This window comes from Acinetobacter sp. ANC 4204 (assembly GCF_002135205.1).
GTDB lineage: Bacteria > Pseudomonadota > Gammaproteobacteria > Pseudomonadales > Moraxellaceae > Acinetobacter.
In genome coordinates this window covers 286,530-336,904 of sequence record NZ_NEFZ01000003.1, presented here as the reverse complement: position 1 = coordinate 336,904, position 50,375 = coordinate 286,530, and the positions used below count along the sequence as shown (strand labels likewise).

At 42.0% G+C, this 50,375-nt stretch carries 44 protein-coding genes, 2 tRNA genes and 3 rRNA genes (1 of these 49 only partly in view); 20 read left to right on the top strand and 29 right to left on the bottom strand.

Features of this window, described 5'->3' with window-relative positions:
* Window positions 1-271: 271 nt before the first annotated feature.
* Window positions 272-832 carry a lytic transglycosylase domain-containing protein gene (locus B9T36_RS09195; protein ID WP_086209182.1) on the bottom strand — a complete coding sequence of 187 codons (561 nt, stop codon included), beginning with the start codon at window positions 830-832 and terminating at the stop codon, window positions 272-274.
* A gap of 312 nt (window positions 833-1,144) precedes the next feature.
* Here B9T36_RS09195 and B9T36_RS09190 point away from each other — a divergent pair, with 312 nt between their 5' ends.
* Window positions 1,145-2,014 (top strand): IS982 family transposase, encoded by an 870-nt coding sequence (locus B9T36_RS09190; protein ID WP_139841356.1) that lies wholly within the window; start codon window positions 1,145-1,147, stop codon window positions 2,012-2,014.
* A 205-nt stretch (window positions 2,015-2,219) separates the two neighbouring features.
* On the opposite strand, the gene rrf is transcribed toward B9T36_RS09190, so the two are convergent.
* From rrf to ftsY, 9 genes are all read right to left on the bottom strand, one after another.
* A 5S ribosomal RNA gene (rrf, locus tag B9T36_RS09185) occupies window positions 2,220-2,334 on the bottom strand.
* 178 nt (window positions 2,335-2,512) lie between these two features.
* A 23S ribosomal RNA gene (locus B9T36_RS09180) occupies window positions 2,513-5,406 on the bottom strand.
* A 325-nt stretch (window positions 5,407-5,731) separates the two neighbouring features.
* Window positions 5,732-5,807 (bottom strand) — tRNA-Ala (locus B9T36_RS09175).
* Between the two features lie 69 nt (window positions 5,808-5,876).
* A tRNA-Ile gene (locus tag B9T36_RS09170) sits at window positions 5,877-5,953 on the bottom strand.
* A 61-nt stretch (window positions 5,954-6,014) separates the two neighbouring features.
* A 16S ribosomal RNA gene (locus B9T36_RS09165) occupies window positions 6,015-7,551 on the bottom strand.
* The 16S, 23S and 5S rRNA genes sit together here with 2 tRNA genes alongside, the layout of an rRNA operon.
* Window positions 7,552-7,980: 429 nt before the next feature.
* On the bottom strand, window positions 7,981-8,643 hold the full coding sequence (locus B9T36_RS09160) for a DUF2057 family protein (protein ID WP_086209180.1): 663 nt from the start codon (window positions 8,641-8,643) through the stop codon (window positions 7,981-7,983).
* Between the two features lie 199 nt (window positions 8,644-8,842).
* Window positions 8,843-9,436: a nitroreductase family protein gene (locus tag B9T36_RS09155; protein WP_086209179.1), complete on the bottom strand. Its 594-nt coding sequence runs from the start codon at window positions 9,434-9,436 to the stop codon at window positions 8,843-8,845.
* A gap of 178 nt (window positions 9,437-9,614) precedes the next feature.
* A complete protein-coding gene (locus B9T36_RS09150) occupies window positions 9,615-10,301 on the bottom strand; it encodes a nitroreductase family protein (RefSeq protein ID WP_086209178.1) in 687 nt (228 codons plus the stop codon).
* 194 nt (window positions 10,302-10,495) lie between these two features.
* Complete coding sequence (gene ftsY, locus B9T36_RS09145; RefSeq protein WP_086209177.1) at window positions 10,496-11,602, bottom strand: signal recognition particle-docking protein FtsY; 1,107 nt, start codon at window positions 11,600-11,602, stop codon at window positions 10,496-10,498.
* 190 nt (window positions 11,603-11,792) lie between these two features.
* Between ftsY and B9T36_RS09140 the strand changes: the two genes are divergently transcribed.
* The gene (locus tag B9T36_RS09140) at window positions 11,793-13,172 is read left to right on the top strand and encodes a M16 family metallopeptidase (RefSeq protein WP_086209198.1); all 1,380 of its coding nucleotides are present in this window, start codon (window positions 11,793-11,795) and stop codon (window positions 13,170-13,172) included.
* 11 nt (window positions 13,173-13,183) lie between these two features.
* Window positions 13,184-14,764, top strand: coding sequence for a M16 family metallopeptidase (locus B9T36_RS09135; RefSeq protein WP_228146989.1), 1,581 nt, complete (start codon window positions 13,184-13,186; stop codon window positions 14,762-14,764).
* 377 nt (window positions 14,765-15,141) lie between these two features.
* Here B9T36_RS09135 and B9T36_RS09125 read toward each other — a convergent pair whose 3' ends face one another.
* The gene (locus B9T36_RS09125; RefSeq protein WP_086209174.1) at window positions 15,142-15,501 is read right to left on the bottom strand and encodes a hypothetical protein; all 360 of its coding nucleotides are present in this window, start codon (window positions 15,499-15,501) and stop codon (window positions 15,142-15,144) included.
* Between the two features lie 217 nt (window positions 15,502-15,718).
* Between B9T36_RS09125 and B9T36_RS09120 the strand changes: the two genes are divergently transcribed.
* The 3 genes from B9T36_RS09120 (at window position 15,719) to B9T36_RS09110 (ending at window position 17,038) form a co-directional block, all read left to right on the top strand.
* Window positions 15,719-15,952, top strand: a complete 234-nt coding sequence (locus tag B9T36_RS09120; RefSeq protein ID WP_004697075.1) for a hypothetical protein — start codon at window positions 15,719-15,721, stop codon at window positions 15,950-15,952.
* 141 nt (window positions 15,953-16,093) lie between these two features.
* Entirely contained in the window at window positions 16,094-16,474 is a 381-nt protein-coding gene (locus B9T36_RS09115) for a DUF2750 domain-containing protein (protein ID WP_086209173.1), read from the top strand.
* Between the two features lie 132 nt (window positions 16,475-16,606).
* Complete coding sequence (locus B9T36_RS09110; RefSeq protein ID WP_086209172.1) at window positions 16,607-17,038, top strand: CBS domain-containing protein; 432 nt, start codon at window positions 16,607-16,609, stop codon at window positions 17,036-17,038.
* 100 nt (window positions 17,039-17,138) lie between these two features.
* Here B9T36_RS09110 and trpB read toward each other — a convergent pair whose 3' ends face one another.
* The 9 genes from trpB to B9T36_RS09065 form a co-directional block, all read right to left on the bottom strand.
* Window positions 17,139-18,347: a tryptophan synthase subunit beta gene (trpB, locus tag B9T36_RS09105; protein WP_086209171.1), complete on the bottom strand. Its 1,209-nt coding sequence runs from the start codon at window positions 18,345-18,347 to the stop codon at window positions 17,139-17,141.
* Window positions 18,348-18,387: 40 nt separating this feature from the next.
* A complete protein-coding gene (locus B9T36_RS09100) occupies window positions 18,388-19,575 on the bottom strand; it encodes a vWA domain-containing protein (protein WP_086209170.1) in 1,188 nt (395 codons plus the stop codon).
* Between the two features lie 13 nt (window positions 19,576-19,588).
* Window positions 19,589-20,440 (bottom strand): AAA family ATPase, encoded by an 852-nt coding sequence (locus tag B9T36_RS09095; protein ID WP_058869668.1) that lies wholly within the window; start codon window positions 20,438-20,440, stop codon window positions 19,589-19,591.
* A gap of 24 nt (window positions 20,441-20,464) precedes the next feature.
* A complete protein-coding gene (locus B9T36_RS09090) occupies window positions 20,465-20,848 on the bottom strand; it encodes a hypothetical protein (RefSeq protein WP_086209169.1) in 384 nt (127 codons plus the stop codon).
* A 22-nt stretch (window positions 20,849-20,870) separates the two neighbouring features.
* A complete protein-coding gene (locus tag B9T36_RS09085) occupies window positions 20,871-21,179 on the bottom strand; it encodes a YcgL domain-containing protein (protein ID WP_086209168.1) in 309 nt (102 codons plus the stop codon).
* Window positions 21,180-21,308: 129 nt separating this feature from the next.
* Complete coding sequence (locus B9T36_RS09080) at window positions 21,309-22,451, bottom strand: ribonuclease D (RefSeq protein WP_086209167.1); 1,143 nt, start codon at window positions 22,449-22,451, stop codon at window positions 21,309-21,311.
* A 202-nt stretch (window positions 22,452-22,653) separates the two neighbouring features.
* Complete coding sequence (gene recR / locus B9T36_RS09075; RefSeq protein ID WP_086209166.1) at window positions 22,654-23,250, bottom strand: recombination mediator RecR; 597 nt, start codon at window positions 23,248-23,250, stop codon at window positions 22,654-22,656.
* A 16-nt stretch (window positions 23,251-23,266) separates the two neighbouring features.
* Complete coding sequence (locus tag B9T36_RS09070; protein ID WP_004984648.1) at window positions 23,267-23,596, bottom strand: YbaB/EbfC family nucleoid-associated protein; 330 nt, start codon at window positions 23,594-23,596, stop codon at window positions 23,267-23,269.
* 27 nt (window positions 23,597-23,623) lie between these two features.
* On the bottom strand, window positions 23,624-24,811 hold the full coding sequence (locus tag B9T36_RS09065; RefSeq protein WP_086209165.1) for an O-succinylhomoserine sulfhydrylase: 1,188 nt from the start codon (window positions 24,809-24,811) through the stop codon (window positions 23,624-23,626).
* Window positions 24,812-24,953: 142 nt separating this feature from the next.
* On the opposite strand from B9T36_RS09065, the gene B9T36_RS09060 reads away from it, so the two are divergent.
* The 5 genes from B9T36_RS09060 to B9T36_RS09040 all read left to right on the top strand — a co-directional run bounded on the left by B9T36_RS09060 (window position 24,954) and on the right by B9T36_RS09040 (window position 28,800).
* Window positions 24,954-26,024 (top strand): alpha/beta fold hydrolase, encoded by a 1,071-nt coding sequence (locus tag B9T36_RS09060; protein ID WP_086209164.1) that lies wholly within the window; start codon window positions 24,954-24,956, stop codon window positions 26,022-26,024.
* 15 nt (window positions 26,025-26,039) lie between these two features.
* Entirely contained in the window at window positions 26,040-26,912 is an 873-nt protein-coding gene (locus B9T36_RS09055) for an NAD(P)-dependent oxidoreductase (RefSeq protein ID WP_086209163.1), read from the top strand.
* A gap of 83 nt (window positions 26,913-26,995) precedes the next feature.
* On the top strand, window positions 26,996-27,265 hold the full coding sequence (locus B9T36_RS09050) for a YARHG domain-containing protein (protein ID WP_078426548.1): 270 nt from the start codon (window positions 26,996-26,998) through the stop codon (window positions 27,263-27,265).
* A 31-nt stretch (window positions 27,266-27,296) separates the two neighbouring features.
* Complete coding sequence (locus tag B9T36_RS09045) at window positions 27,297-27,710, top strand: HIT family protein (RefSeq protein ID WP_086209162.1); 414 nt, start codon at window positions 27,297-27,299, stop codon at window positions 27,708-27,710.
* A 142-nt stretch (window positions 27,711-27,852) separates the two neighbouring features.
* The gene (locus tag B9T36_RS09040) at window positions 27,853-28,800 is read left to right on the top strand and encodes an IS30 family transposase (RefSeq protein ID WP_119065102.1); all 948 of its coding nucleotides are present in this window, start codon (window positions 27,853-27,855) and stop codon (window positions 28,798-28,800) included.
* A gap of 59 nt (window positions 28,801-28,859) precedes the next feature.
* Here the strand turns inward: B9T36_RS09040 and B9T36_RS09035 are convergent, their stop codons facing one another.
* On the bottom strand, window positions 28,860-29,636 hold the full coding sequence (locus B9T36_RS09035; protein WP_086209161.1) for a putative porin: 777 nt from the start codon (window positions 29,634-29,636) through the stop codon (window positions 28,860-28,862).
* A 478-nt stretch (window positions 29,637-30,114) separates the two neighbouring features.
* Between B9T36_RS09035 and prfB the strand changes: the two genes are divergently transcribed.
* The 5 genes from prfB (at window position 30,115) to B9T36_RS09010 (ending at window position 35,063) form a co-directional block, all read left to right on the top strand.
* A protein-coding gene (prfB, locus tag B9T36_RS09030; protein ID WP_110974628.1) for a peptide chain release factor 2 occupies window positions 30,115-31,210 on the top strand; the annotation gives its coding sequence in 2 pieces (ribosomal slippage) (window positions 30,115-30,186 and window positions 30,188-31,210; 1,095 coding nt in all).
* Window positions 31,211-31,351: 141 nt separating this feature from the next.
* Window positions 31,352-31,651: an ArsR/SmtB family transcription factor gene (locus B9T36_RS09025; RefSeq protein ID WP_086209159.1), complete on the top strand. Its 300-nt coding sequence runs from the start codon at window positions 31,352-31,354 to the stop codon at window positions 31,649-31,651.
* 27 nt (window positions 31,652-31,678) lie between these two features.
* On the top strand, window positions 31,679-32,758 hold the full coding sequence (locus tag B9T36_RS09020; protein WP_086209197.1) for an alkene reductase: 1,080 nt from the start codon (window positions 31,679-31,681) through the stop codon (window positions 32,756-32,758).
* A 99-nt stretch (window positions 32,759-32,857) separates the two neighbouring features.
* A complete protein-coding gene (locus tag B9T36_RS09015; protein WP_086209158.1) occupies window positions 32,858-34,138 on the top strand; it encodes a 3-deoxy-D-manno-octulosonic acid transferase in 1,281 nt (426 codons plus the stop codon).
* Between the two features lie 214 nt (window positions 34,139-34,352).
* Window positions 34,353-35,063 carry a 16S rRNA (uracil(1498)-N(3))-methyltransferase gene (locus B9T36_RS09010; RefSeq protein WP_086209157.1) on the top strand — a complete coding sequence of 237 codons (711 nt, stop codon included), beginning with the start codon at window positions 34,353-34,355 and terminating at the stop codon, window positions 35,061-35,063.
* On the opposite strand, the gene B9T36_RS09005 is transcribed toward B9T36_RS09010, so the two are convergent.
* A complete protein-coding gene (locus B9T36_RS09005; RefSeq protein WP_086209156.1) occupies window positions 35,049-36,020 on the bottom strand; it encodes a mechanosensitive ion channel family protein in 972 nt (323 codons plus the stop codon). The two genes, B9T36_RS09010 and B9T36_RS09005, sit on opposite strands and share 15 nt — an antisense overlap.
* Before the next feature lie 446 nt (window positions 36,021-36,466).
* On the opposite strand from B9T36_RS09005, the gene acs reads away from it, so the two are divergent.
* Window positions 36,467-38,410 carry an acetate--CoA ligase gene (gene acs, locus B9T36_RS09000; protein ID WP_086209155.1) on the top strand — a complete coding sequence of 648 codons (1,944 nt, stop codon included), beginning with the start codon at window positions 36,467-36,469 and terminating at the stop codon, window positions 38,408-38,410.
* Between the two features lie 122 nt (window positions 38,411-38,532).
* On the opposite strand, the gene B9T36_RS08995 is transcribed toward acs, so the two are convergent.
* From B9T36_RS08995 to msuE, 5 genes are all read right to left on the bottom strand, one after another.
* Entirely contained in the window at window positions 38,533-39,147 is a 615-nt protein-coding gene (locus tag B9T36_RS08995; protein ID WP_086209154.1) for a riboflavin synthase subunit alpha, read from the bottom strand.
* Window positions 39,148-39,208: 61 nt separating this feature from the next.
* Entirely contained in the window at window positions 39,209-40,042 is an 834-nt protein-coding gene (locus tag B9T36_RS08990; RefSeq protein WP_086209153.1) for an SDR family NAD(P)-dependent oxidoreductase, read from the bottom strand.
* The gene (locus B9T36_RS08985; protein ID WP_086209152.1) at window positions 40,039-40,449 is read right to left on the bottom strand and encodes a DoxX-like family protein; all 411 of its coding nucleotides are present in this window, start codon (window positions 40,447-40,449) and stop codon (window positions 40,039-40,041) included. Before B9T36_RS08985 ends, B9T36_RS08990 begins: the two co-directional genes overlap by 4 nt.
* Window positions 40,450-40,576: 127 nt before the next feature.
* Window positions 40,577-41,683 carry a dimethylsulfone monooxygenase SfnG gene (sfnG, locus tag B9T36_RS08980; RefSeq protein ID WP_086209151.1) on the bottom strand — a complete coding sequence of 369 codons (1,107 nt, stop codon included), beginning with the start codon at window positions 41,681-41,683 and terminating at the stop codon, window positions 40,577-40,579.
* Between the two features lie 27 nt (window positions 41,684-41,710).
* Window positions 41,711-42,439, bottom strand: a complete 729-nt coding sequence (msuE, locus tag B9T36_RS08975; protein WP_086209150.1) for an FMN reductase — start codon at window positions 42,437-42,439, stop codon at window positions 41,711-41,713.
* Between the two features lie 377 nt (window positions 42,440-42,816).
* Between msuE and B9T36_RS08970 the strand changes: the two genes are divergently transcribed.
* The gene (locus B9T36_RS08970; protein WP_086209149.1) at window positions 42,817-43,467 is read left to right on the top strand and encodes a response regulator; all 651 of its coding nucleotides are present in this window, start codon (window positions 42,817-42,819) and stop codon (window positions 43,465-43,467) included.
* A gap of 55 nt (window positions 43,468-43,522) precedes the next feature.
* On the opposite strand, the gene B9T36_RS08965 is transcribed toward B9T36_RS08970, so the two are convergent.
* On the bottom strand, window positions 43,523-44,290 hold the full coding sequence (locus tag B9T36_RS08965; RefSeq protein WP_086209148.1) for a hypothetical protein: 768 nt from the start codon (window positions 44,288-44,290) through the stop codon (window positions 43,523-43,525).
* Window positions 44,291-44,700: 410 nt separating this feature from the next.
* Window positions 44,701-48,198 carry a PAS domain-containing hybrid sensor histidine kinase/response regulator gene (locus tag B9T36_RS08960; protein WP_086209147.1) on the bottom strand — a complete coding sequence of 1,166 codons (3,498 nt, stop codon included), beginning with the start codon at window positions 48,196-48,198 and terminating at the stop codon, window positions 44,701-44,703.
* A gap of 185 nt (window positions 48,199-48,383) precedes the next feature.
* Between B9T36_RS08960 and B9T36_RS08955 the strand changes: the two genes are divergently transcribed.
* On the top strand, window positions 48,384-48,716 hold the full coding sequence (locus tag B9T36_RS08955) for a DUF485 domain-containing protein (protein WP_086209146.1): 333 nt from the start codon (window positions 48,384-48,386) through the stop codon (window positions 48,714-48,716).
* Window positions 48,716-50,375, top strand: partial view of a cation acetate symporter gene (locus tag B9T36_RS08950; RefSeq protein ID WP_086209145.1) — the 5' portion only. It continues 56 nt past the right edge of the window; only the first 1,660 of its 1,716 coding nucleotides appear in the window; it begins with the start codon at window positions 48,716-48,718; the stop codon falls past the right edge of the window. The genes B9T36_RS08955 and B9T36_RS08950 overlap by 1 nt, the downstream gene beginning before the upstream one ends.

Genomic DNA, 50,375 nt, shown 5'->3' with positions numbered 1-50,375 from the left:
CCCGAACTCAGAAGTGAAACCTCTTAGCGCTGATGGTAGTGTGGCGTTTGCCATGTGAGAGTAAGTCATCGCCAGCTCATTATTCAAAAGCCCCCTAACGATTAAGTTAGGGGGCTTTTTTTATTATGTGGTTAGCGAAATATAGAGGAAAGAAGAAGAGATCAGAAACCATATAGTATAAAAAATTTATATTCATGCATGATCTAAAAGGATTATTCAAAAGTTAATGAATCTCCATGTGTCTCAATTCAAAGATCAATGTTTGAAAAACTTATAAGGCTCCTTTTAGGCTTTTTTGATGCTCTTTCACTTGTTTAGCATATTTTTTTCCTTGGCGTTTCATCTTCCAGCTTGAATGGTAGCCTGTTGGACCGACATTATAATAAGCCAAAGCTTTGGGCCAACTTTCTGCTTTTTGGTTGTAGTTGGAGAGAATGTACGTGCCACAATTAATATTATTAACTTCTTCAAATAAATCGCCAGGGCAAGTTTGTTGCCAATAGCGTGGGATAACTTGTGTTAAGCCAATAGCACCAGCAGGGGAAATAGCATAATTACGGTAACTAGACTCTTGTCTTATAACAGCCGCAATTAACAATGGATCGACATTATAACGATCAGCACTTTGCACAATCATTGGCGCAACACGCTGTGCTGTAGTTGCTTCAACAGCATATGCCTTTTGAATACCATTGGCTAATTTTGCTGAACGCTTTTCAACAGAACCACCACCGAGCGATGAACAGCCTGTAAATATTAAAGCTGTTGTTAAAATTAAAACAGATTTGGTTCTAATTTGAGATGTGGGGAGGGATCTTTGAAAATTCAACAAGCTGCATATCCGTTGGTTTTAGCATTTGAAATGATCATATTCATCAGGTAAAGCGCAGTCAACCCAGTGTGAGAGATGCTCTTTTATGGATTTGTTAAATTTGCCTTTTATTTAAGCGATATTTTCGATGTTAGGCAAACACGCTGATTTCTAATGCTCTTAGCATGATTCCATGACATGAAAGATAGATACAAATAGATTGTATTTAAATAGCCTAAGTAACCCGAATCATGGATAGTAAATAGGCTTGAAATAGAAGAGGACTAGAGCTATCAGTTGAGTTACCACACCAAACTCACAACTCTAGTCCTTATGTTCGATAGTACAGAATTATTTTGTGTAATTGATGATTTCTTCTTAAAATTTGAAGCCACTTACTGGAAATTTCTTAAAGAATGTCACCATTGTCTAAGAATTCGAACCGCTCAACTGAATATTTCAGAAATCATCTTCATTGCGATTTGGTATAAATGTTCTCATTTTAATAACTTCAAAGCATTTTTCTCATCGTTGAAACAAGACAAAAGCCATTTATTTAAAAGTTTACCCTGTTATCAGCGCATGATTCATTTAGTGAATACACATCAACTCGCTTTACATGCCTTGCATTTCGCTGTGATGAAAGATGATCAAAGTTCGTATTTATTGATTGATTCAACTACTTTGCCAGTCTGTAAAAATCAGCGTATTCAGCGACATAAATCCATATCATCAATTGCAACGCGTGGTAAAAGCTCAATGGGATGGTTCTTTGGTTGTAAGCTACATTTACTGATGAATCAATCAGGTGAGATTGCGAACTCAGTTTTATCTAATGGACATACAGCGGATATCAAAATGGTTAAACAGTTGGTAGAAGGATTAAAAGCAAAGCTTTATGCTGATCGTAGCTATATTAGTCATGAACTGAAAGCTAGGCTTAAAGAACAAGATATTGATTTAATTACATATCATCGTAAAAACATGCAGGCAGTTCAATTGTCAAAAGAAGATGAATATTATCTAAAGCAGCGCAACAAAATAGAAACGTTATTTAGTTTGCTCAAAGGGAAATATAATTTGGTAACAAGTAACGCGAGAAGTGTTGAAGGCTATTTAGCTGGTATTTATGCCTCTTTATGTGCTTACCAATTATGTCATCAAAACAAGCCAATCATTCGGGTTGTGGAATCATTGACTTAAACAGGATTCGGGTAGATTAAGAAAGCCGTTCTAAACTTTCAGACTGAGCAGAATGCAGACAAAGATATGGAATCACATGATCATGCATGAATATAAATTTTTTATACTATATGGTTTCTGATCTCTTCTTCTTTCCTCTATATTTCGCTAACCGCATAATAAAAAAAGCCCCCTAACTTAATCGTTAGGGGGCTTTTGAATAATGAGCTGGCGATGACTTACTCTCACATGGCAAACGCCACACTACCATCAGCGCTAAGAGGTTTCACTTCTGAGTTCGGGAAGGGATCAGGTGGTTCACTCTTGCTATTGTCGCCAGCACAACTGTTATGGACTTGTTCGGGTCTTATTTCAACTGTACTTACAGTCTATGCCTTACTTCGTTCCAAATAGAATGCATTAACAGGTATATTTGAGTTGGATATTCTACTTAGCTTTATAACTAAATCAAGGTATTTGCAGTGATTTGAACCACAACACCAACTGTTTGGGTGTTGTATAGTCAAGCCTCACGAGCAATTAGTATTGGTCAGCTTCACATATCACTATGCTTCCACATCCAACCTATCAACGTCGTAGTCTTCAACGGCTCTTTAGAGGACATAAAGTCCTAGGGAAATCTTATCTTGAGGTAGGCTTCCCGCTTAGATGCTTTCAGCGGTTATCCCTTCCGAACATAGCTACCCGGCGATGCGACTGGCGTCACAACCGGTACACCAGAGGTTCGTCCACTCTGGTCCTCTCGTACTAGGAGCAGATCCTCTCAAATTTCCAACGCCCACGGTAGATAGGGACCGAACTGTCTCACGACGTTCTAAACCCAGCTCGCGTACCTCTTTAAATGGCGAACAGCCATACCCTTGGGACCTGCTTCAGCCCCAGGATGAGATGAGCCGACATCGAGGTGCCAAACACCGCCGTCGATATGAACTCTTGGGCGGTATCAGCCTGTTATCCCCAGAGTACCTTTTATCCGTTGAGCGATGGCCCTTCCATACAGAACCACCGGATCACTAAGACCTACTTTCGTACCTGCTCGACTTGTGGGTCTCGCAGTTAAGCGCGCTTTTGCCTTTATACTCTACGCGTGATTTCCGACCACGCTGAGCGCACCTTCGTACTCCTCCGTTACTCTTTAGGAGGAGACCGCCCCAGTCAAACTACCCACCAGACATGGTCCTCGTCCCGGATTACGGGACAGAGTTAGAACCTCAATATTACCAGGGTGGTATTTCAAGATTGGCTCCACCGAAACTAGCGTCTCGGTTTCAAAGCCTCCCACCTATCCTACACAAGTAAGATCAAAGTTCAATGTCAAGCTGCAGTAAAGGTTCACGGGGTCTTTCCGTCTAGCCGCGGGTACACCGCATCTTCACGGCGAATTCGATTTCACTGAGCCTCTGCTGGAGACAGCGCCCCCATCATTATGCCATTCGTGCAGGTCGGAACTTACCCGACAAGGAATTTCGCTACCTTAGGACCGTTATAGTTACGGCCGCCGTTTACTGGGGCTTCGATCAAGAGCTTCGCTTACGCTAACCCCATCAATTAACCTTCCAGCACCGGGCAGGCATCACACCCTATACGTCCACTTTCGTGTTTGCAGAGTGCTATGTTTTTAATAAACAGTTGCAGGGGCCTGGTTTCTGTGGCTGCCAATAGCTCAAGGAGTAAATCCTATCACCGTCGGCAGCGTACCTTCTCCCGAAGTTACGGTACCATTTTGCCTAGTTCCTTCAGCAGAGTTCTCTCAAGCGCTTTGGTCTACTCGACCTGACCACCTGTGTCGGTTTCGGGTACGATTCCTATGTAACTGAAGCTTAGAGACTTTTCCTGGAAGCATGGTATCAGCCACTTCACTGTACAAGTACAGCTTGCTATCAGTTCTCAGCATAGAGTACCCCGGATTTGCCTAAGATACATGCCTACAACCTTCCACCTGGACAACCAACGCCAGGCTGACTTAACCTTCTCCGTCCTCTCATCGCATTACATAGAAGTATTGGAATATTAACCAATTTCCCATCGACTACGCCTCTCGGCCTCGCCTTAGGGGTCGACTCACCCAGCCCCGATTAACGTTGGACTGGAACCCTTGGTCTTTCAGCGAACGGGTTTTTCACCCGTTTTGTCGTTACTCACGTCAGCATTCGCACTTCTGATACCTCCAGCATACTTCTCAATACACCTTCATCGGCTTACAGAACGCTCCCCTACCACTTGCAATAAATTGCAAATCCGCAGCTTCGGCATATAGTTTTAGCCCCGTTACATCTTCCGCGCAGGCCGACTCGACTAGTGAGCTATTACGCTTTCTTTAAAGGGTGGCTGCTTCTAAGCCAACCTCCTAGCTGTCTATGCCTTCCCACATCGTTTCCCACTTAACTATAATTTTGGGGCCTTAGCTGGCGGTCTGGATTGTTTTCCTCTTGACTACGGACGTTAGCACCCGCAGTCTGTCTCCCGGATAGTACTCATTGGTATTCGGAGTTTGCATCGGTTTGGTAAGTCGGGATGACCCCCTAGCCGAAACAGTGCTCTACCCCCAATGGTATTCGTCCGAGGCGCTACCTAAATAGCTTTCGGGGAGAACCAGCTATCACCGAGTTTGATTAGCCTTTCACCCCTATCCACAAGTCATCCCCTGGCTTTTCAACGACAGTGGGTTCGGTCCTCCAGTTAGTGTTACCCAACCTTCAACCTGCTCATGGATAGATCACCCGGTTTCGGGTCTACACCCAGCAACTAAACGCCCTATTAAGACTCGATTTCTCTACGGCTCCCCTATGCGGTTAACCTTGCTACTGAATGTAAGTCGCTGACCCATTATACAAAAGGTACGCAGTCACCGAACAAGTCGGCTCCCACTGCTTGTATGCATGCGGTTTCAGGATCTATTTCACTCCCCTCACAGGGGTTCTTTTCGCCTTTCCCTCACGGTACTGGTTCACTATCGGTCAGTCAGGAGTATTTAGCCTTGGAGGATGGTCCCCCCATATTCAGACAAGGTTTCACGTGCCCCGCCCTACTCGACATCATCATATAAGCCCTTTCGTGTACAGGACTATCACCCACTATGGTTGCACTTCCCAGAGCATTCCACTAAAACTTATATGACTTAATGGGCTTTTCCCCGTTCGCTCGCCGCTACTGAGGGAATCTCAATTGATTTCTTTTCCTAAGGGTACTGAGATGTTTCACTTCCCCTCGTTCGCCTCGTATGACTATGTATTCATCATACGATACCTGCCTTATGACAGGTGGGTTTCCCCATTCAGAAATCTCCGGATCACAGGATATTTGCCGCCTCCCCGGAGCTTATCGCAGGCTATTACGTCTTTCTTCGCCTCTGACTGCCAAGGCATCCACCACATGCACTTAATTACTTGACTATACAACCCCAAACAGTCGATCGTTCCTACAAGTGAGAACGTTCAACATTACAGTTTGAAGTACTGTGCACTTAAGCACCGTACAGCTTCAATTCAATTCACATACCAAAACGCTTGATTCAGTTAATTTCGCTAGTAACTCATTTCTTCAATCTTCATCATCCAGTAATAAATCACTGTTAATGTCGATCTTAAAAACGAGTATGAACAAATTATTTCAACTCAAATATATTCTGTTAATGATTTTTCCAGCCTTCGTCAGGTCAGGAAACTGCGATAAATCACAGAAGTTAATAAGCTTTAACTTACTAATTTCTATAATCTATGGTGGAGACTAGGAGAGTCGAACTCCTGACCTCCTGCGTGCAAAGCAGGCGCTCTACCAACTAAGCTAAGTCCCCAGCTTATCAATAAGTCAATGTTTCTGTTTTCTGCATTCAGCATTTATTCAATACTTTGTTAGTCAGATTTGGTGGGTCTGACAAGACTTGAACTTGTGACCCCACGCTTATCAAGCGTGTGCTCTAACCAACTGAGCTACAGACCCTCAGATACATCGTCATGAAGAACAACTTGTTGTGGATTCTTACCAATCGTCAATCTTTCGTTAAGGAGGTGATCCAGCCGCAGGTTCCCCTACGGCTACCTTGTTACGACTTCACCCCAGTCATCGGCCACACCGTGGTAAGCGTCCTCCTTGCGGTTAGACTACCTACTTCTGGTGCAACAAACTCCCATGGTGTGACGGGCGGTGTGTACAAGGCCCGGGAACGTATTCACCGCGGCATTCTGATCCGCGATTACTAGCGATTCCGACTTCATGGAGTCGAGTTGCAGACTCCAATCCGGACTACGATCGGCTTTTTGAGATTAGCATCCTATCGCTAGGTAGCAACCCTTTGTACCGACCATTGTAGCACGTGTGTAGCCCTGGTCGTAAGGGCCATGATGACTTGACGTCGTCCCCGCCTTCCTCCAGTTTGTCACTGGCAGTATCCTTAAAGTTCCCACCCGAAGTGCTGGCAAATAAGGAAAAGGGTTGCGCTCGTTGCGGGACTTAACCCAACATCTCACGACACGAGCTGACGACAGCCATGCAGCACCTGTATGTAAGTTCCCGAAGGCACCAATCCATCTCTGGAAAGTTCTTACTATGTCAAGACCAGGTAAGGTTCTTCGCGTTGCATCGAATTAAACCACATGCTCCACCGCTTGTGCGGGCCCCCGTCAATTCATTTGAGTTTTAGTCTTGCGACCGTACTCCCCAGGCGGTCTACTTATCGCGTTAGCTGCGCCACTAAAGCCTCAAAGGCCCCAACGGCTAGTAGACATCGTTTACGGCATGGACTACCAGGGTATCTAATCCTGTTTGCTCCCCATGCTTTCGTACCTCAGCGTCAGTATTAGGCCAGATGGCTGCCTTCGCCATCGGTATTCCTCCAGATCTCTACGCATTTCACCGCTACACCTGGAATTCTACCATCCTCTCCCATACTCTAGCTTCCCAGTATCGAATGCAATTCCCAAGTTAAGCTCGGGGATTTCACATCCGACTTAAAAAGCCGCCTACGCACGCTTTACGCCCAGTAAATCCGATTAACGCTCGCACCCTCTGTATTACCGCGGCTGCTGGCACAGAGTTAGCCGGTGCTTATTCTGCGAGTAACGTCCACTATCCAAGAGTATTAATCTCGGTAGCCTCCTCCTCGCTTAAAGTGCTTTACAACCAAAAGGCCTTCTTCACACACGCGGCATGGCTGGATCAGGGTTCCCCCCATTGTCCAATATTCCCCACTGCTGCCTCCCGTAGGAGTCTGGGCCGTGTCTCAGTCCCAGTGTGGCGGATCATCCTCTCAGACCCGCTACAGATCGTCGCCTTGGTAGGCCTTTACCCCACCAACTAGCTAATCCGACTTAGGCTCATCTATTAGCGCAAGGTCCGAAGATCCCCTGCTTTCCCCCTTAGGGCGTATGCGGTATTAGCATCCCTTTCGAAATGTTGTCCCCCACTAATAGGCAGATTCCTAAGCATTACTCACCCGTCCGCCGCTAGGTTAGGTAGCAAGCTACCTCCCCCCGCTCGACTTGCATGTGTTAAGCCTGCCGCCAGCGTTCAATCTGAGCCATGATCAAACTCTTCAGTTAAAATCATTTAGTGACTTAAGGTCACAATTCTGGCTCATCAATTTTCTGACATTAATTTCTCAAATAAACTTCGAGTAATTTCTACCTTTCAATCAATGAAATATTTTCGATTGATCAACCAGTAAAAATCCACACAAGTTGTTCTTCTATTCTCTTAATGATCTTCTCAATGGTTCGTCACCATTAAGACCTCCGCCTCAAGTTATTAACTACATTGCGTTGGTGTGTTGCGTATTCTATATAGTTTTATTTATAACGCAAGCACATTTATATAAATGTTTCAAAAAAACCACCCGACTGGTTATTTTTAAATCAAAATATCTATTTTAGATTAAATTATGGACAATATCTGCAGTTTATCCACTATATAAATGCGCTATCTAAATAATAAAAACAGCTAATGCTGTTTTTTATTATTTAGTGAGTAGATTATTGTGCTTGTTCAGCTAACCAAGTCATAAACGCTTGGCGTTCAGATTTCGATGCACTTTTCCAAGTATTAATTAATTGCTGAGCATTGTTAGCACTTGGCAGATCTTTTGGTTTCACTACTTCAGCTTTTCCTACCACTGCTTGTGACGTATATATCGGTGCAGGCTGCGCAATCGTAGTTGCTTTTTGAGTGAGATCGGTTGGCGCATCATTAAATAAATTTTTCAGAATGCCATAGCTTTGCGTTTTACTGCCTTTTTGTTCGACCAATAATTGATTCTTGGCATCATATAAACCAAAAACGGGCTGTTTAGCATATGCCTTTGCATCATCATGGTTTTGTGGCGGATTGAGTAAAGCTAAACGATAGGTCTGCTGATCTTGTAGAATTGGAGTTTTAATGTTCACCACACCAGAGCGAACAATATCATGCGAACCAATGCCAGGATGCTCTTCAAAGAACTGGATATAACGAACACTGATAATGTTTTCGCCTGCATCAATACTATATGTACTGTCTGAACTAAATAAACGACTCTTGACCTCTTGCCCATTTAAACCTTCAATTTTAATTTCTTCAGGCGCGGTAATGGTTACTGCTGAAAATGCGGAAGTACTCAACATCAATACTACTGTTGCAAGGGTTGCACGTAAGGTCATTTTTACACTCTATCCGTTGTTTATTAAAGTTTAGTTGCACTATGCAGTGTATAAATGACAATTTTATGACAATTTCTGAGCCTAGAACCAACCTACAACTACAATATATATTGCTAAGCTTTTATATTTTAAAGATAAATACCCAAACAAAAAAAAAGAGCAGATCTACTCTGCTCTGTTTCATTTTAAAAACTAGCTATTAATTAAATGTTTTAAAGCGATCCGCTTCCGCCATAAATGTTTTCTCACCCGCAGGTGCTTCAATAGAACCAAAAACAAGTTGTGCACGCAATTTCCAATTACTAGGAATTTCAAAAAGCTCCGCGATTTCAGCATCTACGATTGGGTTGTAGTGCTGCAATGACGCACCAATGTTGTGTTCAGATAAAGCTGTCCATACAGCAAACTGAGCAATTGCAGAGGAATGTTCAGACCAAACGGGGAAGTTGTCTGCATAAAGTGCAAACTGTTCTTGTAATGATTTTACAACATCTTGATCTTCATAAAATAAAACCGTGCCATAGCCTGCTGAAAAACTATCAAGCTTTTTATTTGTCGCCTCAAACGCAGCTTCAGGAACAATTTTACGTAAAGTTTCACGTACGATATTCCAAAACTGTAAATGCGACTCACCAAATAAAGTCACAATACGGGAAGTCTGTGAGTTAAATGCCGATGGACTGTGATTTACAGCTTCCTTAATGAGTGACTCGATATTTGCTGGTGTTAAATCAACATTTTTACCAATTGCATAAATAGTGCGACGCTGTTTGATTTGGTCTAAAAATGACATGTTATTTTCCTCAATGATCTCTCGATCTCGTTATATGTGATTCGTATTTATCATAATCATTATTTTAAATTTGAACATGCTTAATTGAGCGACATAGTGTCTTAAAAATAGAACAATCTTAATTCGCTCATGACTTAAAACATAAATACTCGATTAGCTCAATCTCACCGTCAATCCACTAAGCATAAATCATAAAGCGTTCTTCATCTTTATGCTGTTCTTTTTCAGCGGGTTTTTCCTCTATCGAACCAAAGACCAATTGCGCACGTAACAGCCAATGTTTTGGAATCTCAAAAACTTTTAAAATGTCAGCGTCAATACTCGGGTTATAATGTTGTAATGACGCACCCAAACCCGCATCTGCTAAACATGTCCATACAGCATATTGGGCCATACCTGAAACTTGCTCAGACCAAACTGGAAATTCTGCCGCATCAAAAGGAATTTTCTTTTGTAACTGTTGGATGATCTGCTGATCTTCATAAAATAGAACTGTACCAAATCCTGCCGAGCATTGATCAACCTTCAGTTCTGCACCAGCAAAAATATGCGCAGGGACTAACTTGCGTTGCACTTCTTTTACGACATTCCAAAAGTGAAGATGCGCATCGCCCATTAAAATCACAATACAAGTACTTTGTGAATTATGTGCCGAAGGACAACTTCGCACGGCCTCTTGGATCAATTCAGCTAAATACACCTGACTTAAATGTACACGCTTCCCTAAAACATAAATACTACGGCGCTTTTTTAGTTGATCGATAAATATGGTTTGTTTTAGGTCTTCTTCGTGATTTTTTTTAAATTTTAAGTCTTTGGTTAAATCCTTTGTTAGAACTTGTCCAATTTTATGTAATAAAGCCATACCGTGTTCCCCAAAATGTACAGTGATGCCTATTGTGTTAGGCGTTAGTGTAATCGCAGGAGAATTACTTATATTTACTATGTGATTCCTAAATGTTTGTTTTTAAAACAAACAAATTGAATAAAAAAATAAACTCCGCATTTAGCGGAGTTTATGTGACTGATCTAACACTTTAAAAATAGTGTTGTTCAAGCTTATTTCTCTGTTTCAAACAAAGCAGCAACAAAGGATTTTGCAGAGAAAGGGCGTAAGTCGTCAATTTTCTCACCCACGCCAATGAAACGAATTGGAACATGCGTACGACTGGCAATATTAAACAGCACACCGCCTTTCGCAGTGCCGTCGAGTTTGGTAATCGTTAGACCTGTCAAGCCAACCGCCTCGTCAAACATTTCTACTTGATTAATCGCATTTTGACCTGTTCCTGCATCAACCACCAACATAACTTCATGTGGCGCAGTTGCATCAATTTTTTGCATGACACGTTTTACTTTGGTCAACTCTTGCATGAGATGACCTTTGTTATGTAAACGGCCTGCGGTATCTGCAATTAAAACATCAACCCCTTTGGCACGTGCACTTTCAAACGCATCGAAAATGACAGAAGCACTGTCAGCACCATGACCTTGTGCAACTACGGCAATATTATTGCGCTCGCCCCAAATTTGAAGCTGCTCGGTCGCTGCCGCACGGAAAGTATCTCCCGCAGCAAGCATCACCTTCTTGCCTTCACCTTGTAAACGTTTTGCCAATTTACCAATGGTTGTGGTTTTACCCACACCGTTTACACCCACCACCAAAATCACATAAGGCGTTTTGTTCGGATCAATATGTAAAGGTTTAACACGTGGTGCAAGTAAAGTCACCAACTCTTCCTGAAGTGCTTTATACAATGAATGCGAATAAATTAAATCACCACGTGCAGTACGTTCAGTTAAGTTGGTAATGATGGTTTTCGTTGCATCAACACCAATGTCTGCAACTAAAAGTTGCTCTTCAACTTCTTCAAGCAGTTCATCATCAATCTCCTTACCTCCGATCAAAATATTGACCATACCATCAGCAAGGTTTTTACGGGTTTTGGTTAACCCTTCTTTCATACGGCTAAAGAAACCGCCTTTTGCAGATGCCTCTGCTTCTTCTGAGCTTGTTTCAGCAACCACAACTGGACTAACAACTGTTTGCTCTTTTGTTTCAACGATTGGCACATTGACCACAGGTAAACTTGGTAATGTGACATCGTCATCCCCGATATCAGCATCAATCAAAAATTTGTTCTGCTCATTAGATTGCTGTTGCATGCCGAATCCTTGAAAAGCACTGCGTTAAAAAAGACGGATTCTACCATAAAAGATAGGCTTTCGCTTAGTAACAATACTTTATGTAAACACTTAACAAATCAATACTTCTGGTGCTTGATCTACTTCGCATTTTTCTTAAGAATGGTTATTTATTGAAATGCTTTCACTTCAACCTGAGCCCCAATTTTATATGCATCACTTATTAGTCACGCATTCTTATAAAAAAAATTTAGTTGCACTGGGTTTAACTCTACTTTGTTTACCTATAACAAGCTATGCACAAATACGTAGTGAGCTTACTCGCAGCAGTTTTGAAACTACTTTAAGCAATGGCTTACAGGTGATTATCCGTGAAGATCACCGCTCCCCAATGGTCATGACCCAAATTTGGTACAAAGTCGGTAGTACTGATGAGTCAGGAAATACAACAGGTATCTCTCATGTACTAGAACATATGATGTTTAAAGGAACATCTAAAGTGCCGAACGACGAATTCAGTCGCTTGAGTCGTATCTATGGTGGCAGTGTCAATGCGGCCACATTTACCAACTACACCAATTACTACCAGCTTTATCCAAAAACATACTTCCCCATGGCTTTAGAGCTAGAAGCCGATCGCATGAACAATCTTCTGCTACGCCAACAAGACTTTGACCCTGAAATTAAAGTAGTGATGGAAGAACGACGCCTACGTACCGATGACAACCCACGTTCACTCGCGTTCGAACGTTTCAAATGGATTTCTTACCCAACTAGCCATTATCGTCAACCCGTCATCGGACACATGAAACACTTGCAAAATATCACTCTAGATGATGTTAAACAGTGGTATCAAAAATGGTATAGCCCCAATAATGCGATCTTGGTGATCGTGGGTGATGTCAATGCAGAATCCGCCCTTAGACAAGTTCAAAAATACTTTGGCGATATCAAAAGTCAGCCTACACCTGTACGCAATGATGTGACTGAGTTTGAAAACATTGGCTACCGTCACATGGAACAGTATAGCAATGTTGAAGTGCCCAATTTATATATGGCTTGGAATGTCAAATCGCTTGCAACAACAACCAATTCAGAAGACGTTTACGCACTCACACTCATTCGCAGCTTATTAGATAGCGGAGTCAGTTCCAGGTTGCAACAGCGCCTTGTTCGTGACAAAAAGCTGGCTACCGCACTCAGCGTGAGCTATGACGCCTATAACCGTGGTGATAGTTTATTCACCATCTCAGCACTACCTGTAAATGGCGTAACACTGCCCGAACTACAAAAAGCCATAGAGCAAGAAATTGACCTACTCAAAACAGAACTTGTTAATCCTAAAGAATTAGAACGTATTAGCACACGCTTTGTTGCCAATCTTATTTATGGCCAAGATGACATAGTCGGGCAAGCCAAACTGATCGGAAATTTAGCGGTAAACGGTATTGATTACCGCATAATGGATCAACTTCCACAGCGTTATGAGGCCATCACGCCAGAAGACATTCAACGAGTCAGCCAAACGTCTTTTATAAAAAATAACTTAAGCACCTTATACCTCCAACCAGAAACTCAGGCAGAAAAATGATGGAGAATAATATGTCAAAGTCTAAGCTTTTATTTCTTGCATTGTCTGCCCTTTGTACGACCAATGTAATTGCGGAAATCAATACAAATCCTATAACCAATGATGATCCAAATTCATTACAGTCTATTTCGTCATTACAAAGCCTAAAACAAGTCAAAACAGCTGAACTCTACACAGCGCCGCATGTCCATGAACTAAAAAATAAATACAAAGTTCGAAGTTTATTCGTCGAATCACCAGCCCTTCCAATGGTAGATATTCAACTCACCTTTAATGCAGGTTCTGCACGGGATATAGAAGTCGAAAAAGGACTTTATGGCGTAGCAAATATGGCGGCGCAGTTGATGGATGAAGGTACAACTCAGCATGATGCTGTAGAGATCGCCAACGCCTTTGAACACGTCGGTGCACGTTTTAGTATGGCTGCACATCGAGACATGTTTGTGGTTCGACTGCGTTCTCTATCTGATCCAAAGAAGCTTGATGCAGCTGTCAACACCATGCTTGAAGTCCTAAAAGATTCCACCTTCAAAAACAACAGTATTCACTTAATGGTGAGTAATACTCAAGTAGGACAAAAACAACTCAAAGAAAGCCCAAGTCGTTTGATGAGTATTCGCTTTTACCGTGCATTATATGGTTCGCACCCCTATGCAGAACCGATTACTGGTACCAATGGCAGCATTAAAAAAATTAGTACACAACATTTAAAAAAGTTTCGTGATGAATTCTTGGTCAGCAAAAATATGAACATAGCCCTTACAGGCCAACTCAGCGTAAAACAAGCCCAAAAACTGGCTGAACGAATCAGTGCCGCACTTCCGCAAGGAGAAACTGTAAAAACACTTGCCGTTCCACAAGACAAATCAGACTTTGATATTCAACATATTGTATTTAATTCAGCACAAGCTCACGTCACGATGGGACACCTCTCCACCACACGTGATGACCCTGACCGCCTAGCACTCGAACTGGCTAACCGCATGTTTGGTGGTGGCGGATTTAATTCAGTCTTAATGAAAGAACTTCGCGTCAAACGAGGCTATACCTATAGTGCAAACAGTAGTTTTACATTTAGCCAGGCCGCTGGGAGCTTTAACTTGAGCTATTCAACCCAACAAGATCAGCTGATGGACAGTATCCAAGTAGCGCATAAAGCACTGGTCGACTTTGTTCACCAACCCATCGACGCACAGCAACTCGAAGAAACCAAAGCTGGTATGTTACGTAGCTTACCCAATAGCTTTAGTAGTAATGCCAATATCAATGCCCAACTGGGTTCTATGGGTTTTTATCATCAAAATATTAACTATTTGTCTGACTATCCGAAACGTCTCGCCGAGATTAGCCCAACAGATGTTCAAAATGCGATACGTAAACACTTGCACCCTGAAAAGCTTACCTTAGTTATTGTAAGTAAGAGCTTAGACAAAGTTCAACTTAGACATATTTTAGAGCTAAATCTTGATCCCAATATCAAGCAAAGCATACCTCATCCTGATCAGATTCCTGCAATTATTGAACCTCTGGAGCCAATGCCGGAAGCTGCTTTGCCCGACTCTGCTCAAACTGATGAGCCTGCATTAATCTAAAATAATCAATATAAGTAATGCGGGTTTCCTGAATAAGGCTTTGCGCCATCTCTTGAGTTTCTGGGAAAACAGCTTGATGCGACAAACGACTGACATTTTCAAATTGGGTTGGAGAAATAGGTCGAGACAAAGCGAAGCTAGATATCATCAGAATGACCAGAATGATCAATAACATGAGACCATTATAGATTTGTACCAGTGTAATCTGTGTTTTTAGTTTAAAAATTTTTTGGATCGCAATATGCATAACCTACCTCTAGTTGAACTAGTGTAAGTAGCGAATTGCAGAATCACAAGTTGAAATGCTGAAAAATATCCCCATTAATGGTTAAAGAGAACATAATTTCAGCAAGTCATCTTGTTTCCAAACATGAAGCTTAGCTAACAATGCTACGAATCACTGCGAAATAAAGGACCAAGGCAATCACAACCAATGCAATGACAATGGCGAAAGCCCCTACGCCATTTTCTGCATCAGAAGGATGAGCTGGGTCATCATCGGCAATTCGTACCAGTTCGCCATTGTAGGTTTCATAAAAATCAACCCGTTGATTTTCATCAAGCTGTCTTGTGAAATCGTATACTCTTTTACGCTGTGCCAAACAAAAATCCCCGAGATGAATTTCTTGATGGAAAACTGCTTCATCTAATTGTGTGCGGTGATACTGTGCCAATGCGACAATTTGCGAAACAGTTGGAGGCATATCAAATTCAAAACCGTCTAATGTCTTTGTCATGTTATTCTCCTTATAAATTACAGTTTCCTGTTTTATTATCATATTCAATCTTTTGACTGTTCATTGTTTAATCATGTAAACTGTAATATATAAAGTATAAGTGACAATATATTTGACAATTCAAGCAATTTGTAATAAATATTTAACATTAGCGTGATATTTATATCTAAAGGTAAAAATACCTTTAAGTGATCATAATTAGAATAAGGAGCTTAATATGATTCAACAAATCTCTCATCATGACCTAGAACATGCGTATGCGGATGCAGTAAACACCATTCAATCACAAATGAACTTTGTCGAAGCGGTACAACAGTTAGAAAGCGTTGCTCGTGCTGGTCACGGTAAAGCTGCCCTATTTTTAGCTGAGCTTTATTACCAAGGTTTCCGCGTAGAACGCGACTCGCTTAAAGCACAATATTGGCAACAACTTGCCACCATGAAAGCATAATAAAACGTCACTTAGGTGGCGTTTTTTTTTAACCTAACATTTTGAAATGACATATTTATTTACATAGTAATGCAAAGCTTACACTGAACTTTCATCTTATTTATTTAAAATGGGCTCATGTTTCTTACACGACATAAGGCTATGTACAAAATTTTGAAACTACAACCTATTTCAAATCATTTATATTTAAAAATTAATATTTTAAGAGGCATGATGTACTGCGGTATCCTATGGGGACTTTACCACCCCGAACAAGAAGGTTGGGCGATGACTTCGGATCATGATGACTATGTTTTCCCTTTCTGGCTCAATGGCTTACATGCACACCAATATGCTCAACTTCACTGGCCAAACTATGTGCCTAAAAAAATCACCCCGCATGATTTTCAAAGCGCTTTACTTCCAACACTTTCACGTTTAAACGTAACACCCGCACTATGTAATGGTACAAAACGTATTAAACTCAGTACGTCTCAAATGCGTCACTTTTTCTTTAATGACAGTATTTTATTGCCAGCTTAGTTCTGATCCTAAAAGATAAACACAGAGAAGTTGTTTATCTTGTTGGCAGAAATGACTGCAAAGTATTTGCTTTTTTTAAAATTCGCGTTAATTTAAATATAAAACAATAACCACAACAAAAGGATATATCCTATGACCAATGTCGCTCAAGTCTTACATGATAAAGTACATAAAGATATTTTCACCATTAGCCCTGATGCTACAGTATTTGAAGCAATTTCACTTATGGCAGATAAAGGTATTGGTGCGGTTGTGGTCACTTATGAACAACAAGTGGTTGGTATATTGTCTGAACGCGATTACATGCGCAAAGTCATGTTGATGGAACGTAGTTCAAAACAAACTACCGTCAAAGAAATTATGACAGCAAAAGTGCTGACCGTCACAACCTCTGTAACTGTCGAAGAATGCTTAGATCTTATGACTGACCGTCATTTACGTCATTTGCCTGTGGTTGAAGAAGGTATCTTAATCGGCTTTATTTCTATTGGAGATTTGGTTAAAGCCGCGATGGATGACCAAAAGAAACTGATTGACCAACTCCAGCAATATATTTCAGGTTAGCTCTAAGTTTTATATTGGGAAAATACTATAAAACAATAATTTAAAATAAAAAATCCCTGCGTTAAGCAGGGATTTTTTATACAAACCTATCAGCTTTAACTCAATTTAAGCCCAATTTAGCTGCAACATAGTCTGCATCTTTGTCACCACGACCAGAAATATTGACCACAATTTTTAAATCTTTACTGAGTTTTGGCGCTTCACGAAGTACCCATGCCACTGCATGTGAACTTTCAAGTGCAGGAACAATCCCTTCAACACGAGACAAGCGCATAAATGCATCTAGACATTCTTGATCAGTTGCAGTGGTGTATTCGACACGACCTAAATCTTTCAGCAGACTATGCTGTGGACCAACACCAGGATAGTCGAGACCTGAAGCGATGGAATGTACTGGTAACGGTTCACCCTGCTCATCTTCAAGGACATAACATGCCATACCATGAATTTGACTTGGCTTCCCTAAAGTTAAGGTTGCTGAGTGCATATCGGTATCCAAACCATGACCAGCAGGCTCTACACCAATCAATTTCACATCTGCATCGTTTAAAAATGCTGTGAAAGCTCCAATAGCATTCGAGCCACCACCCACGCACGCGACTACATAATCAGGGTTTGAACCAAAACGCTCATGCGTTTGCTCTTTAATTTCTTTACCAATAATCGACTGGAAATCACGTACCATCATTGGAAATGGATGCGGTCCTACAACAGAGCCAATAGCATAAATATAATTGGTTGGGTCTTTTAAATACTCTTCAAAAGCACTATCTACTGCATCTTTGAGTGTTGCAGTACCACGTGTTACTGAAATAAGTGTTGCACCGAGAATTTTCATCTTGACGACATTGGGATGTTCTTTTTCAATATCGACCTGCCCCATGTGGATTTCACATGGAATACCGACCAAAGCACAGGCTGTTGCTAGTGCAACGCCGTGTTGTCCTGCACCTGTTTCTGCAATAACTTTGGTTTTACCCATATATTTTGCAAGTAGCGCTTCACCCAAACAGTGATTAATTTTATGTGCGCCTGTGTGGTTTAAGTCTTCACGTTTGAGGTAAATCTGTGCCCCACCCAACTGTTCAGATAAGCGTTTCGCATAAAACAAAGGACTTGGACGACCAACATAGTGCGAAAAAAGATCAGCAAGCTCGGTTTGGAATGCCAAAGTTTCACGGATTTTTGTGTAGGCAACATTAATCTCATCCATTGCCTCTTTCAAATGTGGAGGAATAAACTGTCCACCATAAGCCCCAAAAAAGCCCTCTGTGTTGGGCAAAGCAATACCGTTTATTTGATGATCCATTTGACGATCCTATTTTTTAAATTTGCTTTATATCAGTCAGTTAGCGAGCTAAATACTTAGTCATATCCTCAACGCCTTTTAAAGTCATTGGGTACATATGATCTTCAAAAATTTGCTTAATTAAACCAATCGTATGGGTGTAATGCCAATAACGATCTTCTTCTGGATTTAACCATGCAGTTTTCTCAAAATGATTGCGTAGGCGGTGTAGCCAAACACTTCCTGCCTCATCATTCATGTACTCAACCGAACCACCAACTGAATTGAGCTCATAGGGTGCCATTGAAGCATCTCCCACCACAATCACACGATAGTCGCGTCCATAAGTATTGAATAAATCCCATGTATTCATGCGCGTAGTAGAACGGCGAACATTATCTTTCCACACATAGTCATATAAACAGTTATGGAAATAGAAATATTCTAAAGTTTTAAACTCAGTTTTCGCTGCACTAAAAAGTTTCTCGCATTGAGCAATGTGTGAATCCATCGACCCACCCACATCAAATAACATTAAAACTTTAATACGATTACGGCGCTCAGGTACAAGTTGCACATCAAGTATGCCTTGCTTCGCCGTTTCACGAATCGTGCCGTTAATGTCCAACTCTTCAGCAGCCCCTTGTCTCGCAAACTTGCGCAAACGTCGCAGTGCCATTTGCATTTGACGAGTACCGAGAATCTGCTCATCATCCAAGTTCTGATATTTGCGTTGTTCCCAAACTTTTACAGCAGAACGTTTACGTCCCGGCCCGCCAATACGCACCCCTTCAGGATGATCACCATAAGCACCAAAAGGAGAGGTTCCTCCCGTGCCAATCATTTTGTTTCCACCCTGATGTTTTTTATGCTGTTCCCGTAGACGTTCTTCCAGCATTTTCATCAGTTCTTCTAATGAACCCGCTTTTTTTAACTCTTCACGCTGCTCTGGAGTTAAATGTTTTTCTAAGAGTTCTAAATCAAACCAATCTTTAGGGAGCTGTTGGACTTTATTGAGTAAATCATCCAAATCAAAAGTTGAAATGCCATCAAAATAGTCCTTCATGCCTCGGTCAAATTTATCAAAGAAGCGTTCATCCTTCACCATAATGGTTTTGGCGAGTTGATAAAATTCGTCTTGATCGGCAAAGACTAAACCTGAAGCTACAGCTTCATTCAGATCAATTAGTTCACGTGTTGAGACAGGAACACCGTATTTACGTAAGGTATAAAACAAGCGCACAAACATGCGTGTTTCTCCTTTAACGACGCGACATAAAAGCTAAACGTTCAAGCAACTGCACATCTTGTTCGTTTTTAATGAGCGCACCATACAAAGGCGGAATTGCTTTGGATTTGTCATGATTACGCAATACATCTTCTGGCATGTCATCTGCCATCAGCAAGCTTAACCAGTCAATCAACTCAGAGGTTGATGGTGGTTTTTTTAGACCCGGAACTTGACGTAATTTAAAGAAAATTTGCAAAGCCTCATTGACCAAAGCCGTTGAAACTTGCGGGAAATGTACATCAATAATTTCACGCATGGTCGCTTCGTCTGGAAATTCAATATAGTGAAAAAAACAACGGCGCAAAAATGCATCTGGTAGTTCTTTTTCATTATTTGAAGTAATAATCACAATTGGACGTTGTGATGCTGTAATAGTTTCGCCCGTCTCATATACATAAAAAGACATCTTGTCCAATTCATGCAATAGGTCATTTGGAAACTCAATATCTGCCTTATCAATTTCATCAATCAATAAAACACAGCGTTCTTCACTGGTGAACGCTTCCCACAATTTACCCGGTTTAATATAGTTTTTAATGTCATAAACACGGTCGTCACCCAATTGGCTATCACGCAAACGCGAAACCGCATCATATTCATATAAACCTTGCTGAGCTTTTGTGGTTGACTTGATGTGCCAAGTCAATAATTTTAAGCCTAAGCTTTCAGCCACTTGTTCTGCCAGTAAAGTTTTACCCGTACCAGGCTCACCTTTAACCAATAAAGGCTTTTGTAAGCTACGTGCAGCTTTTACAGCAAGTTTTAAACTATCGGTAGCGATGTACTGATCCGTACCCGTAAATTGTTGCGTTTCAACAGACATGATTAAACCTTATTTTTTTATTAATTACAGTGGTGAATGAGGGTTACTGACAACTACTTTGGTTTTATTTGCCACATATTTTGACCAAAAGAAACCGATCACAAGCCCCACACCCATGACAAACAGAATCAATGACAAATTAGACCAAATGAGTGGTGAGTCTTTAGTTAACACACCAAATAACAAACCAAAAATGGCAGGTGCAATTGCTGCATTAGGACCTTCAGAAACTGTTGGTGTCAATAAGATGGCAAAGATCATCATCCATGTAATGCCACCCAACAGCTTAGGCAGGCGTGTGGCAATGGAATACCAACACCACAAAATCAGCAGACTGCCTAAAAGATATACTGTGACAGCGATGCTGTCTTCAGGAATTGAATCAAGTATTGAAAGAAAACTATCCACTGTACAACTCCTGAATTATACTTTATGCGCCACGGAGGCCTTCTGGCTCTACTGCGTTCGGATTAATCAATCCTTCTGGAGGCATTTGTAAAAAGAAGCCTTGAGTTTGGATTGAGTCCATGACATGCAATACATTTACACGTGCTAATTTACGTGCTTCACTCAATTCAAGATCCATCACAAAACTTGCGCGACCAAATGCACCACGAACAGCTTCAGGCAAAACATTCAATGGGCTAAACGATTCAACTGCTTGATCAGCTTCAGTTGGACGAGCAATATAAAGATACATTTCATCTTTTTTACTCGATTTATAAATAGAACATTGCATATCTAAAACAGCACTCAAATAACTCAAGCCACAGGATACATCAAATAAAAGCAACTGACATTAGTCATGATTAACGCATCAGTCGTGATTTTGTATAAATATCTAAACTTGAGACCAATTGACTAATTATTAATCCATGACTTTCATTTGGGTAGAAAGATAACTTTCATCACGGCGCAATAGTTGAATCAAAGGCTGAGTCAATAGTTCATAACGCCAGCCCAATAAGTAGTCAGGCAAATCTTGTTCATCATTATGAAAAACCACATGCTGATGTAAGGCATTCATCCACTTTTTGCGCATCAGCACTTCTTTAGGAATCGTGGTCTCATCCACGACATTTTGAATTAAGTGATCAATTTTTTCACCAACATCTTTTGAGGAATGTCGAATTGGTCGTGCCATGCGTAGTGGCCAATCCGCTTGCTCAGGTAAAAACTTCACCAGATCTAAAATGGTTTTACCATGTTCTCTCACAATGTTTGGACGTATATCTTTAACGCCTGATAACTGGAAAGCATTTTTCGGATTCTTCTCAACCAGATCAATCATGGTTGCGTTCTTTAAAATAAAACTACGTGGCGTATTAAGTGCTTTTACCATCTGTTCACGCCATACTGCCAACTGTTGCAACTGCATTAACTGACGACGTGAATGTCGATAGTTACCAATATCTTGATAGAGTAAATGCAAAGGTGTTTCTGTCGCAATTTCTTGCGTTAGATGCTGACAGTCCTCGAGAGCAAAGTTGAGGAGTGACTTTGAATTTAGTTCTTGTTTAACTTTTTCTGAAAGATTCATCAAATACAGCACGTCATTTGCAGCATAGCTGAGTTGTGCAGGGCTGAGTGGGCGTGCCAACCAATTCGAACGGGTCTCCCCTTTATCAATGTCGACATCCAACATTTGCTTCAATGCATTTTGATAGCTAACCTGTAAGCCATGTCCTAAAAACGACATGCCAACTTGAGTATCAAATACGTTGTTTAAGGTTTTATGCTGCGCATAATGATAAATCAGGTCGATATCTTCACTACAGGCATGAAAGACATTTTGCTGTGCGCGAAAAAGTTTATTCCAAAATTCAGTTAAATCGAGTGTTGTCCCATCGAGTAAATAAATATCATTTGCGACATTGATTTGGAATACACCCAACTTTGGCCATAAGGTGTCGACTTTTATGAATTCTGTATCGAGTCCATAGACTGCGTTACGATCCATTTTTTCTAAGACTGGAATAAGGTCTTGTTGATGCTGAATAAATTGAAACATATCCTACTGCGTCTAATGCTAGATGCTCTTTTGGGTTATCTTACCTGAATAAGATCATTTAGCTATCAAGATTTCTATTGGTTTTTTAATTATTTGCCGTTTTTTGTGATTTTTTTATACAACCAAACTCAAATTAATATTTTTTTATCTTACTAAAGCATTTTTCGTATCAAAATAAAAAATGAAACAAGTATCGAAATACTTATTTCATTCGCATTCTGTTATGTACAGCTTGGCTTAAAGTATGACTATCGACATATTCAAGTTCACCACCCTGTGGTACGCCTTGTGCGATACGGGTCATTTGAATAGGCAAATGCTTCGTTGCCTCCACCAAATAGTGTGCTGTAGCTTGACCCTCAACAGTTGCATTGGTCGCCAAAATTACTTCCGTTACTTTACCATCGCTTAAACGCTGAATCAGATACGGAATACCAATTTCTTCTGGACCAATACCATCAAGTGGAGATAAATGCCCTCCTAATACATGGTATTTACCGCGAAAACTGCCACTTTGTTCAATTGCCATCACATCTGCTGGTGACTCAACCACACAGAGCAATTGATCATCACGCTCATGCGAGACACAAATATCACAGACTTCATTTTCCGTCAGAGAGTGACACAAGCTACATTCATGAATATAGCTCGTGGCTTCATTTAAAGCATGTGCAAGACCGATTGCGCCTTCACGATTTTTCATAATCAAGTGAAGCGCCATGCGTTGAGCCGACTTCGGCCCAACACTTGGCAAAATGCGTAAAGCTTGTACCAATTGATCGAAACGATCACTAAACACTATAGGTATTCCTTTATTAGAATAAACCTGCAAGACCTGGTGGCAAGCCTGCGCCAGAGTTTGCAGCTTTCATGCGCTCTTCAGTGATTGCTTCTGCTTGACGTGCAGCATCATTCATTGCAGCAGCAATTAAGTCTTCAATCATATCTGCATCATCTTGCAATAATTCAGGATTGATTTCGATACGCTTTACAACATTACGGCAAGTCATCGTCACTTTCACCAAACCACCACCTGCTTCGGCATGCACTTCTGTTTGTGCAAGCTCTTCTTTGGCTTTCTTGATATTGCTTTCCATGTCTTTTTGCATGCGTTGTGCTTGCTGCATAAGCATATTAATGTTCATTAAAATCTCCGAACATAAAATTAAAAATTAGATTAAGTCTAAACCACGTGCGATATCGCGAATAATATCATCAATGTCTTCTAAACCAACAGATACCCGAATTAAACCTTCACTAATACCCGCTGCCTGTTTTGCCTCAGCCGACATTCTGCCATGAGACGTCGTTGCAGGATGCGTAATCGTAGATTTTACATCCCCTAAGTTACTGGTAATTGATAAGAAACGAGTATTGTCAATGACTGTCCAAGCCCCCTCACGCTCACCTGTCACTACAAAAGAAACCACGCCACCAAAACCAGACTGCTGTTTCTTTGCTAGCTCATGTCCCTCATGGTTTGGTAAACCAGCGTAATACACTTTTTCAACTTTTGGATGTGCATCGAGCCATTCTGCTAACTTTTGCGCACTGGCACAATGTGCTTTCATCCGTAAGCTTAAAGTTTCTAAACCCTTTAAGAAGATCCATGCATTAAATGGGCTCATAGAATTACCCAGTGTACGAATAACACCGTTAATTTCTTCAACCAATTTATCTTTACCTACAACGGCCCCACCTAAAGCACGACCTTGACCATCAATATATTTCGTTGATGAATAAATAATCAGGTCAGCACCAAACTTAATGGGTTGCTGTAAGATTGGAGTACAGAACGTATTATCGACTGCAAATAAAGCATTATGTGCATGAGCAATATCAGCAATTGCCTGCATATCACCCACTTGAGCCAATGGGTTCGACGGTGTTTCAATAAATAAAAGACGTGTATTTGGACGAATCGCTTGTTTCCAGCCGTCTAAATCTTCCAAATCTACGAATGTAACATCGACACCAAATTTGATGACATATTTTTCAAACAGCGAAATAATCGAACCAAATACAGCCCGCGAACATACGACATGATCACCCGCTTTTAAATAAGCCAACGTCACTGCATGTACTGCGGCCATACCCGAACTGGTTGCTACTGCGCGCTCAGCACCATCTAATATAGCTAAACGCTTTTCAAATGCTTGTACCGTTGGGTTGGTATAACGTGAGTATGTATTCCCCTCAATTTGTCCTGAAAATTTAGCTGCTGCATCTGCCGCATTTTCACAAACGAAAGAAGATGTTAGGAAAATTGGCTCACTATGTTCACCCTCAAAAGTACGTGTGTGACCGGTACGAATCGCTAAAGTGTCTAATTGGTATTCGATGTCGTCGTATTGGCTCATTTCTCTGTGTTTCAGTCCAAAGACTGCCTTTATAAAGAATTGCCAACATTTTGAGCGTCTAGGCTATTTAAGGTCAAGGTAAAATACGCAAATATTGATTAGACTTCGATCAAACTTTCTACTTATTTGAGATATCAACCCTATGCAGAACTTAAAAACTAAAATAAATAATCTGTCCACGCGCATTTTTAAAGGGAAGTCACTCGTTCTGTCACAAAATACGCCCTATGAAGTGATTGAAACATTTGACCTGACTCAAATTCGCTATTACGCCCCAGAAGTTCGCAAGTACAAAGAACCTCTGGTTTTCGTGGTTCCTCTCGCCATCAATATGTCCATTTATGACCTTTACCCCTATCGTTCTTTGGTTAAGTATTTCCAACAGCAGGGTTTTGCTGTGTATGTAATTGACTGGGGCAAACTAAGTTTCCGTAATTGTCATTTTAATTTTTTAACCTTTATTGATCATTACATCCCGCTATGCATTCAAAGCATTTTAAAACATAGTCAAAGTGATCAAATTTCACTACACGGCTGGAGTATGGCAGGTATATTTGTGAGCTTATATACTGCTCTACATCAGCCCAATTTCGTGAAAAATTTAATGGTATTGGGTAGCCCAATTGACAGCTATAAATCTGGGCGAAATGGACAGTTCTTTGCATATCTCAATCGAATCATTTCAAAAAGCAAAACATTACAACAGCAAATTTATCAGGGCAAAATACCGAAGCGTCTACTTCACACCTCAGGTGTTTTAAATACGATTGGTTTTAAAATGGTTGACCCTATAGGCTGGTTTCAAAGCCACAAAAACTTGTTACTCAATTTGGACGACAACGAAGCTTTATATGAACACGCCACTATTGGTAGTTTTCTTAACCGTATGATTGATTATCCTGGTGGCATCAACCAAGACATGTTGTTTAATGTTTGGCTACGTAATCCACTCAAAACAGGAGTAATCACATTAAATAAGAAAAGCATAGCTTTAAAAAATATACAGTGCTCATTGCTTGTTGCCGCAGCCACAACAGACCAATTAGTTACTACAGAAGCCGCTAAACCACTCACCCAATTGACAAGTAGTACTGATGTCACGTTTACTCTCATCCCAGGTGGACATTTAGGACTGATGTCAAGTCAACGTAGTGCCGATGAATTTTGGCCAAAACTGGCTCAGTGGTTAAGTGAACGTTCAACTAATATTTAAATACTAAGGTTTGACATGATTCAGTCAGTTGCATTTATCGGTCTAGGCGCGATGGGGTATCGCATGGCATCACACTTACCCAAACACTTTGAACAAGTTTGGGTATGGAATCGCAATTTTGAGAAAGCAAAGCAACATGCTGAAGCTTATGGCACTCAAGCTGTAGACCTTGCAAAAGCAGTACAAGCCGATGTAGTTTTCTCATGCCTTCCTACCAGCCAAGACATTGAAGAATTACTTGATCAAGTACAGCTTAAATCTGGTAGCATTTGGGTCGATTGCACCAGCGGTGTACCGTCTTCTGCAAAAAAAGTAGCTGAACAACTCAAACTACAAGGTGTAGATTTTTTAGATGCACCAGTCAGCGGCCAAACCATTGGTGCAGATAATGCAACCCTTACTGTCATGATTGGCGGTGAGGCTACAGCATTTGAGCGTGCACTACCTGCCATACAGGCATTTGGCAAACTGATTAAACATGTAGGCGAATCTGGTGCAGGTTTTGCAGTCAAAGCTGTAAACAATATGCTTCTGGCAGTCAATCTATGTTCCGTTGCAGAAGGTTTCACCACCTTAAAAGCCCATGGGGTCAACTTAAATGAAGCCTTAGACTGTATTAATGCATCGAGTGGTAAAAGTGGTGTGACCGAAACAGTTTTACCACAACGAATCCTAAACCGTAGTTTTCCTCTAACTTTTGCACTGCCTTTATTGGCCAAAGATACAGGTATTGCCGTTGACTTAGTTCGTGAAGCCAAACTATCTGCGCCAATAATTGGACTAGCACAAAGCTTGATTCAGGCCGCCAGCGATTTATCTGAAGCAGATCGTGACTTTTCTTCTGCCATAAAAATGTACGAAACATGGAGTAAGATTACAATTGAGTAAGAACTCACCATTGAATAAACAAAACCAACCCTTATAAAGTAGTAATGTGACTACATACAATGTTACAAACTGAGGAAATTCTCATGAAAAAGTTGACTGTAGCGGTTTTTGCCAGTCTTGCAACATTCATCGGGGCGCAAAGTTTTGCAGCATCGCCTGAGCAAGAGTGTCAAAAATTAAAAGATGATCATGATGTCATTTATGCATCTAAAGGATTCTGCTTTAAAGATCCTGAGGCGAAAGCAAAATTTGGCAATGACAATTGCTACACTACCAAACCAAAGTTCTCTGAAAAAGAGCAACAACGCCTTGATGCCATCAAAGAGCGTCAAAAAGAATTAAACTGTAAGTAAATTCAGTTTAAGTAAAATTTAAGGAATAGACATGGCTTACGATGAGCAAAACATTTTTGCACGAATTTTACGTGGTGAACTTCCAGCCATTAAAGTATATGAAGATGACCAAGTTCTTGCTTTTATGGATATTATGCCTCAAGCAGATGGTCACACCTTAGTGATCCCCAAAACACCTGCTGTGACACTGCTTGATCTGCCTGCCGATGCCGCAGCCTACACCATTCAAGTTGTGCAAAAAGTTGCAAAAGCCATAGAAGTTGGTTTAGATGCAAAAGGTATTGTTCTTATGCAATTATCTGGCCCTGCGGCTGGACAAACCGTTCCGCATGTACACTTCCACCTTATCCCAAGTTCTGTGCATGAGCTCGGTAAACACGCCCTACAAATGGGTGATCAAGAAAAAATCAAAGCGCAAGCAGAAAAAATTCGAGCCGCTTTGTAATTTTTCAGATCAAATCAAGGAGCTTCGGCTCCTTTTTTGATATCTTAGATTCTCAAATGAAGTGCAACAGAGATTAAATTATTGGAAAGAAGCAAGATGAGCTAGCATTTTGCTTCCGACCGACCAAAGTCAAAGTTGCATCATGAACTATACTCATCTTACCCAAGAAGAACGATATCAGATTTATACATTGTTACGTGAAGGTTTTTCTAAACGTTATATCGCTTGGAGACTGAATCGTTCACCTTCAACCATTTCTAGGGAAATCAAACGTAATCGAGCTAGAAATGGCTATTTCGCTAAACATGCCAATAAAGTAGCTCGAAGACGTCACTGCTCCAATCCTAAAAGAATCCCTTGTGAAATGTGGGCACATGTCATCTCTTATCTTGATCTTCAATGGAGTCCTGAACAGATTGCTTCTCATGTTCCAGTCAGTTTGCATTCAATTTATCGCTTTATACGACAGGATAAAAACAATGGCGGTACACTCTTTCATCACCTACGTTTCAGAAATCAAAGAAAGAGGAAATACGGCTCTCCTGAAACCCGTGGTCAGCTGAGTAATCGTAAAAGTATTCATGACAGACCTATCGAGATTGAGCGGCGGAATCGCTTTGGTGATCTGGAAATAGATACGATTGTTGGTAAGAACCATCAGCAATCATTGGTCTCTATTGTGGATCGGAAGACAGGTTATTTATGGCTGAAAAAGTGTAGCTCACGCAAGGCAGAGGAAATTTGCCAAACAACTATCAGCCTTCTTAAGCCAATCAAAGATCAGCTAAAGACTATTACCGCAGATAATGGTAAGGAGTTCAGTCTGCATAAGTATGTTGCTCAAGAATTAGAACTAGACTGGTATTTTGCTGATCCTTATAGCGCTTGGCAACGAGGCACGAATGAAAATACAAATGGTTTAATCAGACAATACATTAAAAAAGGCAGTAATTTAAATGCCTATACGGATGAATATATCTCAGAAATCACTCAACGTTTGAATCATCGCCCAAGAAAAAGACTCAGCTTTAAAAGTCCGAGTCAGGTATTATGGCAACAACATGGTGTTGCACTTCAAATGCTAATCTAAGAAATGAAAAAAGCCCATTCGAGAATGGGCTTTTGTTTTCAAACCTTGATTGAATGGTTTTAGAAGCGGTATTTCGCAGCTACACCGAATTTGTTGTAGTCGTTGTTGCCGACTTCACCAAAACCAACACGGCCTTCAAGGCTGACTTGTGGAGTGAAGAATTTACGAGCATTGATACCGAATTCATTGGTATCAGTGAGATCATTGCTGTAATAGTCAGCCCCTAAGCTTAAAGTTTTGTCGATGAAATAATCGCCTTTAAGGTTATATTCATCAAGGTCTCCGAAAGCGGCACCTGCTTCTAAGTTTATGTCTTTACCATTACTGAGTGTTGTGACATATTTGGCACGTAAAGTTGGGTCTACGCCATCGTCATAATCGTTATCATAACCCTTTAGACCCGCAGCGATTAATAAACCTGGAGCAGGTAAATAACCGACTTCAGCACTATAAACTGTAGTATCAAAGTCACCGCCATTATCAAAAGAATAATCATCACGTCCAACTTTACCACCGAGGTAGAAGTCTGAGTTCGGAATGAAGAATTCTGCACCAATGCCATATTGCTGACGTTCATCATCACCAACTTCGTCGTATTGGTATTTGGCATTTACATTACTGGCACGATCTAAGAATGCTGCTTCTGCAAGTGGCGCATTACGAGTTTGTACGGGGTTAAAGTAGTATGTACCATCCACACCAAAAGAGCCGCTTGAACTACCATTGTCTGGATCAATTAGGCCAGCAGAAGCACCGACTTCTGCTTGGTAGGCATGCGCAGTACCTGTGATTGCCAAAGCTGAAAGAAGTGCTGAAGCAATTGCTAATTTTTTCATGGAATGTACCCCTCGAAAGTGGACCGATATTTAAATTTTTTGTTACAACTTCAGTCTAGGTCAAAATAAAAAAGCGTCAACCAATGGAAAGTTAATGCTCTGTATCCATGGTTACATCATGTAATTTTTCATATTTAAATAATTGATAATAAATTATATTTTTATAATGTTTTGTTTTATTAAAATTGTGTAGATTCTGTGGATCTCATAATTTTTGTCCATATTTTATACAATTTTAGGTCAAAATGTTTAGCCCATTTGTCTGCTGAGAAATGCTCTCAGATTTGTTTTATGTGGTTGCTGAAGCATATAGAGATTTGCTTGCTCATTGAAGTAATCACTTTCTTGACTGAAGGTTAACTTTCCATCTTATGAAGAAGAGCCAGTTGTGTCGGGTTGGAGATGAATAATCACAGCCACTGAGTGTGCTATAATCAGCGACTATTTTTTCGCTTTATATTGATTGAGAGTAATTCACGTGGAAATTAATCCGTATCTAAACCAATTAAAAGACTTAAACGACCGTGGTCTCACATTACGGGGGTATCTTTGACTACGATCTGAAAAAAGAGCGTTTAGAAGAGGTTCTCCGTGAATTAGAAGATCCAGCGATTTGGAATGATCAAAGCCGTGCGCAAGCGATGGCCAAAGAAAAAGGCGAACTTGAAAACGTCTTAAACGTGTTAGATGGTTTGGCAACACAGCTTGAAGACGCAGAAGCGATGCTCGATTTGGCAGTCGAGGCCGATGATGAGAGTCTGCTGGCTGATGTTCAGGCTGAATTGAATTCTGCAGAAGAAGAATTAGCGAAGCTTGAATTCCGCCGTATGTTCAGCAACCCAATGGACCCGAACCCATGTTATGTGGAAATTCAAGCAGGTTCAGGGGGTACAGAAGCGCAAGACTGGGCTTCAATGTTACTGCGTATGTACATGCGCTGGATTGAACGTCATGGTTTTAAAGCTGAATTGATGGAAGAGTCAGACGGTGATGTCGCCGGGATTAAGTCAGCAACGATTCGTGTGGAAGGTGAATATGCTTATGGTTGGTTGCGTACTGAATCGGGCGTGCATCGTTTAGTTCGAAAATCGCCATTTGACTCAGGTAACCGCCGTCATACCTCGTTCTCTGCTGTGTTTGTGTCGCCAGAAGTTGATGACAATATTGAAATTGATATCAACCCATCTGACGTGCGTACAGATACTTACCGCGCTTCAGGTGCTGGTGGTCAGCACATTAACAAAACAGACTCTGCGGTACGTTTAACCCACGCACCGACAGGGATTGTGGTGGCATGTCAGAACCAACGTTCACAACATGCCAACCGTGATCATGCATGGAAACAGTTACGTGCGAAGTTGTATGAGTTGGAAATGAGCAAACGTAACGAAGCGGCTCAAGCACTTGAAGACTCGAAGTCAGATATCGGTTGGGGCAGTCAGATTCGTTCTTATGTTTTGGATGACTCACGTATTAAAGACTTACGTACTGGTGTTGAAAATTCTAATACAGGTGCAGTACTAGATGGTGACCTTGATAAGTTTATTGAAGCCAGCTTAAAACAAGGTTTGTAATTTAAATAATGAATGAAAGCAAAGCGTTAAAAGTTATTTTACAATATATCTAAAAAATTCGATATTAAAATCGAAAAAATACGATATATTAGATGAAAGAAACTGAATCACGCTTTGCTGCCCATTAAACGTGTCTTGAGTATGGATATAGATTTAATTTTTAAAGCCTTGGCTAATCCGACGCGTCGTCAAATTTTGGAATGGTTAAAAAAGCCTGAACAATTTTTATCGAGCGACGAATGTGGTGACTTTAAACGGGGCGTATGTGCAGGTCATATCGAGCGGTTGGGCAATGTGTCGCAATCGACGATGTCGAACCATTTATCTGTGTTACAGCAGGCCGGTTTAATTCAAGTCGAGAAAAATGGACAGTGGTCATATTTTTCGCGCAATGAAGCGTTGATTCAGCAATATATCGAACATTTGCAACGTTCACTTTAATTGAAAAAAGTGGCGATCGAGGCGACTATGGCTGAACTGAATACTCCTTTAACTTTGGGTGATTTACACTTAAAAAACCGCGTCATTATGGCTCCATTAACGCGTAGTCGTGCAACAGCAGACCGTGTGCCCACAGCTATGATGGCAGAGTATTATGCACAGCGTGCAAGTGCAGGTTTGATTATTTCTGAAGCGACCGTGATTTCGGAAGAAGCCAATGGCTATTTGAATACACCGGGGCTATTTAATGAAGCGCAAGTTGAAGGCTGGAAACAGGTGACTCAAGCGGTACATGACAAAGCGGGCTTAATTGTGGCGCAGTTGTGGCATGTCGGTCGTGTATCGCACCCTGATTTATTGGATGGCGAAACCCCAGTTTCTGCAAGTAGCGTACAACAAAAGGGCTATGTCAGTTTATTACGTCCAAAACGTGAATATGTGGTTCCTCGTGCATTAGAGATTGCTGAAATTCAAAGCATTGTTGATCAGTACAAGCAAGCAGCGGTTTATGCTAAAGCGGCGGGCTTTGATGGTGTGGAACTGCATGCGGCCAATGGTTATTTGATTGATCAGTTTTTACAAAGCTCAACCAATCTACGTAAAGATCAATATGGTGGCAGTGTAGAAAATCGTGCGCGTTTGTTGCTTGAAGTGGTGGATGCATTGATTGAAGTCTGGGGTGCAGGTCGTGTTGGGGTGCATCTCGCTCCACGTGGTGATGAGCATGACATGGGTGATGATGATCCACGTGAAACCTTTGGTTATGCACTGGAGCAACTGGGTCAACGTCAGATTGCGTTCTTCTTTACCCGTGAATATTTGGCTGATGACAGTATCAGTACGTACCTCAAACAACGTTCGGGTGGTGTACCATTGATTGCCAATATGCGTTTAAGCCGTGAAGATGCGGTTGATCTGTTGGCATCGGGTCAAGCGGATGCAGTGTCTTGGGGTAAAGACTATATTGCCAATCCAGACCTGTATGAGCGTCTACTGCAAGATGCGCCACTGAATGAACTGAAACTGGAAAATATGATTGGAACGGATGTCGCGGCAGGCTATGTGGACTATCCGACTTTAGCTGAAATGGAAACTGCTGCGGTTTAAATTGCTTTTCCGTTAAATTCGCGACAAGATAACAGCGCAATTCATTTCATGGCATGAGTTGCGCTGTTTTATTTTTGCATTGATTTTTGGAGCACGTATTTGGCTACTCCTTTTTGGTATAACGCAGCACTTGCGCTGATCAAACCGCTGTATAAGTCTAAAATAAAAAAACGTGCAGAGAGTACAGAACAATTTCACCAAGAATGTCTCGAACGTTTCGGGCCGTTTCAACCCGTTAAAAATCGCCAAGCGATTTGGTTCCATGTGGTGTCGGTGGGTGAAACCAATGCAGCGCAGCCTCTCATCGAGCATTACTTAAAAGCGGGTCATCCAGTCTTGGTGACCAATACCACCAAAACGGGTCAGGCACGGGCTAAATCACTCTTTTTAAAAGCACCTTATTTAGACCTGTTCCAAGCGGTATATTTACCTGCAGATCAAAAGCCCTTAGTTCGTCAGTTCTTTGCATTGTATCAGCCTAAACTCTTGGCTTTGGTGGAGACGGAACTGTGGCCAAATTTAATTGCCCAAGCGGGGCAGAGTCAGGTGCCATGTATTTTGATGAATGCTCGTCTTTCTGAAAAATCAGCCAAAGGCTATGCCAAAGTATCTAGCCTGACGCAACCAATGTTACACGGACTAGATCAGCTCTTGGCACAAGATCGTGCAACTGCGGAGCGCTTTATCCGGCTCGGTGCAGTTCAGTCAAAGACGCAGGTGGTGGGGAGTATTAAGTTTGATATTCATGCGCCTGAATCATTTGTTAAACAGGCGGCTCAGCTCAGGCAAGAATGGTCATTGGCTGGACGTAAGATCATCACTATGGCCAGTACTCATGCACCTGAAGAACAAAAATTGTTAAGTGCGTTTAAGCCATATTTGGATGCACAGCCTGAACTGTTGTGTATTGTGGTACCGCGTCATCCAGAGCGTTTTGATGAGGTCTTTAATGTCACGCAAAGTTTAAATTTAAACACCACTCGCAGAAGTACGGGACAAAGAATAGAAGCAAAAACTCAAGTCTATTTAGCCGATTCAATGGGAGAGATGTGGTTATGGTATGCCTTATCGAATACCTGTTTTGTCGGTGGCTCGCTGAATGAACCCGGGGGTGGGCATAATATTTTAGAGCCGATTGCGTTAAATGTGCCAACAGTTTTGGGCAAAAACTATTTTAATTTCCAAAGTATTGTTGATGAGTTTGTACAAGCCGATGCAGTGAAAGTTGTTGATGATGCTGAACAGGCTGCCGCAGTGTTGATGACACTGTTAGAGGATATTGAGCAAGCGAATACACTGAATCAATCTGCACAAAAGATTATGCAGTTGAATACGGGTTCTTTGAAAAAGCATATTCAAGTGATTGATGCTTATTTATAAAATTTGAGTGAGTTTGTCATTACTATAAATACTGTAGATTTTATGGATGGCTTTGCGTAAGTGGCTCCTACTTTTCAAAGATGAAAAGTAGCAAAAATCTTTTGCTGTGCTGAAGGTACATCCTGTACCTCAGCACAGCGGGCGACATCCTTGTCGCCGTTCACGATGGCATGTGCTGATTAGGCCTTCACTGTTTGGATTCTTTCTATTTATTATGAATATCGTTCTCTTAGACCCGCGCCAAACTGAATCTGAACTCTGGTCCATTAGTGCCAAGCGTCAGCTTGAACATTTACATCGTCATTTAGAGCTTAAAGTCGGCGATACTTTAAAAGTCGGGATACAAAACGGAAAGCGTTATCTTACGCAAGTGGTTGATGTTTCCGAAACAGCTGTACGTATAAAACCCTTACATGAAGAGTCTGTACCTGCCAAACTACCTGTCACGTTAATTGTGGCGATGCCACGCCCTAAAGTTCTACGTCGTTTGATTATGGATGCGGTGACTTTAGGGGTTGAGAAAATTATTTTGCTGCACAGCTATCGGGTCGATAAAAGTTATTGGCAAACCCCATTTTTACAACAGTTGGATCAATATGTGACTTTGGGGTTAGAGCAGGCCGGTGATACGGTTGCGCCGAAAATTGAAATTTATAAACGCTTTAAGCCTTTTGTTGAAGATCAATTGCCAAGTCTGATTTCGGCCGATTGTCCTGCCTATGTTGCACATCCCTACAGCGAGGCCAAAATGCCGAGTGCAATTCAACATCCTTGTACAATTGTGATTGGGCCTGAAGGTGGATTTATACCTTACGAAGTTGAATTACTGGTAAAAAACGGCTGCCAAGCGATGAGCTTAGGCAACCGTATTATTCGGACTGAAACCGTGATCCCTTATGTCTTAGGGCGTTTATTTGGCGGTTGAAGCATCCATTGGATAGCTGTCATTCTTCGCTACGCGAACTTCTTGAACAGGGTATGGGATAGAAATATCATGTTCAGCAAAAGCTTCCACCACATATTCTTGTACAGCACTGATTGAGCCAGATACCGTGGTTTCTGTGGTGTTAACCCACCATTGAACTTTGAGATTCACCGAAAAATCTGCAAGTGCAGCGACGTTCACACTAAAACCCGGCTGACTTAAAATAGTCGTATCTCGGTCTAAAATGCCTAAAATAATATCTTTGGCTTTTTTGATATCATCTTCATAACCAATACCGACCAAGAACTCACAGCGACGACGTGGATAGGCAGTGTTGACCGTAACAGCGCTGGTATACACAGTTGCATTTGGGATCACAATACGACGACCATCTGGGGCGCGTAAGTAAGTGGCACGAATTTGAATATCCTCAACATTGCCTTCCATACCCGAGACGATGATGTCATCACCTATTTTAAAGGGTTCACTCAATAAAATGAGAATTCCCGAAAGCAAATTTTGGAAGATATCTTTAAAAGCAAAACCAATGGCAACTGAGCCAATCCCTAAAGCACTCATCAGCTGACCGGGTGTGAAACCAGGAATTGCAATCACCATGGCAATCAGAAAACCAATAAAGATGATGGCTGAACTGCCGACACGGTTTAGGACTAGAACAAGATTCTGCTTGGTATAGGAGCGATCAGACAGTGCTTTACGAACAAACAGTTTGAACAGCTTAGAGAGTAGATAAAAAATGATAAACGTAATCAGCGCAATACAAAAATAAGGCATACGTTCCCAAAAACTATCGACAAATTTGTCAATCGTCGAATAGGCATCATTATATTTTGCAGTATGTGCGATTACGCTTTGCGTGGTTTTCGCTGTCGCGTCATGTAGCATCTCTGACGTACCTTGAGCAACCTCGCTCAAAGTATTGGTTTGTTCTGACACTGGTCTTCCAATCACTGAAAATTTGGCATATTTTGCCTGAAAATTGTGTGTATTTAATAGAGAAAAACGTATGAGATTGGCGCATTGGCTGATGACAATGCTAAATCAACCATTCTCTTCATTTTTAGCTCGGTTAAATTTTGGATTAAGGTGTGCTTAGTGCTGCTATATCGGCCATAGAACGCTTAAATGTAACAATATACTAAAAAAAGATCAGATCGCACCTATTTACAGCCTCTTGGGCTGTTCATGTTACGGATTTGACACAGGAACTCATTGAAAGATCACTATAAAATGTGTTTTAAATTGTAGAAATAATATACGACCAAAGCCGTGTTGATCTGTTTAAAAAACAATCGTCATACTGTGGTTATGCAGTCCAATAAAAAACCAATAACTGTGGCATAAGCTCTCGCGATGAGAGCCAGAATATAAGGAAGTATGATATGAAAGAAGTCTATCCTGTACCTGCTGAATTTGAAAAAACTGCACGCACCAATGAGCAAGAATATTTTGAGCGTTATCAAAAATCACTAGAACAACCTGATGAATATTGGGCTGAACAAGCTTTGAAGCTGGATTGGATCAAGCCGTTTAGTCAAGTTAAAAACACCAGTTATGATAAAGACAATTTTAAAATTGAATGGTTTGCAGATGGTCAACTGAACTTAAGCGCCAACTGTCTTGATCGACATTTAAAAGAGCATCCGTATAAACCTGCGATTATTTGGGAAGGTGACCATCCTTCACGCCATAAGATTATTTCCTATACTGAACTGTATGATGAAGTATGTCGTTTCGCCAATGTCCTGAAAAAGCATGGTGTGGTAAAAGGCGATCGTGTGGTGCTGTATATGCCGATGATTTCAGAAGCAGCCATTTCGATGTTGGCCTGTGCCCGAATCGGTGCCGTGCATTGTGTGGTGTTTGGTGGCTTTTCGCCTGACTCATTGGCGAGCCGAATTGATGACAGCCAAGCTAAAATTGTGATTACCGCAGACTCTGGAATGCGCGGGGGTAAACCGATTCCGCTGAAAGAAAATGTAGATGCGGCATTGAATCTACCCGGTACAGACTCGGTACAAAACGTGATTGTGGTACATCGGACAGGTAATCCGATCACGCTGAAAGAAGGACGTGATTTGTGGTATCACATGGAAATCATGACCGTCAACGAGATCTGTCCACCTGAACCGATGAATGCAGAAGATCCACTGTTTATTTTATATACCTCAGGTTCAACGGGTAAACCGAAAGGCGTACTGCATACCACAGGGGGTTATTTAACCTATGTGAATAGCACCTTCCGTGAAGTATTCGACTTAAAACAAGATGATGTGTTTTGGTGTACCGCCGATGTGGGCTGGATTACGGGGCACTCTTATGTGCTGTATGGACCCTTGTCGAATGGAACGACAACGGTGATGTTTGAAGGAATTCCACAATACCCAACGTGGGCACGTACAGGGCATATTGTGGATAAGCACAATGTGACAATTTTATACACGGCACCGACAGCGATCCGTGCCATGATGCGTGAAGGGGATGCCTTTGTCCGTGAGAGCGATCGTAGCAGTTTACGTTTAATTGGTTCCGTTGGAGAGCCGATCAACCCAGAAGCATGGAATTGGTACTATACGGTAGTGGGAGAAAGCCGTTGCCCAGTGGTCGATACATGGTGGCAAACCGAGACAGGCGGGATTTTGATTTCTCCACTTCCGGGTGCGACCCCACTCAAACCGGGGTCTGCAACGCGTCCTTTATTTGGGATTCAACCCGCTTTGGTCGATGCTGAAGGCAACGAGTTAGAAGGTGAGGCTGAAGGCAATCTGGTGATTAAGGATTCATGGCCGGGACAAATGCGAACCATTTGGGGGGACCCTGAGCGGTTTATCGAAGCGTATTTTGCAACCTATCCAGGCACATATTTCACGGGTGATGGCGCACGCCGTGATAAAGATGGTTACTACTGGATCACAGGACGGGTGGATGATGTGCTGAATGTGTCAGGGCATCGCTTGGGTACGGCTGAAGTGGAAAGTGCTTTAGTGGCACATGAGGCGGTGGCTGAGGCCGCGGTGGTAGGAATGCCGCATGACATCAAAGGACAGGGAATTTGTTCCTTTGTCACTTTACAAGCAGGCACAGCACAAACGGAAGAACTCCGTGCAGAGCTGATTCAATGGGTGAGAAAGGTACTCGGTCCAGTGGCGACCCCAGATGCCTTACATTGGGCGCCGTCTTTACCCAAAACACGTTCAGGCAAAATTATGCGACGTATTTTAAGAAAAATTGCGGCGAACGAGTTGGATAGTTTGGGCGATACATCGACGCTGGCTGAACCACAAGTGGTCGAGGTGTTGATTAAAGAAGTATATCCAAACGGCTAAAATCGGCCTAAAAATACCGTCTTAAGCAGACGGTATTTTTATTTAAGCATAAGCAACAACAGGTCTGGATTGCGCTACAAACATGTATATAGGATGCAGTCGAATTAGATAGAAGAGCGATCTTAACGCTGATGGATATTCTCTAAAGTATCGACCATCGTCCGTGTCATTTGATCAATTTCATAATTGACCGCATCACCCACTTTTACCGATGCCCACGTGGTTAAACGTAAGGTTTCAGGAATCAAATCAACTGAAATTTCATGGCTGTTACGATCAACACGGTTGACGGTGAGGCTACAACCATTCAGACCAATAAAGCCTTTTAAGAAAAAGTATTTGATATTGCCTTCTGGAATGTGGAGATCCACATGTAAGGTCTCGCCGTGACGGCTCAGTTGCTTGACTGTGGCTGTTCCTTCGATATGTCCATACAAGTTGTGCCCCCCATTTTCCATCCCAACTTTGGCTGAACGTTCGATATTGACCTCATCTCCTGCCTGTAAAGTCCCTAAAGTGGTCAGGCGTCGAGTCAAATCCGAGACATCAAAATGGACTTGATTGGCGGCAAGATCAATATGCGTCGCAGTTAAGCAGGTGCCGTTAATGGCTACACTTGCACCGATGAAGACATCGTGAAAAAAGTTGTGGGTATTTGAAACCACAAGGGTGCTAAAGCCATCACCTTGACGGACATCTAAGATTTTCTCTAAGCCTTGTACGATACCTGTGTACATCAGAAGTCTTCCTAATTCGGGGTTTATGTTTAATGTAAATGATCTATCACTTGATGTGGCATTATTTTGAGTGGAGATGCGCTAAAGCTGTATCTTTGATGGGATTCCGTCGCCAATAATAGGGCCGCAAAAATCGGAGCAACAGACGTAATGGCGTCATCCATACGATGCGACTATGGCGACGCTTATTCTCTAAAATGCGTTGAGCCAAATAGTGACAGACCACTTCAGGTGGATCAATAATAAAAAAGAATAGCCTTTTCATTTTGTTCCAGTGCTGCACATTGCCATTTTGCCATGAGGATACCAGTAGGTCGGTTGCTACCATTCCGGGGCTGAGTGTGCCGACTTGAATGTGGGTCTGTTTGGTTTCTTTAAACAGGGCTTGACTAAAGTACCCTACGGCACGTTTGGTGGTAGCATAGGTCGTCATGCCTGCACTCCACTCGCCGCGAGTACCCCAACCTTCCATATTGAAAATTTGACCATAGCCTTGTGCCAGCATGCCGTTTAAGGCCACTTGTGAGCCGAACATACTGCCGAGAATATTGGTTTGAACCACCGTCTGTATGTCTGCTGCTGCGAGATCTTTAAAGTCCAGAGTCGCCGTACAACTGCCTGCATTATTAATCCAAATCTGAACAGCGCCAAATTGTTGAACAGCTTCATCCCAAAGCGTTTGTACTTCATGGATCTGCGTGACATCACACGTGACGGCATGAATCTGCGCAGTGGGAAAGCGATGTCGCAACTGTTGCAGGGTGCGCTGCAAATCTGTGCTATTTCGACTAGATATTACCACGGCTTGTTGTTGTTCTAAGAAGGCATGAGCTAAACCCAAGCCGATACCTTTAGAACTGCCTGTAATGACGATGCAACCTGATTTTGAAGTCATATTGATCCTTTATTTTGTGTACTAAAGGAAGCCGTTTCCTGATTGCGAAGCATACAATAACAAACGGATAAACTAATCATGGCAATATTCATGACCACAGGATTAAAAGCACGAACAAGACTGTCTGGTATCAGAAAAGCGACCAGTGCGAATAAAAACACTAAGCTGAAGATACTGAGGTAATGCAGATATTTACTTGAATTAAATAGGAACAATAAAGCAAAAACACACTCAAGCACACCTGAGAGCTGACCTGCCAGTTGGGCCTGTGCGTAGGAAAACCCAAAAGTTTGCCAAATGGCAATTTCATCGGGATTGATAAAGAGGATTTTAGGGACTAAACCCTGATAGCCCCATAAAAAGGCCAAAGAGAGATTGATGAATTTCAAGAGTGGGTTGTTGTTCATATCAAGGGGTTATTTTTTACTTTGTACGGATTATACACCAATAAAAAAACCCTCAAGCCGAGCCTTGAGGGAAGAATAGAGTCACCTATCATTATTATTTTTTAGTTCGTGTCTGCTGCTTACCGAGCTAAGCAGATTTGGCAGTCTCAACGGATTGCTGTTGAGCTTCCAACTCACGAACCAATGGCAACACTTTGGCACCGAAGTATTCAACCTCTTCGATAAAATGTAAAAAACCTGAAAGGATTAAATCCACCCCAACGGCTTTTAATTCCACAATACGTTCCGCAATTTGGCCTGGTGTACCAATCAAATTGGTTTTAAAGCCATCATTGTATTGAACTAAATCTTCAAAGGTCGATTTGGCCCAATTGCCTTCACCTTCAAGTGTTGCAGCACCCGCCTCACGGGTGGCATCGCCAAAGGCATGAACCGCTTGAATATTCGCTTTATCAATAATTTCTTGCAGAACACTTTGCGCTTCTTCCTCGGTATCTCGGGCAATGATAAAAGCATTCACCCCAATTTTGACCTGATGGCCATTCTGTTGGGCTTTTGCACGAATATCATCAATCTGTTTTTTAAGCTCCTCAGGGGTATTGCCATTGGTGAAATACCAGTCTGAAACCCGCGATGCCATATCCCGTGCAGCACGAGAACTGCCGCCTTGGAAAATTTCAATGTGTGGCTTCTGCACAGGTTTGGGTGATAAGGTGTAGTCTTTGAACTGGTAGTATTTTCCATTGAAACTATAGTTGTCTTGGGTCCAAACACCTTTTAATGCACGAATAAATTCTTCCGAGCGGGCATAGCGTTGGTCATGTTCAGGCCATGCTTCACCAATGGCATCAAATTCGCCGCGGAACCAACCACTGACCACATTAATCGCAATACGTCCTTGAGTTAAATGGTCGATGGTTGCAAGCTGTTTTGCGGCAAGCACGGGTTTCCACGGGCCAGGTAAAATGGCTGCAATCACTTTGAGTTTGCTGGTTTTGGCTAAAATACCGTGACTAAAACTGACCGATTCATGTTGGTTTTCTGCGTTATAACCCGCAGTAAAACGAATCTGAGTTAGAGCATAGTCAAAGCCATTCTTTTCCGCAGTCTGCGCTAAACGGACGTTATAGTCATAGCTCCAATCTGTGCGTTGCTCAATATTACTTACCACTAAGCCACCGCTGACATTGGGAACCCAATAAGCAAACGTAATATTTTTATTCTGTTGTGACATGTGAAAACCCTCTCCATGCTTTTTGCGTTAAGCGACTTGTGGTTTGGCTTTTTTCTGATGCAAGCGAGACTCAGCTGCATCTAAATTTGGGACCGCAGCTGAAGGCAGTACATCGTCTTGTTCAATTTGCGTGTTGATACCCAAGTTCTGATTGGCTAGTTGGGTCTTTTCTTTCACCACTTCTGCACGCTGACCTTTCGCAGGGGCCCACTCTAGGATGGGTAAAGCACGAGCTACCGCAAGAGTAATCCGATCTCGTAATAATTCACTTTGGATGGTATACGCTGGGGTAAAGTCTTTGTCTGTGGCATAGACGCCAATCGGTAAAGTTTGCGCTTGGAAGAAACTGAAGAGTGGACGAAGTTGGTGTTCAAGTACCAGTGCATGGCGTTCACTGCCACCCGATGCGGCAAGTAGTACTGGTACATCGACCAGTGCTGTTTGTTCAACAAAGTCGAAAAAATGTTTAAACAAGCCCGTAAAAGAGGCGCGGTAAACTGGTGTTCCAACAATCAATGCATCAGCAGCTTCGACCGCGGCTAAGTCATCTTGCACACGTTGTGGCAGTTGGTTGCGGTAAATTGCGCCACCAAGTAAATGTCCAATTTCACTAAACTTAATAAAATGTACATGGATTGGGGTTGCTTCACCTAGTTCATTTAAAATTTCTTGCACTAGCGCTTCGGTTTTAGACGGGGTATTTAAACCACCTGACACAGCGACAATATTGAGTGGTTTTTGCAGTAAAGTTGACATAAGAAAAGCCCTAAAATGTTGTATCTCGGAATGGGCTTATTTATCTAATATCTCGGCTTAGACTGTAAAATAAAGAAATAGCGTTAAGTTATCAGATTTTAAGATATATCTTTTTTGTGTTTCAAATGGACTCCAATTTTTTTTCAAACATTTGAAATCAAAATATATATTTAGTTTAAATAAGGTTTTTCATTATGAGTATAAAATTTATATCAAAATGTGATTAGTTATTTATATTGTGGGATTGAACTGAATTTGCTGCCGTTTTAGTGCATAAAGCGTGATAAAGTGAAAAAAAGTTATACTTTGCATATCCTTATCGGCACTTGTATGGTTAGAATAGTCAAGACTAGTGCACTCGAAATCTCTCGTTGCTTATGAATATATTAATCGTTGATGACCATCCGCTGTTTCGCCATGCGTTGATCCAAGCTGTTCGTTATAGCTTACCGCAAGCTCAGATTCATGAGACAGCTGCAGTAAACGAATTCTATGAACGCCTTGAAAAAGGTCCTGAACCTGACTTGGTGTTATTGGATTTAAACTTACCTGGTGCTTCAGGCTTTTCAGCATTGGTACATGTCCGTGCTCAGTATCCATCATTGCCGATTATTGTGGTTTCTGCACATGAAGAAACTTCGATTATTCAACGTTCAATTGCACATGGTGCAATGGGCTATATTCCAAAATCAGCACACCCAAGTCATATTGGCGAAGCCATTCGTGAAGTCTTAGATGGCGAAATTTGGTTACCACCAAATTTACCTGCGAACATGAACTTTGACCCACGTGCAGCGGATGAAACAGCTTTGGCTGAGCGTATTCAGTCTTTGACCCCACAGCAGTTCCGTGTATTGATGATGGTGGCAGAAGGCTTGTTGAATAAGCAAATTGCCTATGAACTTGATGTTTCAGAAGCGACAATTAAAGCACATGTGACTGCTATTTTCCGTAAGCTTGGAGTACAAAACCGAACTCAAGCTGTGCTGGCGATCAATGCTTTAAATATTGAAGAAAAGAAAATCTAAAATCATTGAGATAAAAAAAGCGCTGAAACATCAGCGCTTTTTTTATGTTTTGGACTTAAGCCAAGCAATTTTGTTTACTGGTAACATCTGTACAGAACAGAGGATTTAAAGCACATTGCAGGTCATCAATTTGCTCTTCAGAGACATAGCCCAATTGTTTTAAATAGGCTGCGACACGATCATCCCGTAGACTTAAAAAGGCTGCATCATATACCCCAAGATCGACAAAAAGTGCAGCAGTTTCGAGGCTGTTGAAACGGTCTAAATAAACTTCGTTGTCATACATCAGGAAAATATGATCTTGAGTCCCTTGAGCATTAATAGCTAAGCGTTCCGCTAAAACTTGTGGTGGGGTCTTGATAAAGAGTAGATCCGAAAGTTGGTCAAACTGGGTAGTGTCGAGTTCATCCTGATCGGTTTTGACTTTACCAAGCCATGCTTTAAACACCAGCACTGCACCGCCACGGAGCAACATACTCCATATCTGATGACGCACATCTTCATTTAAACCGCTACTTTCTGCCTCTAAGGCGAGCAGTAATTGCTGTTCTTGTTGTTGCAGCTTTTCAAACAGACCTAAGCCTTGTGGCTGGTAGGCTACTGGTTGGAACACATCAAAATCGAGTTGTTCAAACACTTGCAATGCAAGTGGGACAGCACTGTGATACAAGGTGTCTAAGGCTTGAACATGGGTTTCACTGAGCTTGCTTTGTTTAAACAGTTCACGCCAGTCAATTGTTGGTAAAAATGCATTGGCACTATATTGACGTAAGAATTGTTGTGACTGATCTGAACCGTGTGGCATGGCTTTAGAAATGTTCATCGTAAAACTCCAATATGAGATATGGATGATCAGTTTCTTGAGCTAAAGAAAGAAGGCACACATTTAGACAAAACTGATCTTTTCTTAGTCCTAGTTATCTGCCAATGCCTTATGGATATGAATACGACTAAAGTCGTATTTTTGATTTTTCAATATATTTAATTAATATAAAACAATGGTTTAAAAAATTGTAACTAAGTATACAAGTGTTCACTAATGTAACTGGTGTATTTTGCCATAGTAAAAGTAAATGTGTAATTTTTAGCCAGTTTAAATGGGCTCAAATATACTCAAAATGATCACTTTGGTTAGTGGGGGCGAAACTTTAGTCATTTGGCTTAAGATTTTGAGGTTCAAAGTGACAAACCTCAAATAGGATCACTTGAGGTTTGTGAATACATGTAGCGAATTTATTCAGTGTTTGAAATTTTTAAACCCGAGAGCCATGCACGTAATGAGGCGGGTTTTAATGGTTTCTTCAACAATACAATATTCATGTCTTTGACCCGTTGAGGCAGCTCAGGATCTGAATCTGCTGTGATCAAGGCAACAGGCACGTTTTCTTGACGGTTGGCTAAAATAAAGTCCAACCCGATTTTGTCATGATTCAAGTGCTGATCGACCAACCAGACCTGAATGTTTTCTTGCTGAATCATTTCAAACGCTTGTTCAGGTTCAGTCGCTTTAAACACTTGATAGCCCCATTTAGTGAGTAACGTCGACATCCCTTCTAAAATCGTTTCGTCATTGTCCAAACACAGAATTTTATAGGCTTTGGTTTTGAGTGGAACGGCCTGTACAGGTGCAGCAACCACTTTTGGTGGGTCTATGATCGGGACTTCAATCATAAAGCAGGAACCTTTGCCATATTCTGAATAGACATGTACAGGGTAGTCGAGCAGACTGGTCATTCGTTGCACGATGGCTAAACCTAGACCTAAACCTTGTTCACCCCATGGCGAGGTATGACCACAGCGCTCGAATTCTTGAAACAGTTTGATTCGTTGTTCTTCTGCAATACCGGGGCCTGTATCCCAAACCCCAATTCGAATATGACGTGGTTGATCACTGGAACGAAGTACACCCACCACCACTTTGCCTTTGGCAGTATAGCGCAGGGCATTACTGACAAAGTTTTGAATAATACGACGAATCCACTGTGGGTCGGTATCTATCCAGAATTGCGCATCATGTACGCTGAAACGAATACCTCGTTGTGCGGCAATAGATTTAAACTGCAATTCAAGGTCACTGAGTAAATCATGTAGCGGATAAGCCTGACGGTTGGGTTGAATAGTGCCACCTTCAAGACGGGCAATATCTAATAATGCAGACAACATACTTTCCGCCCCATGTAAGGCACGATCAAGCTGTTGTAAAGTTTTGCGGTCTTCTTCACTTTGTACGCTTTGTTCTAAAGCGGTACTGAACAGACGTGCAGCATGCATTGGTTGCAATAAGTCATGACTGGCAGCGGCAATAAAGCGACTTTTTGACATATTGGCTTTATCGGCTTGTTCACGTGCCAGTTGTTGTTCAGACAATGCATCTGCCAACTGTTGAGTTCGATCTTGAACCCGTGCCTCAAGCATGGCTTCATTTTCACGGAAGGCGGTAATGTCGGCAAAGGTGGTGACAAAGCCACCGCCTTCAATCGGGTTACCGCGCATTTGAATGACACGACCATCTTTACGGATCCGTTCAAACTCATGTGCGCTACCAACTTGCATCCAGTGCATCCGTTTCCGTACATGTTCCTCGACCGAACCTGGGCCACACTCGCCGCGTTCTGCGTTATATCGAATCAAATCAGAAATTGGACAACCGACATAGACAATGTCTTTAGGATAATCAAACAGTTTTAAATATTGGTTATTCCATGCCACCAAACACATGTTTTCATCGACCACACTCACCCCTTGGGTCATGTGGTCAATCATGGTCATGATCAGGTTTTGATTAAAACGTTGCCATTGTGAGGCTTGGTCTAGAATGTTTGCCACTTGGCCAAGTGCGAGACCATTGTTGACCATCGCGGTGGTGAGCAGGGTACGCGCCGACGCAGCGCCGATAGTGCCTGCTAAATATTGTTCGGTAAAACGCCACCACATACCGTTGGCATTGCTGTTTTCATTCAGCACCACATTGTTTTGTGCGCAGAACTGTTGAAATGCGCGCATGGTTGCGCCATCGCCTGTAATCCGTTTGGCTAAGGTGATCAAATCACCGACTTTCAAACGTGCAACATCGTGATGAATGTAGTTGATGTCCGTTGACGTGCTTTGTGTTGGCAGTGGCTTGGTTTCATAATAGAAAAAGCTTTCAGCCTGAATTTGTTCAGCCACGCTTGGACGAAATACACGGGAAATCCAAATGTATAAAATAATATTCAGACCGAGTGCCCACACCACGCCATGGGTAAGCGCGGCAAAGGATTCAAAACCGAGCAGGGCTTCAGGACGTAACCAGTTAATGCCCATTGGTCCGAAATTGAGGAAGCTTTCGGTGAAGTGTGCATATTCAGCCGGTAAACTGCGTAATACAGTGGGTAACAGCAGGGTGTAGGCCCACATGCCAAAACCTGCCAATAGACCTGCATAGACCCCTTGTTTACTACCACCACGCCAGTAAAGACCACCAATGAGAGCAGGTGAGAATTGAGCCACAGCACTAAAGGCCAATAAGCCAAAGACTGATAATTGGTCAATGTCATTGAAGAAATGGAAGAACAAAAAGCCCAGAAGCATGACGGCTAAAATACAGACCCGACGGGTGAATTTCAGTACCAAAGGTAGACGCTTGTCATGACGTGATAGCACATTTGTGCGCCATAAAGCTGGCATGATTAGGTCGTTACTCAGCATGATAGATAAGGCGACGGATGATACCAACAACATACCCGTAGAGGCCGAAAATCCCCCTAAAAATGCCAAAAGAGTTAACCAGTCTTGTCCATAACTCAAAGGTAAAGACAGGACTGCGACATCCGGGATCGCTAAATAACCAGGCGTTGCATGCAGCGCCCAACTGGCAATCGGGATAATCGCAATGATGGTTAAAACTAAATAGACAGCAAACCAGCGCCGTGCCCCGCGAATGTGCTTTTCATCGCGGAGTTCAACCACAGCGACGTGGAACTGACGCGGTAAACAAATGATCGCTAACCCTGCTAATAAGGTTTGAATCCAGAAGGTATCGGGCACACCGATTAGCTGTACTTGATGGAACGTCTCTGCGACGTCTTTAGAGATTTGATGGACATTTTCAGGTGCAGCAAACACGAAAAAGAGGGCCACACAGAGTAAAGCAAATAGTTTGACAAAAGACTCAAAGGCAACTGCTAACATCAGACCGCCATGTTGTTCGGTATTGGCAATCTGTCTGGTTCCAAAAATCATGGCCAAAATGGCCAAAATGCCAGTGAGGAACAGGACACCGTTGGTGGTTGAGGCAATGCTACCTGCTGTTGGTTCTAAAATTACCGCAGCACTGAGGGCAATGGCCCGCAGCTGAAGGGCAAGGTAAGGAATAATGGCAATGACGGCGAGGATAGTCACCATTGAGGCTAAAGGTCCGCTTTTACCATAGCGTGCTGCGACAAAGTCTGCGATGGATGAAATCGCATGGTGCTGGCGGACGCGGCCTAAACGACGCCAAATGTCATAGCCCAGTGCAACGAAGAGTAGTGGACCAAGGTAAATGGGCAGAAAGATAATGCCTTCACGAACTGCCGCACCTGTAGCACCATAAAAAGTCCATGATGAGCAGTAGACGCCTAAAGTTAAACTAAACAATAGCATGCGCCCACGCGTACTCAGGCGACTGGCGTGTTTTTCACCAAAAAAGGCGCAGATAAAGAGTAATGCAATGTAGAGGGCCAAGACCCCTATGATGAGCCAGCTGTTCATTTTACCTAAAGTTTTTCCACCATGGTTGCATCATAACGCATCTCGGAGAGAGCCTGCTGTGCTTGTTTAAAATTTAGAGACCAAAGTCTAAATTACAACCAATACAGAAGCTTGCTAATTTAGCAAATGTAATAATTCGAATTAAAAAATTGTATCTACGGTTGGATACAGACAGGAGTGTGGTTATGGACGAGAGACAAGTAGAACAGATTCTACAAAATCCCAAATTCAAGGAAATGGTTAGTCGTAAAAGTAAACTCAGTTGGACATTAACGGGCATTATGTTGGTTGTGTACGTTGGTTTCATGTTGTTAGTTGGTTACAACAAAGAGTTTCTAATGACTTCAGTCAGTGGTGGGGTGACCACGATTGGCATGCCATTAGGGCTAAGCATTATTGTATTGTCTTTTGTTTTATGTGGTGTGTATTCGTATATTTCGAATAACAAACTAGATGCATTAAATGAAGAAGCAATGCGTGAAGTTGAAGCCATTGCGCAAGAGAAAGGACAGCACTAATGAAATGGAATTCATTGAAAGCGCTTACAGTCGCTACGATAACACTGTTGGCTTCAAGCCTAGCAATCGCAAGCCCTGATTTAGGTGAGGCTCAACAGCAGGCGACAAACTGGCATGCCATTATCATGTTCGCAATTTTTGTGGGCTTTACATTGCTGATCACTAAATGGGCAGCAAAACAAACTACCAATACTGCTGACTTTTATACAGCGGGTGGCGGTATTTCGGGCTTCCAAAATGGTTTAGCAATTGCGGGTGACTATATGTCCGCAGCGTCATTCTTGGGTATTTCCGCAATGGTTTTCAGCTCAGGCTTTGATGGTTTGCTTTACTCACTTGGCTTCATGGTGGGCTGGCCAATCGTATTGTTCTTGGTTGCTGAGCGTCTACGTAACTTAGGTAAGTTCAACTTATCTGACGTGGTGTCATTCCGTTTAGCTGAAAAACCAGTACGTACACTTGCTGCGGTGAGTTCATTGGTGGTGGTTGCATTCTATCTGATCGCTCAGATGGTGGGTGCAGGTCAGCTGATCAAACTGTTATTTGGTTTGAACTATAACATTGCGGTGGTGATTGTGGGTCTTCTAATGATGGCTTACGTGATCTTCGGTGGGATGTTGGCAACGACTTGGGTGCAGATTATTAAAGCTGTAATGCTTTTGTCTGGTGCAACATTCATGGCTTTCATGGTGATGAAAGGCGTGGGCTTCAGCTTCTCTGAAATGTTCTCTCAATCAATTCAAGTTTTCTCTAAAGTTCATGATATTTCTTTAGCAGAAGCGGGCAATATTATGGGCCCTGGTAAACTTGCAGCGAACCCAATTGATGCGATTTCTTTAGGTCTTGCATTAATGTTCGGTACAGCAGGTCTTCCACACATCTTGATGCGTTTCTTTACTGTTAAAGATGCTAAAGAAGCACGTAAATCAGTGGTTGTTGCAACAGGTTTCATTGGTTACTTCTACCTATTAACTTTCATCATTGGCTTTGGTGCGATCCTTTATGTATCGAATAACCCTCAGTTCCTTGATGTTGCGAAAATGGCAGTAACTGGCAAGCTTGAGCTTGTAGGTGGTAACAACATGGCTGCGGTGCACTTGTCTGACGCTCTTGGCGGTGACTTGTTCATGGGCTTCATTTCAGCGGTAGCATTCGCAACAATTCTTGCCGTAGTAGCTGGTTTGACATTGTCTGGTGCTTCAGCAATTTCACATGACTTGTATGCAAACGTATTCAAGAAAGGTCAAACAACCCCTGAATCTGAACTTCGTATGTCTAAAATCGCGACTTTAGGTCTTGCTATTTTTGCGATGATTTTAGGAATTCTGTTCGAGAAGCAAAACGTAGCCTTCATGGTGGGTCTAGCATTCTCTGTAGCAGCATGTGCAAACTTCCCAGTACTTGTACTTTCAATGTTCTGGAAAGGTTTAACCACACGTGGTGCGGTGATTGGTGGCGTGGTTGGTCTAGCAACTGCAGTAACATTGATTATCTTATCTAAAGCGGTTTGGGTAGATACCTTGGCTATCTCTGAAACCCCAGTGAACCCATTCAATGGTCCAGCAATCTTTGCTATGCCATTGGCGTTCTTCTGCTGCTGGTTGTTCTCTGTGACTGATAATTCAGCACAAGCTCAAGCAGAACGTAAAGCATTTGATG

Bases quoted from the DNA above. Each gene is read 5' to 3' on its own strand.
- B9T36_RS08990 (WP_086209153.1), bottom strand. From the start codon at position 40,042: ATGACTTCAAAATCAGGTTGCATCGTCATTACAGGCAGTTCTAAAGGT.
- B9T36_RS09080 (WP_086209167.1), bottom strand. From the start codon at position 22,451: ATGTTTCAATTTATTCAGCATCAACAAGACCTTATTCCAGTCTTAGAA.
- B9T36_RS09040 (WP_119065102.1), top strand. From the start codon at position 27,853: ATGAACTATACTCATCTTACCCAAGAAGAACGATATCAGATTTATACA.
- B9T36_RS09020 (WP_086209197.1), top strand. From the start codon at position 31,679: ATGGCTGAACTGAATACTCCTTTAACTTTGGGTGATTTACACTTAAAA.
- B9T36_RS08995 (WP_086209154.1), bottom strand. From the start codon at position 39,147: ATGTACACAGGTATCGTACAAGGCTTAGAGAAAATCTTAGATGTCCGT.
- B9T36_RS09025 (WP_086209159.1), top strand. From the start codon at position 31,352: ATGGATATAGATTTAATTTTTAAAGCCTTGGCTAATCCGACGCGTCGT.
- B9T36_RS09060 (WP_086209164.1), top strand. From the start codon at position 24,954: ATGCAGAACTTAAAAACTAAAATAAATAATCTGTCCACGCGCATTTTT.
- trpB (WP_086209171.1), bottom strand. From the start codon at position 18,347: ATGGATCATCAAATAAACGGTATTGCTTTGCCCAACACAGAGGGCTTT.
- B9T36_RS09150 (WP_086209178.1), bottom strand. From the start codon at position 10,301: ATGGCTTTATTACATAAAATTGGACAAGTTCTAACAAAGGATTTAACC.
- B9T36_RS09070 (WP_004984648.1), bottom strand. From the start codon at position 23,596: ATGAACATTAATATGCTTATGCAGCAAGCACAACGCATGCAAAAAGAC.
- B9T36_RS09100 (WP_086209170.1), bottom strand. From the start codon at position 19,575: ATGTTTGTGCGCTTGTTTTATACCTTACGTAAATACGGTGTTCCTGTC.
- B9T36_RS09110 (WP_086209172.1), top strand. From the start codon at position 16,607: ATGACCAATGTCGCTCAAGTCTTACATGATAAAGTACATAAAGATATT.
- B9T36_RS09085 (WP_086209168.1), bottom strand. From the start codon at position 21,179: ATGCAATGTTCTATTTATAAATCGAGTAAAAAAGATGAAATGTATCTT.
- B9T36_RS08955 (WP_086209146.1), top strand. From the start codon at position 48,384: ATGGACGAGAGACAAGTAGAACAGATTCTACAAAATCCCAAATTCAAG.
- B9T36_RS09160 (WP_086209180.1), bottom strand. From the start codon at position 8,643: ATGACCTTACGTGCAACCCTTGCAACAGTAGTATTGATGTTGAGTACT.
- sfnG (WP_086209151.1), bottom strand. From the start codon at position 41,683: ATGTCACAACAGAATAAAAATATTACGTTTGCTTATTGGGTTCCCAAT.
- B9T36_RS09155 (WP_086209179.1), bottom strand. From the start codon at position 9,436: ATGTCATTTTTAGACCAAATCAAACAGCGTCGCACTATTTATGCAATT.
- B9T36_RS09095 (WP_058869668.1), bottom strand. From the start codon at position 20,440: ATGTCTGTTGAAACGCAACAATTTACGGGTACGGATCAGTACATCGCT.
- B9T36_RS08970 (WP_086209149.1), top strand. From the start codon at position 42,817: ATGAATATATTAATCGTTGATGACCATCCGCTGTTTCGCCATGCGTTG.
- B9T36_RS09050 (WP_078426548.1), top strand. From the start codon at position 26,996: ATGAAAAAGTTGACTGTAGCGGTTTTTGCCAGTCTTGCAACATTCATC.
- B9T36_RS08960 (WP_086209147.1), bottom strand. From the start codon at position 48,198: ATGAACAGCTGGCTCATCATAGGGGTCTTGGCCCTCTACATTGCATTA.
- B9T36_RS09135 (WP_228146989.1), top strand. From the start codon at position 13,184: ATGTCAAAGTCTAAGCTTTTATTTCTTGCATTGTCTGCCCTTTGTACG.
- B9T36_RS09035 (WP_086209161.1), bottom strand. From the start codon at position 29,636: ATGAAAAAATTAGCAATTGCTTCAGCACTTCTTTCAGCTTTGGCAATC.
- B9T36_RS09120 (WP_004697075.1), top strand. From the start codon at position 15,719: ATGATTCAACAAATCTCTCATCATGACCTAGAACATGCGTATGCGGAT.
- B9T36_RS09190 (WP_139841356.1), top strand. From the start codon at position 1,145: ATGTTCGATAGTACAGAATTATTTTGTGTAATTGATGATTTCTTCTTA.
- ftsY (WP_086209177.1), bottom strand. From the start codon at position 11,602: ATGCAACAGCAATCTAATGAGCAGAACAAATTTTTGATTGATGCTGAT.
- B9T36_RS09065 (WP_086209165.1), bottom strand. From the start codon at position 24,811: ATGAGCCAATACGACGACATCGAATACCAATTAGACACTTTAGCGATT.
- B9T36_RS09140 (WP_086209198.1), top strand. From the start codon at position 11,793: ATGCATCACTTATTAGTCACGCATTCTTATAAAAAAAATTTAGTTGCA.
- B9T36_RS09055 (WP_086209163.1), top strand. From the start codon at position 26,040: ATGATTCAGTCAGTTGCATTTATCGGTCTAGGCGCGATGGGGTATCGC.
- msuE (WP_086209150.1), bottom strand. From the start codon at position 42,439: ATGTCAACTTTACTGCAAAAACCACTCAATATTGTCGCTGTGTCAGGT.
- B9T36_RS09125 (WP_086209174.1), bottom strand. From the start codon at position 15,501: ATGACAAAGACATTAGACGGTTTTGAATTTGATATGCCTCCAACTGTT.
- B9T36_RS09045 (WP_086209162.1), top strand. From the start codon at position 27,297: ATGGCTTACGATGAGCAAAACATTTTTGCACGAATTTTACGTGGTGAA.
- B9T36_RS09115 (WP_086209173.1), top strand. From the start codon at position 16,094: ATGTACAAAATTTTGAAACTACAACCTATTTCAAATCATTTATATTTA.
- B9T36_RS09010 (WP_086209157.1), top strand. From the start codon at position 34,353: ATGAATATCGTTCTCTTAGACCCGCGCCAAACTGAATCTGAACTCTGG.
- acs (WP_086209155.1), top strand. From the start codon at position 36,467: ATGAAAGAAGTCTATCCTGTACCTGCTGAATTTGAAAAAACTGCACGC.
- B9T36_RS08985 (WP_086209152.1), bottom strand. From the start codon at position 40,449: ATGAACAACAACCCACTCTTGAAATTCATCAATCTCTCTTTGGCCTTT.
- B9T36_RS08965 (WP_086209148.1), bottom strand. From the start codon at position 44,290: ATGAACATTTCTAAAGCCATGCCACACGGTTCAGATCAGTCACAACAA.